The sequence below is a fragment of the Allobosea sp. 2KB_26 genome, assembly GCF_052115715.1.
GTDB lineage: Bacteria > Pseudomonadota > Alphaproteobacteria > Rhizobiales > Beijerinckiaceae > Allobosea.
The window spans coordinates 113,911-171,581 of the sequence record NZ_JBFRHE010000009.1 but is presented as its reverse complement, the minus strand read 5'-3'; the positions used below and the strand labels follow the sequence as shown (position 1 = coordinate 171,581).

Sequence of the window (57,671 nt, the reverse complement as noted above, 5' to 3'; positions counted from 1 at the left end):
CGCTAGCGGCAGAGCCCGCGCCTACGGTGCACCGGCATGCCCAATTCTCGATCCCCGGCGAGGTCCCCGCAGGTGCCGCGGCCCAGGATCGCGTCGAACAGGAGATCGGGCGCGAGCATGTGCGCACCGCGCTCAGTCTCGAGGTCAGGGACAATGTGCTCTGCGTGTTCCTGCCTCCCGTCGAGCGGCTGGAGGATTATCTCGACCTCATCGCCAGCGTCGAGGCCGTGGCCGAGCAGACCGGGATCGCCGTCCATATCGAGGGCTATGCTCCCCCCTCCGACCCGCGCCTCAACGTCATCAAGGTGACGCCCGACCCCGGCGTGATCGAGGTCAATATTCATCCTGCAAAGAGCTGGCGCGACGCGGTCGAGATCACGCGCGGCGTCTACGAGGAGGCTCGTCAGGCCCGGCTCTGCGCCGAGAAATTCATGGTGGACGGCCGCCATACCGGAACGGGCGGTGGCAACCATGTCGTGCTCGGTGGTGTCACGCCGTCCGACAGCCCCTTCCTGCGCCGCCCCGATCTGCTGAAGAGCATCATCCTCTACTGGCAGCGCCACCCCTCCCTCTCCTTTCTGTTCTCCGGCCTGTTCATCGGGCCGACCAGCCAGGCGCCACGCATCGACGAAGCCCGGCACGACCAGCTCTACGAGCTCGAAATCGCCCTTGCGGCGGTTCCGAAGCCGAGTGAGAAGCCGATTCCGCTCTGGCTCGTCGACCGCCTGTTCCGCAACCTGCTGGTCGATGTATCCGGAAACACCCACCGCACCGAGATCTGCATCGACAAGCTCTATTCGCCGGACGGGCCGACCGGCCGGCTGGGCCTGATCGAGTTCCGCTCCTTCGAGATGCCGCCGGATGCGCGCATGTCGCTGGCGCAACAGCTTCTGGTGCGCGCGCTGATCGCCTGGTTCTGGCGCGAGCCGCAGCAGGGCAAGCTGGTGCGCTGGGGCACGAGCCTGCATGACCGCTTCATGCTGCCGGAGATGATCTGGCAGGATTTCGGCGAGGTGCTCGCCGATCTCACGCATGCCGGCTATCCGTTCGACCCGGTCTGGTTCGAAGCGCAGCAGGAGTTCCGCTTCCCGTTCTACGGCAAGGTCAACCATGGCGGGGTCGAGCTCGAGCTGCGCCAGGCCCTAGAACCCTGGCACGTCATGGGCGAGCAGGGAGCGATCGGCGGCACCGTACGCTATGTCGATTCCTCGGTGGAGCGGCTGCAGGTCAAGGCAAGCGGGCTCGTTCCCGGTCGCCATATCATCACCTGCAACGGACGGCGCCTGCCGATGACCCCGGTCGCGGGTTCCAGCGAGGCGATCGCAGGCCTGCGCTTCAAGGCCTGGCAGCCGGCCTCAGGGCTGCACCCGACAATTCCCGTGCATGCGCCGCTGACTTTCGACATCGTCGACAGTTGGGTCGCCCGGTCGCTCGGTGGCTGCGTCTACCATGTCGCCCATCCCGGTGGGCGCAATTATGAGACACCGCCGGTGAATTCCTACGAGGCCGAGGCACGCCGCCTCGCCCGTTTCGAATCCATCGGTCATAGTCCCGGCCCGCTGGTGATTCCGGTGGAAGAGCGCAGCCCGGAATTTCCGATGACCCTCGATCTGCGCCGTCCAGCAGGACTCTAACCAAGGCCATGGCTTTGCAGGGCCGATCGCCGTCGACACGTCTCCGAGCGGAGCGGCGCAATGCGCTGCTGGCCGATTATCGCCCCTTGCCTGGAGCCTATGACGAGCTCATGGCGCCCGATGGCAGTGTACGCCCGCATTGGGAACCGTTCCTCGCCGAGTGGAGCGGGCTCTCCCAGGATGAACTCGGCCATCGCTTCGGGCTCGCTGATCGGCATGTCCGCGACACCGGCGTGTCCTATCGCGTGCATGGCGATCTCGATGCAAGCGACCCGCTGGCCGGGGAGCGCTCCTGGCCGCTGAATCATGTCCCGCTGATCATCCCCGGCGCGGAATGGCAGACCATTGCTGCCGGCGTGGCGCAGCGTGCGACGCTGCTCTCCTCCCTGCTTGGCGACATCTATGGACCCGGCGAGATGATCGCCAAGGGCCTGCTCCCTGCGGCGGTCGTAACCGGCAGCCCGGACTATCTGCGCCCGCTGCAGGGCACGGCCAATGGCGGCACGCTCCAACTCTATGCCGCCGATCTCGGACGCGGGCCGGACGGGCGCTGGTGGGTGCTCGGCGACCGTACGCAGGCGCCCTCCGGCGCGGGCTATGCGCTGGAGAACCGGCTGGCCCTGGGCCGCGCCTTCCCGGACCTGTTCCGGACCATGAATGTCGAGCGGCTGGCCTCGTTCTTCCAGGGGTTCCGCGCCGGGCTTGCTGCAAGTTCACGCCGGGTCGAGCCGCGGATTTGCCTGCTGACACCGGGCGCGCTCAACGAAAGCTATTTCGAACACGCCTATCTCGCGCGCTATCTTGGCTTCCTGCTGGTCGAGGGCGGCGATCTGCTGATGCGCGACGGGCGCGTCCATGTCCGCACCATCGCCGGCTTGAAGCGCGCCGATGTGATCTGGCGCCGGATCGACGGCGATTTCTCCGACCCACTCGAGCTCAACTCCGCTTCGGCGCTCGGCGTCGCGGGTCTCGTCCAGGCGGTGCGGCAAGGCAATGTCCAGATCGCCAACGGGCTCGGCTCGGGGGTTGTCGAAGCGCGAGCGCTCATGGGCTTCCTCCCGGCCCTCGCTGAGCACATCCTCGGTGACGAGCTGATCCTGCCGCATATCGCGACATGGTGGTGCGGGCAGCAGCGCGCACGATCCGAGGTGATCGACCGGCTTGGCGAGATGAGCATCTCGTCGGCCTTCCGCGCCTCGGTCGACGGCCTCAATGGCAACACGATCCTGCCCGGCGAGTTTTCGCCTGAAGCGCGCTCGGCGCTGCAGGCACGGATCGAGGCACGCGGGCTCGACTATGTCGGGCAGGAGATCGTGCGCCTCTCGACCATGCCGGTCTTCCAGGGCGGCCGGCTGCAGCCTCACCCGATGACGCTACGCGTGTTTGCAGCCGCGACTCCCGATGGCTGGACGGTGATGCCGGGCGGCTTCTGCCGTATCTCCGAGGACGCGGACGCACGCGCCGTCACGCTCGGCAATGGCGTGCGCTCCAGCGATGTCTGGATCACCTCCGACAAGCCTGTCGAGCAGGTGACCCTGCTACCAAGCGCCGACCGCATCAGCATCCGCCGCATCATCGGCACCATGCCGAGCCGCGCAGCCGACAACCTGTTCTGGCTCGGACGCTATCTCGAGCGGACCGAGGCAACCTTGCGGCTGGTGCGCGCATTGCTCGGCCGGCTGATCGATGCCGACGACGCCACGCCCGAGCGGGCGGAGACCCTGCGCCGCCTCGCCAACCTGCTGATCGCCTGGGGCGCCGCCCCGACGGGCAAGGAGCATTCCACCGCCTCCCAGGCCTCCGACGCGCTGCACAGCCTCGACCAATATGGCTCCGCCCTTTCCTCGGTCCGCGAAGCACGGCGCACGGCCTCGGTCATTCGCGAACGCCTGTCGATCGACGCCTGGCGCCTCTTCGGCGACCTGCAGCGACAACTGACGCTCAACGGCGACAAGCCGAGCGAGGGCGATGCCTATGAAACGGCCGACACCGCCCTGAAGACGCTCGCCGCCTTCTCGGGCCTGAGCCAGGAGAACATGGTGCGGGGTGCGGGCTGGCGCTTCCTCGATATCGGGCGGCGGCTGGAGCGCGGCATCGCGACCTGCCGTTTTGCCCGCCATTTTGCCGACTCGTCTGCGCCGGGCGACTGTCTCGACGCCCTCCTCGACCTGACCGATTCGCAGATCACATACCGCTCCCGCTATCTGCTCGGCCCGGCACTCGCGCCCGTACTCGATCTCGTGATGCTCGACCCGTATAATCCGCGCTCGGTCGCCTTCCAGATCGACCGCCTCGATGTCGAGATCGCCGTGCTGCCGACGCTGAGCGAAGACGGCATGCTGGAAGCGCCGCGCCGGCTCGCGCTCAAGCTCGCAGCCGAATGCCGGACCGCCGAGGCAAGCCGCCTCGACCGCACCAGCATCCTGTTGTTCGAACAGTTGCTGATGGGGCTGGCGAGCGCTGTGGCGGACCGCTACTTCCTGCAGAACAGCGAACCCGAAGGCTCGCGGATGACAGGCATCGCGTGATCTACGACGTCCGTCACGTCACGACCTATGCTTATGGTCGGCCTGTGCCCTTTGCACGCTGCATCCTGCGGCTGCTGCCGCGTGACGGCGTCGGTCAGAGCGTACGCAAGAGCAGCCTGAGCGTGACGCCGCGGACCAGCGAGCGCAATGACGGGATCTGCTTCTTCGGCAATCACATGACAACCCTGACCATTACCAAGCCGCATCGCGAGCTGAAGCTCGACATGCGGGCGCGGGTCGAGGTGAACCGGCCGGCGGCGCCTTTTCCCGGCCTGACGCGCAATTGGGAAGAGGTCGGTGCGCTGGCTCTCGCGTCCAGCAGCCTCGCGCCAAACTCCCCGGCGCACCAGCTCTTTCCCAGTCGGCTGGTGCCACCGGTCGCCGAGGTAGTCGACTATGCGCGTTCCAGTTTTGCGCCGCAGCGCCCCGTGCTGGAAGCGGCGAGCGAGCTGATGCGCCGCATCCGCACGGATTTCGTCTATGATCCCGAGGCAACCGAAGTGTCGACCCCGCTCGCGGAGGCCTTCCGCCAGCGCCACGGCGTCTGCCAGGATTTCGCGCATATCATGATCGCCGGTCTGCGTGGGCTCGGCCTGCCGGCTGCTTATGTCAGTGGCTATATCCGCACCATTCCGCCGCCGGGAGAAAAGCGTCTCGAAGGGGCCGATGCCAGCCATGCCTGGGTGCATCTCTGGTGCGGGCCGGAGACGGGCTGGATCGGCCTCGACCCGACAAACGACCTCGTCGTTGCCGACGATCATATCGTCACCGCGATCGGCCGCGACTATGCCGATGTCTCGCCGCTCGATGGCGTGATCGTCGGTCCCGGCACGCAAAAGGTCGGCGTCGCCGTCGATGTCATTCCGGTGCAGGAAGCCTGAGGATGCTGCCGCTGCGCGGACTGCTCTTCGACAAGGACGGCACTCTGCTCGACTATGGCGCGAGCTGGCCGCCGATCAACCTCGAGGCCGGGCTGCTCGCGGCCGATGGCGACGCTGAACTGGCCGCGGACCTGCTTCGACGCGCGGGAGCGGATCCGGAGACGGGCCAGGCGCTGGCCGATAGCCTGCTTGCGGCCGGGAATACGGAAGAACTGGCGCATGCCTGGCGTGAAGCCGGAAGCCCGCTCGGGATTGCCGCCCTGGTCGGGCGTCTCGATGCTCTCTTTCAGGCTTCGGTCGCGCGGATGGTTCCGGTCTGCGAGCTATCCGCGCTGTTCGATCGCCTGCGTGCCCGCGACCTCGCGCTCGGGATCGCTTCGAGCGACAGTGCCACAGCTGTCTCGGCCACGGCCACGCATTTCGGGATCGCGCCGCATCTCTCCTTCATTGCGGGCTATGATTCCGGCCATGGCGCCAAACCCGGCCCCGGCATGGTGCAGGCCTTTTGCGCCGCCTGCGGGCTTTCTCCTGGCGAAGTCGCGGTGATCGGCGACAACGCCCATGACATGGAGATGGGCCGTGCGGCCGCTGCCGGCCTGCGTATCGGCGTGCTGACGGGAACTGGAACGCGCACGACGCTGGAGCCGATCAGCGATCTCTGCCTCGGCAGCATCGCGGAACTGGAGATCGCGCTTTTCCCGTGATCGTTGCTATGGCAACTTAATTGCGGCTCGCCGGCTGAGAGCGAGGGTTGCAGGGAACGCTCGTGCGCACGCAGGTCGCCATCGTCGGCTCGGGGCCAGCCGGGCTTCTGCTCGGCCAGTTGCTGCATAAAGCCGGCATCGACACCGTCATCATTGAGCGCAAAGCCCGTGACTATGTGCTTTCACGCATTCGCGCCGGCGTGCTCGAGCAAGGCATGGTGCGGCTGCTCGAGGAGGTCGGCGCCGCGGGCCGGCTGCATGCCGAGGGCCTCAGGCATGATGGCTTCGACCTGCTCTTCGGTGGGGCGCGCCACCATGTCGACCTCGCCCGACTGACCGGCGGCCAGCACGTCACCATCTATGGCCAGACCGAAGCCACGCGCGACCTGATGGACCTGCGCGAGGCGTCCGGTGCCGCGACCGTCTTCGAGGCTGAGAACGTCGCCCTGCATGATTTCGACCGCGACAAGCCCTCCGTCACCTTCGTCAGGGATGGTCAGGCACAGCGCCTCGATTGCGAGTTCATTGCCGGCTGCGACGGATATCACGGCATTTCGCGGGCCAGTATTCCCGAGGCTGCACTCCAGAGCTTCGAGCGGGTCTATCCCTTCGGCTGGCTGGGCATCCTTGCCGAAGTCCCGCCCGTCTCGCACGAGCTGATCTACGCCGGCGATGAGCGCGGCTTCGCGCTCTGCTCGATGCGTTCGCCCCACCGCAGCCGCTACTACGTGCAGTGCTCGCTCGACGACGATGTCGGGAACTGGTCGGATCAGCGCTTCTGGGACGAATTGCGCCGGCGCCTTGATCCGGCGACCGCCGGGGCGCTCGTCACCGGCCCGTCGATCGAGAAATCGATCGCGCCGCTGCGCTCCTTCGTCGCCGAGCCGATGCGGTTCGGGCGCCTCTTCCTCGCCGGCGATGCCGCCCATATCGTGCCGCCGACCGGCGCGAAGGGGCTCAATCTCGCAGCCAGCGACGTGCATTACCTGTCGCAAGCGCTGATCGAGCATTTCACGGAGCACTCATCGGCCGGGATCGACGCGTATTCGGCCAGGGCCCTGGCGCGTGTCTGGAAAGCCGAACGCTTCTCCTGGTGGATGACTTCGCTGCTGCACCATTTCCCGGAGAATGGCGCCTTCGCACGGCGGATGCAGCGGGCCGAGCTCGATTATCTCGTCTCGTCGGACCACGCTATGGCCGCACTGGCTGAGAATTATGTCGGACTGCCCTATTGAAGCTCAGGCGGCCGCTTCGACCGGCGGCGCATTCCGCAGATTGGCTTCGCCCCAGGCCTTGAGCGCCAGGATGATCGGCTCAAGGCTCCGCCCACGCGCGGAGAGGCTGTATTCCACCCGAGGCGGCACTTCGGGATAGACGACGCGAATGATCAGGCCGTCGGCCTCCAGTTCGCGCAGCTGATTGGTGAGCATGCGCTGGGTCACCTGCGGCATGCGCTTGCGGATCGCGTTGAAGCGCATCGTCCCGTCCATCAGGAAATAGAGGATGATGCCCTTCCACTTGCCGTCGATCAGGGCGAGCGTGCTCTCGACCGGACAGCCCGGCAGGCAGTTCGGGGTCTTGTGGCGCGCCCGGCGCATGACGGTATCCTTTTCGATACTATAGGCGAAAATTGTGCGTTCTTGCGATGAGGGAGTGTATCTCTCATCTCAGAGCTCCCGCAATCAAGGAGCCCGCCATGCGCGCCATCGGCTATCGTAAATCCCTCGCCATTTCATCGGACGAGGCCTTGCTCGACTTTGATCTGCCCGAACCTGTGGCAACCGGACGAGACCTTCTCGTTGCGGTGAAAGCCGTCTCGGTGAACCCGGTCGACACCAAGGTGCGCATGCGCAGCGAGCCGAAGCCCGGTGATACCAAGGTTCTCGGCTGGGACGCGGCGGGCATCGTCAAGGCGGTGGGGCCCGAGGTGACGGACTTCAAACCGGGCGATGCGGTGTTCTATGCCGGCGCGATCGATCGCCCTGGCAGCAATGCCGAGTTCCATCTCGTCGATGAGCGCATCGTCGGGCGCAAGCCCGCCACGCTCGGCTTCGCCGAGGCCGCCGCGCTGCCGCTGACCGCGATCACCGCCTGGGAGACGCTGTTCGACCGGCTCAAGGTCAAGGATCCGGTATCCGGTGCGGCCAAGGCGATCCTGATTATCGGCGGAGCCGGCGGTGTCGGTTCGATTGCGATCCAGCTCGCGCGTCAACTGACCGATCTGACGGTGGTCGCCACCGCCTCGCGGCCCGAGACGAAGGCCTGGTCGCTGGAACTCGGGGCCCACCACATCGTCGACCATACGCAACCGCTCGCCGCGCAGGTCGCGGCACTGGGAATCGGCGCGCCAGGGCTGGTGTTCTCGACGACCCATACCGACACGCATATGCCGGCGATCCTCGAACTGATCGCACCGCAGGGGCGGATCGCACTGATCGATGATCCAAAGACACTCGATGCCATGCCGCTGAAGAGCAAGAGCCTGTCGCTGCACTGGGAGATGATGTTTGCGCGCTCGCTGTACCAAACGGCGGACATGCAGGCGCAGGGCGACCTGCTGGCGGAAGTCTCGCGGCTTGTCGATGCCGGCAAGGTCCGGACCACGCTGAGCGAGACTTTCGGGACGATCAACGCCACCAATCTGAAGCGGGCGCATGCCCTGATCGAGAGCCATCGCGCCAAGGGCAAGATCGTGCTGGAAGGCTTCTGAAACGAAGAAGGGCCGCGCCTTGCCGGCGCGGCCCTTCTGTCGGACATCAAGGACGATCAGGCGAGCGTGTAGGCCGTCTTCACCGTGGTGTAGAATTCCCGGGCATAGGCGCCCTGCTCGCGCGGGCCGTAGCTCGAGCCCTTACGCCCGCCGAACGGCACGTGATAGTCGACGCCAGCCGTCGGCAGGTTGACCATCACCATGCCGGCCTCGCTGTTGCGCTTGAAATGCGTCGCGTGCTTCAGCGAGGTCGTGCAGATGCCGGCGGCAAGGCCGAATTCGGTGTCATTGGCGATTGCCAGCGCCTCTTCATAGTTCTTGGCGCGGATCACGCTCGCAACCGGGCCGAAAACCTCTTCGCGCGAGATGCGCATGGCATTGCTCGCCTCGGTGAAGAGAGCCGGCTGCATGTAGAAGCCGGGGCTCTCGCGCTTGAGCACTTCGCCGCCCCAGGCGAGCTTTGCCCCCTCGTCCTTGGCAATGGCGACGTATTTCAGGTCCTGGTCGAGCTGGCTCTGATCGACGACCGGGCCGATATGGGTGCCGGCCTTCAGGGCATCGTCGACGACGAGGCCCTTCATGCGCTCGATCGCAGCCTCGACGAAGCGATCATGAATGCCTTCGGTGACGATCAGGCGCGAGGAAGCCGTGCAACGCTGGCCGGTCGAGAAGAAGGCGCCGTTGACCGCGGTCTCGACCGCGAGCTTGAGATCGGCATCGTCCAGCACGACGAGCGGGTTCTTGCCACCCATCTCGAGCTGAACCTTCTTCATCGGGTTGGAGGCGATGCAGGCCGCAGCAACCTTGCGGCCGGTCGAGACCGAGCCGGTGAAGCTGATCGCATGCACGTCCTTGTGCTCGAGCAGCGCCTGCCCGACCACCGAACCGCGGCCCATGACGAGGTTCAGCACGCCCTTGGGCAGGCCGGCGCGCTGGATGATGTCGACCAGCGCCCAGGCCGAGCCCGGCACGAGATCGGCCGGCTTGATCACGACGCAGTTTCCGTAGGCGAGCGCAGGGGCGACCTTCCAGCCCGGGATTGCGATCGGGAAGTTCCAGGGCGTGATCATGCCGATGATGCCGACCGGCTCGCGCGTGACCTCGACACCGACGCCCGGGCGAATGGAGGGGATCGCCTCACCGGCAAGGCGCAGGCACTCGCCGGCGAAGAAAGCGAAGATCTGGCCGGCGCGGGTCGCCTCGCCAATGCCCTCCGGCAGCGTCTTGCCCTCTTCCCGCGAAAGCAGGCGGCCGAGCTCCTCCTTGCGAGCAAGGATCTCGTCCGACGCCTTCTTCAGGATCTCGTAGCGCTCTTGCGGGGTGGTGCGGCTCCAGGCCGGAAACGCAGCCTTGGCAGCCGCGACGGCATTGTTCAGGTCCTCGATCGACCCCTGAGCATATTCGCCGACTACGTCATTGGTGTTGGAGGGGTTGATGTTGCGCGAGGCGTTCGAGCCGCCCACCAGCTCACCGGCGATCAGGTTCTTGAAAATCTCAGTCATCGCTGCCTCTCGACCCGTCGGGACAATTCTCGGTGCCGGTGTTAACGCCTTTGTCAGGCGAGCGCCATTCGTCCCGCTCATGGCTCACCGGCGCCTCAATCCGCATACAGTATGCAGAGAGTTTCTGTCGAGACGATCGATTCGCCCAAGGCCGGTTCGAGAGGGCCGGCGTGGAGGGAGTAAGGCTCACTTCTCCTTGATCGACAGCCCGTTCTTTCCGACCGAGATCTGCACACCATCCGGCTGCTTCTTTTCTTCGTAGAGGGCATAGCCGGTGACCGCGAGGCCAGCGATCAGAACAGCGACGAGCAGCAGAAGCGTATTTCGGGAGGTGAGCATCAGTGATCCTATGGTGCGGAAGCCGCAACGGGGCGACACCCGGTCAACGTTTCGCGAGTGCCGGCGGTTCCGCCTCATCATTCCGTGATCGGCATTGCCTCGCAGTGGAAAGGCGTGAAGAGTTCCCAGAGTCCCGTCACTGGGGAACGGACGTCCCAAGGCGCGCTCCCCGATGACAAAGCCGGCGGCATGGAAAGGCAGGCGACAATGGTCGAGACACCGCTCCAGCAACGAATTTGGACCGCCCTCACCGATCACACGATCTGCATGGTGTCGACCATCGTCCGCGGCCGGATCAGGACCCGGCCGATGTCGGGGCATGTCGATCGTGAAGAGCACCGCATCCTGTTCGTCACGCACAGCCATACCGGACCGGTCGAAGAGCTCGATGCCTCGCAGACCGCCTCGATCGCCCTGAGCGACGAGAACCACAATTTCTATGCGACGATCGAGTGCCGTGCGGAGCGGCTTGATGACCCCCAATTGCTCAAGAGAATCTGGAGCCCGTTAGTGGGAGCCTGGTTCCCAAACGGCCCTGACGATCCGGATGTGACCTTGCTGGCCCTGTCGCCGCTTTCAGCCGAGATCTGGGACGGCCCATCGAGCGCCGTCGTGATCGCCTTCAAGCTTGCCACGGCCAAAATCCTCGGGCGGGCGCCGGATCTCGGCGTCAACACCACGATCGATATGCGCTGAGGCGGCGGCTCAGCCGGCGGAAGGGGCGCCGCCGCTGGCGGGCTCCGACTTTGTCGTGCCCTGTCCGGCAAGGGCGAGCGAAAGGCTCGACCACGCAATGCCGAGGCACCAGCCGGCGAGCACGTCGCTTGGCCAGTGGACGCCCAGATAGATCCGGCTCACGCCAATCAGCAGCAAGAGGACCCAGGCCAGTCCGACGCTGAGCCGTGTGATATCCCGATGTTGGGACGCCAGGCCGATGAAACCGGCAATACCGAGCAGGACTACTGCGGACAGAAAAGCATGCCCGCTCGGGAAGCTCGCAGTGAAGACGATCGCGGTCGGCTCGACGATGTCGGGGCGCGCCCGGCCAATCCCGATCTTCAGCATCGTGCTGACCAGCGTTGCCAGCACGACATTGACGATGAGTGCGTTGGCGAGGCGCCGATAGCCGGCAAGCCAGAGGGCAAGCGTCGCGGCGAGGGTCATGAAGCCAAGCCCGACGAAGCTGCCGAGGCCGCTGATGTCCCGCATCATCTCGGGCAGCCAATGCGGCCCGATCGGCGCGGCCGGGTCCCCAGCTTGCCGGAACAGCAGGATGAGGCCGGTATCGAAGGCGAAGGTCCGGCCGGACAGGATGAACAGCGTCAGGCCGAGAAAGGCGAAGGCCGCTGCGACCGGGACAAGAATGCGGGGATGAAACGACATCGAAATCCTGAATGATGGCAACCGACCGGAGGAACGTGTCTCTAGCCGTGTGCCCGGCCCGGGGGCACCCGGCAGGCGATGATGCTCACCGCCTTTGGCAGAAGGCGATAACGGAGCTCGCCGGCCTTGCGCTCGACCTCGCCGTCGAAGGTGATGTGACCGCGCTTCTTGTCGCGACGCGTCAGCGTGACTTCGTCACCGGTATAGGAGGTCAGATTCTGGGACGAGCGCCAGTGCCCCGATGCGACCGACAGCGCTGCCTTGGTGCGGGAGAGAAGGCCGCCCGCATTGAGGATATGAACCTCGAAGACGCCGCCATCGAGCCGGCTGCGGCGCCATTCGGGCCCATCGAAACTATTGATGGTGACAAGCACGGCATCGGCCTCGACCTGGCGGCGCTCCTGGCCGATCCGGATGTCGACGGTGATCGCCCGGGTGAACAGGATGGAGCGCGTCGCAGCGACCGCAAAGGCGACCGCGCGGCTGAAGGGAAAGCGCCTGCGCGCATATTCACGTTCGCGCGCCATCAGGCTGAAGAAGCCCATTCCCGAGATCGAGTGGAACAGCCGGTCGTTGACGCGGCCGATGTCCATCGTCACCGGCGCCCCGGTGCAGAGCGCCTCGATCTGGCCCTCCAGCGTCCCGATGAGGCCGAGATCCCGCCCAAGGATATTCACCGTCCCGAGCGGGAGAATCCCTACTGGCCGTCCGGCCTCCAGCAGGACCGGCAGCACGCCGTTGATCGTGCCGTCGCCACCAGCAATGACGGGGGTTGCCGCATCATCGGCGATCGCCGTCGAAAGCGCATGATGCAACTCGCGCGGCGGCACGAGCCGGACCTCCGCCTTGCAATCATGGGCATGGAACGCGGCCTCGATCCTGGCCGCGAAGGCCTCGGGCCCTGCGGCCAGCACGGTTCCCGCCCGCGCATTGACGATCACGATATGGCGCATGACGCCCTGATATCATCCCATCCATGCCGGAGCCCAGGCCAATCGGCATTTCACACTGCAGCGGCCCGCTCCGCGCGCCACTCAACACGGTCTTTGGTCACAATCATGGCAGTGGCCGCGTCTTCGACCTCTTCGGTCGTGACCTCGAAATGCTGCAGCGAATGGGCTCCGAAGGAATTGAGCATCGCGACGTCGGTCGCGTCGCGCCCGCGGGCGATCACGATCCGGCCGATGCGGCGGGCATTGTGACGGGCGTCGAACGTGTACCAGCGGCCACTGAGGAAGACTTCGAACCAAGCGTTGAAATCCATTGGGGCCGGGTCCTTCGGCACGCCGATATCGCCGAGATAGCCGTTGCAATAACGCGCCGGGATGTTGAGGCAGCGGCAGAGGGTCACGGCAAGGTGGGCGAAGTCGCGGCAGACGCCGATCCGTTCCTCGAAGGCCTCCGCCGCAGTGCGCGTGTTGCGCGCATAGGCATAGCCGAAGGTCAGGTGATTATGGACGAAATCGACGACGGCCTGGACACGCTGCCAGCCCGGAGGGATCTGGCCGAAGAGCTGCCAGGCGCGGTCCCCGAGCTTGTCGGTTTCGCAGTACCGGCTGCCGAGCAGATAGATCAGCACCTCGTCGGGCAGCTCGGACGGCTGCACTTGGCGGGCGGCCGGATTGAAGGGATCGAGCTCGCCGGAATCATGGAGAAGTCCTGCTGAACTCAGCCGGATCCCTCCCGCTGGGGCGACAAGCCGGCGACAGATATTGCCGAACGGGTCGCGATATCGCTCGACCGGAACATGGAGACGCGGATCGACCAGGGAGACCGCTGTCATATCGTCTTGGCGGATGACATCGTGCTGACGGGAAGGATGCACATCGAGCATCGTCAACAGCGGCAATTCCTGCTGAGCGACGAGTTCGATGCGATAGCCGTAACGGATCTGCATGAGGGGCTCCTGGCAGCAACTGAACCGCGCAACCATCCGGGGGCAGTCCCGCACGTGCCGGCGATGGTGGAAGGGCGCTGTCAGGATGACGCGCAATGAGCGGATTGGTTCCCGAAAAAGGGAAGGAGCCGGACCTCCAAACGGAAGATGCGGGCCTTTCGGCCCGCATCCCGCCGTCACGACGGTTCGGCTGGGGGGATAGCAACCGCCGCGACCTGCAGCCGGCGGTGCCTACATCATCCAGTAGGGCATCGTGCCGTAGTAATCATGCACGCGCTTGCCGTAATTCCTGTCGTCCCAGTCGGGCTCGCCTTCGCTGTCATACATCGGCGCGGCCTCGAGCTTCTCCTTGGTGAGAGGCACGACATAGCCGCCACGATTGGTGTCGTAGTCGAGCACGCTCCAGGGAATGGGGTGATATTTCTCGCCTAGCCCGAGAAAGCCGCCGAAGGACATGATGGCGTAGGCTACCTTGCCGGTCTGCTTGTCGAGCATCACGTCATAGATTTCGCCGAGATGGTCGCCCGACGCATTGTAGACGCTGGTCCCGGCGACACGCGCGCCGGCAATGAGCGGATTTCCCGTGGTAGCAGTTGCGGTCATTGGAGCCTCCATTGAAGGGCGTCGCGGTGGCTCGCACCGCAGTCTGCCGGATCAACGCCGCGGAATCCGGAAGGTTCCAGGCAAAAGCCGAACCGCTCCACTCCCTGTGGAAGACAACCCAGGGTGTCTCCGCGCCACATGGTGAAGCCATAAATGGAACATTAATCCTTTGTCATGGTTGCTATGTCGCGCGATGTTGGTTGCGTCGCCCGTTACGGATCGTGTCTCGATCCTTCCGGGCGCGTTTCCATATCGAACGGAGCGGTTCGGACTGTGCATTAGGCCTGTCGATTGCATCCTGGGAGTCAAGACAATGAAGAAGCTTCTCATCCTCGTCGCGGTCGCGGCCTCGCTCGGCGCCTGCACGCAGCGCGAGCAGAACACCGGAACCGGCGCCCTGCTCGGTGCGGGTGCGGGTGCACTGGTTGGCGGCCTCGCCACTGGCCGCGCGGGTGGCGCGCTTGCAGGTGCCGCGATCGGCGGCGCCGGCGGCGCGATCATCGGCAGCGCCACGACGCCTGACCGTGTCTGCTACGGTCGCGACGAATGGGGTCGCCGCGTTCGCTATGCCTGCTGAACCGTCCAGCGGCTGAAAAAATGGGAAAGGCCCGCACTCGCGGGCCTTTTTCATGTAAGGCTTAGACCGCGCCGTAAGGGCCGAAGCGACCAACGAAGCGGTGGCGCCCGCCAGGATAGAGCAAGCGGACCGCCGTCACCGGCTGGTTCTGATTCCAGGTGCGGCGCTCAACGAGCAGGCACGGCTCGCCCTGCTCGATTTCCAGCAAACTCGCCTCCCGTTCTCCCGCAGCCACCGCACTGATCGCGTGCTCGGCCTGCGACCAGAGACTGTGCTGCAGCAACCAGTCGCCGGGGGGCGTCGTCTCGAATCGTTCGGCCGCAGTTGCGGGCACGGTCGCGAGGTGGATCACCCGCTCCTCCAGCACATGCGGTTGCCCGCCGCTCCGATGCAGGGTCACGAGATGGGCCACCTGCTCCGAGCGCTTCAGTTCGAAGCCCGCAGCGACTTCAGGTGATGGCCGTCCGTCCCGCCGCGATAGAATCTCGAAGGAATAGTCCTGCCCGAGCTGCCGCACCTCATCGGGTATCGACAGGATGTCGAGCATGGCGTGGCTCGCCGGCGGGTTTGCCACGATGGTTCCGGACCGCCGGCGCCGCGTGATAAGCCCTTCGCGCGCCAGCTGCACCAAGGCGCGATGCACCGTCATGCGCGAAGCGCCGAGCCGCTCCATCAGAGCGTGCTCCGGCGGCACCGCCGTTCCCGGAGGCCAGGCCCCGTTCAGGACGAGATCCCGGATGGCGCGGCGGATCTGGTCATAGACCGGGCCCGTGCCATCCAGCTTTACAGCCTCGATCCCGTTATCCGACATGACGATCCTTCAAGGACTCAGGCAAGCAGCCGACGCATCGTCGCCGCGAATCGGTTCGCCACGGCTGCGCGCGCGACATGGCGACCTTCGCTGACAACCTGCCGCCCGCCAACCAGCACATCACGCAGCGGGAAGGCATTGGCAGCGAAAATCGCACTGTCGAGCGCCGCCTCGCCGCGCTTTCCGACCAAGGCGGGATGATCGAGATCGAGCGAGACGAAATCGGCACGCTGCCCGACGCTGAGGCTTCCTATCGCACGGCCGCAGGCCTGCGCTCCGCCGGCACAGGCCTTTGCCCAGAGTGCATGACCCGTGGAGGCTTCAGCCTCCGCCAGCAAGGCGCGCCCGCGATCGCGCAGACGCTGGGAGTATTCGAGTTGGCGCAGCTCGGCGCCGGCATCGATCTGGATGTTGGAATCGCTGCCGACACCGAAGGCCCCGCCAGCAGCGTGGTAACGCACGCCATCGAAGATGCCGTCGCCAAGGCTCGACTCGGTGATCGGGCATAGTCCCGCGACCGCCCCGCTTCGCGCGATGGTATCACGCTCCGCATCTGTCAGATGGGTGGCGTGGATCAAGCACCAGCGCCGGTCCAACGCGATGCTGTCCGTCAGGAATTCGACCGGGCGACGCCCGGTGATGGTCAGGCTGTCCTCGATCTCGCGCATCTGCTCGGCAACATGGATGTGGATCGGTCCATCAGGTCTCAGGTCAAGCAGCCACTCCAGATCCTCAGGCGAGACGGCGCGCAACGAATGAGGCGCGACGCCGAGCCGCGAATCCGGCAGAGCGCCGATCGCCCCTGCGCTCGCCTCCATGAGCCGGGCAAAGCTGTCGCGGCTATTGATGAAGCGACGCTGGCCGTGGCTCGGTGCCGCACCGCCGAAATTACCGAAACGATAGAGCACCGGCAGCAGGGTCAGGCCCATGCCGGTTTCGTGGGCGGCCGCCGCAACGGCCTGCGCCATGGCCGCGATATCGGAATGGGGTTGGCCGTCCTTGTCGTGATGCAGATAATGGAACTCGGCGAGCGCGGTGAAGCCGCCTTCCAGCATTTCGACCATCGCCTGAGCCGCGATCGCCTGGACGTCGTCGGGATCAAGCCGGTCGAGGAAGCGATACATCACCTCGCGCCAGGTCCAGAACGAATCCGCCGTGGCGCCGCGCCGCTCGGACAGGCCCGCCATGCCGCGCTGGAACAGATGGCTGTGGAGGTTCGGCATGCCCGGGAGCGTCAGCCCGGCCAAGTGCAGGGCACCGGCCGGAGCGGCTTTACCCACGCTCACGGAGGCGATTGCACCCTCCGCGATGGTGAGCGTCACGTTGTCGGCAAAGCCCTCCGGCAGGAGTGCCTGGGCGAGATGCAGGGTCGGGTTTTGTGTCACGCTGGCTCCTCGCTCGATTTGCATATGCAAATGACACTTGCTAATTGCATATGCAATTGTCTAGCATAGTCGGATCGCAAACGAAGTCGAGAGGATGCGCATGGCGGCGGAACCTTCCCACTGCGACAGGGTCTGGGTGAATGCCCGCCTCGCAACCATGGTGCCTGGCGCCGGCCAGCCTTACGGCGCAATCGAGGACGGGGTCATTGCGGCCCGCGATGGCCGCATCGTCTTTGCCGGCCCGCGCAGCGAGGCACCACCCCTGGACGCGCGGGAAACGCTCGACTGCGGCGGACGCTGGATCACACCAGGCTTGATCGATTGCCATACCCATCTCGTCTATGGCGGAGACCGGGCGCATGAGTTCGAACTCAGGCTGCAGGGCGCAAGCTATGAGGAGATCGCGCGCGCCGGCGGCGGCATCCTCTCCACCGTCAAGGCGACGCGCGCAGCCAGCGAGGCCGAGCTCTTCGCCAGCGCCGACCGGCGCCTGAGCGCCCTGGTCGCGGAAGGCGTCACGACCGTCGAGATCAAGTCGGGCTACGGGCTCGAACAGCAGTCCGAGCTGAAGCAGCTTGTCGTCGCGCGGCAGCTCGGTCGCGAGCGGCCGGTCACCGTCCGCACCACCTTCCTCGCCGCCCATGCCGTTCCGCCGGAATTCACCGGCCGCTCGGGCGACTATGTCGACCAGATCACCGGGCCGATGCTTGATGCGGTGGCCGCGCAGGATCTTGCCGACGCCGTCGACGTGTTCTGCGAGGGCATTGCCTTCTCGCCCGACGAAACGGCGCGGGTCTTTGCCGCAGCCAAGGCCAAGGGGCTGCCGGTCAAGATCCACGCCGAACAGCTTTCCAACCTCGGCGGTGCGGCACTGGCGGCCGAGCATGGCGCATTGTCGGCCGACCACCTCGAATATCTCGACGAAGCGGGCGTGATCGCCATGGCCAAATCCGGAACGGTCGCCGTCATCCTGCCGGGCGCCTTCTACTTCCTGCGAGAGACACAGAAGCCGCCGATCGACCTGCTGCGCAAGCATGGCGTCGCGATCGCGCTCGCGACTGACGCCAATCCCGGCTCCTCGCCGCTGACCTCGCCCTTGCTGGTCCTCAACATGGCCTGCACGCTCTTCCGGCTGACCCCCGAAGAAGCACTGACCGGGCTGACGCGCCATGCCGCCAAGGCGCTGGGCCTGCAGGACGAGATCGGCACGCTCGAGGCCGGCAAGCGCTGCGACCTCGCCATCTGGGAGATCGAGCGCCCCGCCGAGCTCGCCTACCGCATCGGCTTCAACCCGCTTCACACCCGCATCTGGAACGGCCAATGACCGCAACATTCTCCCTGAGGCCGGGCGACGCCGCCCTGAAGCAATGGCGCGCCGTGATTGACGGCGCCGCAGCCAAGCTCGATGGCGCAAGCGCCGCATCGATCGCCGCTGCGCAAGCAATCGTCGACGACATCGTCGCCGCCGGAACCGTGACCTATGGCGTCAATACCGGCTTCGGCAAGCTTGCCAGCGTGCGCATCGCCGATGCCGACCTGGCAACCCTCCAGCGCAACCTGATCCTCTCCCATGCCGTCGGCACCGGCCCTGCCCTGCCGGACCGGATCGTGCGCCTGATCCTCGCCATGAAGGCCGCGAGCCTGGCACGCGGGGCCTCCGGTGTACGCCCCGTCGTTGTCGAGGCCCTGGTCGGCGCGCTCGCAGCCGACGCGCTCCCGGTCGTCCCCGCCAAGGGCTCGGTCGGTGCGTCCGGCGATCTTGCGCCGCTTGCCCATCTCACCGCGGCGCTCATGGGTGTCGGCGAGATCAGGCTGAAGGGCGAGACGCTTCCCGCAGCGGATGCCTTGGCCCGGATCGGCCAGAAGCCCCTCGAACTTGGGGCCAAGGAAGGTCTTGCGCTGATCAATGGGACGCAGGTCTCGACCGCGATCGCGCTGACGGCGCTCAGCGACATCGCTCGCGTGTTCGATGCCGCGCTGGTCACTGGCGCGCTCTCCGTTGATGCGCTGAAGGGCTCCGACACGCCGTTCGACCCGCGCATCCAGGCGCTGCGCGGCCAGCCCGGCCAGATCCGGGTCGCGCAAACATTGCTCGCGCTGATCGCAAAGAGCGAAATCCGAGACAGCCATCGCTTCGGCGATTCCAAGGTCCAGGACCCTTACTCGCTGCGCTGCCAGCCGCAGGTGATGGGGGCCGTGCGCGACCTCCTCGCCAATGCGGCCGCGACGCTTGCCATCGAGGCCAATGCGGTCACCGACAACCCGCTGGTGCTGGGCCCGGGCGAAATCGTCTCGGGCGGCAACTTCCATGCCGAACCGGTCGCCTTCGCCGCCGACATCCTCGCCATGGGGCTGTGCGAGATCGGCAACCTGTCCGAGCGGCGCATGGCCCTGCTGGTCGACCCCGTGATGAGCGGCCTGCCTCCCTTCCTGGCCCGCGATGCCGGACTGAACTCCGGCTTCATGATTGCGCAGGTCACGGCGGCTGCGCTGGCATCGGAGAACAAGCAGAAGGCCTATCCCGCCTCGGTCGACACCATCCCGACCTCGGCCAACCAGGAAGACCATGTCTCGATGGCGACGCATGGCGCCTATCGCCTGCTCGACATGGCCCGGAACGCAGCCAGCATCATCGGCGTCGAGTTGATGGCGGCGGCGGAAGCGATCGAGCATCATCGCCCGATGAAGACGAGCCCGCGGCTGGAGCCGGTGCTGGCCCTGGTCCGAGAGCGTATCGCGCCGCTCGATGCGGACCGCTACCTTGCTCCCGACCTCGCGGCGGCGACCGAGCTGGTGCTCAGCGGCGCGATCAGCGATGCCGCCGGGCTCGACAGCTTCGCGGAGTTCTCGGCGTGACCAGCGTGAACCCTTCTGAGATCGTCAGCATCACGCGGGGCGCCGGTCCGCTGGTCCTGTCGATGCCGCATCCCGGCACCGGCTTGCCGGAGGAGGTGAAGGCGGCGTTGAATGAGACGGGTCGTTCCGTGCCGGACACCGACTGGCATATGCGCCAGCTCTATGCGTTCGCCGGGCGCTTCGCACCGACGATCGTCGAGGCCGGGCTGTCGCGCTATGTCATCGACCTCAACCGCGATCCGTCCGGGGCGTCGCTCTACCCCGGACAGGCGACGACGGAACTTGTGCCGACCACGACCTTCGATGGCGAGCCGATCTGGGCAAAGGCCCCCGACGCGACTGAGATCACGCGCCGTCGCGCCGGCTATTTCCAGCCCTATCACGACGCACTCGCAGCCGAGATCGAACGGGCCAAGGCCGCACATGGCTTCTGCCTGCTCTGGGACTGCCACTCCATCAAATCCGTCATTCCGCGCCTGTTTCCGGGCACATTGCCGATGCTCAATCTCGGCACCAATTCCGGTGCGAGCTGCGCGCCGGCAGTCCAGCACGCGGCCGATGCCGCGCTTGCCGGCTCGGGCTTCAGCCATGTCAGCAATGGCCGCTTCAAGGGCGGCTGGATCACCCGGCATTACGGCCGGCCGGAGCGGAATGTGCACGCGATCCAGATGGAAATCTCGCTGAGCGGCTATCTCACCGAGGAGACGCCACCCTGGAGCTTCGACACGCCCAAGGCTGCCAGGCTGCAAACCGCCCTCTCCGCCATCATCGAAGCCGCGCTCGATGCGGCGGGAAAGCTGAAACCCTGACCCTGAACCGACGGAAAGGCGCATTCCGCATTTCCCGATCACGGTTTGAACGGAGCCATTCATGACCCGCATCGACAACAGCCGCGTCATCCGCAGCCCCAGGGGCAGCCAGCTCACCGCCAAGAGCTGGCTGACCGAAGCGCCGCTGCGCATGCTGATGAACAATCTCGACCCCGATGTCGCCGAGAAGCCGGGCGAGCTCGTGGTCTATGGCGGCATCGGCCGCGCCGCCCGGACCTGGGAGGATTTCGACCGGATCGTCGGCGCACTGCGCTCGCTCGAAGCCGACGAGACGCTGTTGGTACAGTCCGGCAAGCCAGTCGGAGTGTTCCGCACCCATGCGGATGCACCGCGTGTGCTGATCGCCAATTCGAACCTCGTGCCGGCCTACGCGAACTGGGAGCATTTCCACGAGCTCGATAAGGCCGGGCTGATGATGTACGGCCAGATGACCGCCGGTTCCTGGATCTATATCGGCACGCAGGGCATCGTTCAGGGCACATACGAGACCTTTGTCGAGGTCGGCCGCCAGCATTATGGCGGCAGCCTCAAGGGCAAGTGGATCCTGACCGGCGGCCTCGGCGGCATGGGCGGAGCCCAGCCGCTCGCCGCGACGATGGCCGGGGCCTCGATGATCGCCATCGAGTGCAAGCCCTCCAGCATCGAGTTCCGGCTGCGTACCGGCTATCTCGACGAGAAGGCCGACAGCGTCGACGAGGCGTTGGAGATCATCAAGCGCGCCCATGCTGCAGGCAAGGCCGTGTCGGTCGGCGTGCTCGGCAATGCGGCGGAGGTCTTCCCCGATATGGTCAGGCGCGGCATCCGCCCGGATGTCGTCACCGACCAGACCTCGGCCCATGACCCCCTGAACGGCTATCTGCCGGCCGGTTGGACGCTCGAGCAGTGGGAGGAGCGCAAGGAGCGCGATCCTGCCGGCACGATCGAGGCGGCCAAGAAATCCATGGCCGTGCATGTCCGCGCCATGCTGGATTTCCAGCAGATGGGCGTGCCGACGCTGGATTACGGCAATAATATTCGCCAGATGGCGAAGGACATGGGCGTCGACAACGCCTTCGATTTCCCCGGCTTCGTCCCGGCCTATATCCGCCCCCTGTTCTGCCGTGGCGTCGGGCCGTTCCGCTGGGCTGCGCTCTCGGGCGATCCGGAGGATATCTATCGCACGGACCAGCGCGTGAAGGAGTTGATGCCGGACGATCACCACCTGCATAACTGGCTCGACATGGCGCGCGAGCGCATCAAGTTCCAGGGCCTGCCGGCACGGATCTGCTGGGTCGGCCTCGGCGACCGGCACCGGCTCGGCCTCGCCTTCAACGAGATGGTGGCCAAGGGCGAATTGAAGGCCCCGGTGGTGATCGGCCGCGACCATCTCGATTCCGGCTCGGTCGCTTCGCCGAACCGCGAGACCGAAGCGATGAAGGACGGTTCGGACGCCGTCTCCGACTGGCCCCTCCTGAATGCCCTGCTCAACACCGCAGGCGGCGCGACCTGGGTCTCGCTCCACCATGGTGGCGGCGTCGGCATGGGCTATTCCCAGCATTCCGGCGTCGTCATCGTCGCCGACGGTACTCCGGAGGCGGCCAAGCGGTTGGAGCGCGTGCTGTGGAACGACCCGGCGACCGGCGTGATGCGTCATGCCGATGCCGGCTATGAGATCGCGATCGACTGCGCCAAGGCGAAGGGCCTGAAGCTGCCGGGCATTCTCGGTTGATCATGCGCATTATCCGCGCCAGCGCGTGCCGCACCATGCCGTGGAAGAACGGCGGGGGCACCACGACGGAGATCGCAGCGCATCCGCCCGGCGCCTCATTGGACGGCTTCGACTGGCGGATTTCCATGGCCCATGTCGGGACGGACGGCCCCTTCTCCGTCTTTCCCGGCATCGACAGGACCTTGTCGGTGCTGACGGGCCGGGGAATCGTCCTGGCCTTCGGCGACGGTGAGAGCGTGCGCCTCGAGCTGTCCACCGAGCCCTATCCGTTCGCCGCCGACAGACCCGTCGAGGGGCGATTGGTGGACGGGCCGATCGACGACCTCAACGTGATGACCCGGCGCGGTCGCTGGCTGCACGAGGTGACGCGCTTCAGCGGCACCGGCCCGATCCGGCTCGAGATGGCCGGAACGCTCCTGGTGCTCGTTGCCCGCTCAGATGGCTGGATGATTGCGTCGCAGGATCACCGGGAAACGCTCGCCACCGGCGACAGTGCCCTGCTGGAATCGGTCGAGGGCGTCGTCCTGACGAACCCTCACGAAGGCGGCGAGATCTTCGCGATCACGCTGTCGGCCGCTCCGCAAATCTGACGCGCGGCCGACGCTGCGTTCATGCCTCCATGTAGCCGCGCGTCATCGGCAAGGTGTCAAGCCGCTTGGCAAGCTGGAGCTGGAAGACGACGAGATCGTCATGGCGGAAACTCGCTTCGGATGCGGCAAGATAGAACTCCCACATCCGTGCGAAGCGCTCGTCATACATGGCGACCGCCTCCTTGCGCCGGGCAAGGAAGCGCTCGCGCCAGGCCTTCAGCGTCTCGGCATAGTGCAGACGCAGCACCTCGACATCGGTGATGATCAGGCCCTCGCGCTCAACTGCCGCGGTGATTTCCGACAAGGCCGGAATGTAGCCCCCGGGGAAGATGTATTTGGCGATGAAGGGATTCGTCGCCCCCGGCGGCGTGGTGCGGCCGATCGTATGGATGAGTGCGGCGCCGTTCGCTGTGAGCAGTTCCGCCACCTTGCGAAAATAGGTGCGGTAATAGCCCACGCCGACATGCTCGAACATGCCGACCGAGACGATGCGGTCGAAGGGTTCCGCGAGCGTCCGGTAATCCTGGAACTGGAAATCGACTGGCAGTTCCTCGGCAGCCGCACGCTCCTGCGCGACCGCGAGCTGCTCCCTCGAGAGGGTGATGCCCTTCACCGAGGCACCGGTCTCGCGTGCAATGCTCAGGCCCAGCCCCCCCCAGCCCGATCCGATATCGAGGACGCGATGGCCCGGCTCGATCGCGAGCTTGGCAATGATATGGTGCTTCTTGGCCGCCTGCGCCTCCGCGAGCGAGATATCGGGGCTCGGGAAGTAGGCACACGAATACTGCAGGTCCTCATCGAGGAAGAGCCGGAAGAACTCGGTCCTCAAGTCATAGTGATGTGCGACGTTGCGTCTCGCCCAGGCCGGATTGTTGTTCTGGGTAACGCGCCTGATCGCTGTGCGAAAGCGCGTGAGCGGCCGCGTCCAGGCAGTCAACTCCTGCCGTGACGCTCCGGCGATCAGCATGTCTAGAAGGTCATAGAGGCTGCCACGCTCGACGACGACACGCCCGTCCATCACCGCCTCGCCAAGGGCAAGTTCGGGATTGAGCGCGAGTTTCACCTCGGTCGGCCTGTCGAGAATCCGCATCGTCAGCCCTGGATGACTTCCGGCGCCGACAGAGCGTTGGGACCCATCGGCGAAGACGATATCGAGCCGGGATTTTCCCACCAGCCGGGACAACATCGATTCAATGAGCGCGCGCAAGGACGTCACTCCGTCAGTGAACTCCCCTTCGCCGAAAAAATGGCAATTGAGCCCCTACAGTGCAACACCCTCAACCTGGGAGTGCAACCGGGGCCCGACTTTGGTGCATGGCGGCGGAGCCTTGGCTCCACCGCTGAAGATTACCGCAACATCCCCATCGTCCGCGGCAGCCATAGCGTCAACTCGGGAATGAAGGTGATGGCGAAGAGTGCGAGGAAGAGCGGCACCAGCCAGGGCAGGATCGCCATGGTGGTCTGCTCGACTGAGAGCTTCGCCACGCGAGAGAGCACGAAGAGCACCATGCCGAGCGGCGGATGCAACAAACCGATCATCAGGTTCAGCGTCATGATCAACCCGAAATGGATCGGGTCGACGCCGAGCTTGAGGGCGATCGGCAGCAGGATCGGTACCACGATGGTGATTGCCGCAATGGTGTCGAGGAAGCAGCCGATGAAAAGCAGCAGCAGATTCACCAGGATCAGGAAGACCCATTTGTTCTGCGTCAGCCCGAGGATCAGGTCGGACAGGATCTGCGCCGTGTTCGAGACCGTCAGCAGCCAGGCGAAGATCGAGGCGGCCGTGACGATGAAGAGGACGGAGGCGGTGGTCTCGATCGTGTCGAAGGTCGCCTTGGTCAGCGTGCGCAGCGTCATCGAGCGATAGCGGACGAGGCCGAGGAAGAGCGACCAGATCACCGCCGCAGCCGCAGCCTCCGTCGGCGTGAACCAGCCCAGCGTCATGCCACCGATCAGGATGACCGGCGTCATCAGCGCCATCACTGCCGAGAAATCGAAGTAATAATCGAGCGCCAGCAGGGCGACGAGCGCGAGCCCGATCGCGACATTCTCCGACAGGCCTGCCCAGACGAGCAGATAGGCCAGGACGGGGAAGCCAAGCACGACCAGAACCTCGACCCCGGCCGAGCCGATCTGGCGCAGCGAGAATTTGGCGTCGGCACCCCAGCCCCGCATGCGGGCAAAAACCGCGACCGTACCCATCATGAACAGCGTCATCACCACGCCGGGAATCACGCCGCCCAGGAAGAGCGCACCGATCGAGGTGTTCGACATCATGCCGTAGATGACGAAGGGCAAGGAAGGCGGAATGATCGGCCCGAGCGTCGCCGAGGCCGCCGTCACGCCCACGGCAACATCCATGGGATAGCCATGGTCCTTCATGGCCTTGATCTCGATCGTGCCGATGCCCGCGGCATCCGCGATCGCTGTGCCCGACATGCCCGAAAAGATCACCGAGCCGATGATGTTGACCTGGGCGAGGCCGCCGCGCATCCAGCCGACAAGCGCGACCGCGAAGGCATAGATGCGGCCGGTGACGCCGGCGATGTTCATCAGATTGCCGGCAAGGATGAAGAACGGCACTGCCAGCAGCGGGAAACTCTCGACGCCGGCGATCATCCGCTGCGCCATGATGACGTCGGGCACAGTGCCGGAAATGACGATGAAGGCGAGCGAGGCGACGGCCATCGCGATGGCCACCGGCACGCCAAGGATCATCAGGCCGAGGAAGGTTCCGAGCAGGATCAGCATGCCTCAGGCCTCCGAGCCGTCGAAAGCCGAAGGGCGTTCCAGCACCGAATAGCCGCGGCGTGCGTTCTGCCAGGCGACCTGGATCGCGCGCAGCGTCATCAGCGCGAAGGCAATGACGACAGCATTGAAGACGATCGACTTCGGGAACTGGATCGTCGTCATCATCTCATCGGGGATGAGCGATGCATATTTGTACATGAGCCAGGTGGCGTAGCCGAAGAAGGCGATCCGCAGCATATCGACGCCCGTCGACAGGATCCGCCCCGCGCCGGGTGACAGGTAGCGGTAGATGAAATCGACCTGGATATGGCGCGAGGCCCGCACGCACATCGAGGCGCCGAGGAAGACCACGACGATGAGCGCATAGATGGCGATCTCTTCGGTCCAGGCGTAGGAATCGTTCAGGACGTAGCGCGTGAAGAACTGCAGCACGACGCAGCCGACCATCAGCCAGAAGGCGGCGAGCGTCACCCAGTCCTCGACGCCATAGCCGCTCAGATCCGCAGGCGGTGGCGCCTCGTCGAAGACATGCGCGATTTCCTCGCTGGTGACGGGGGTATGGATCTCCTGCGGGGTCTCGCTCGACATCGACGGCCTCGGCTCGGCGTGAGGACAAGAAAGGGCCGGTCAAAGACCGGCCCGATGCGACGGATCAGATCACTTGATCGCTTGGATGCGCTCCCAGTCGGCCTTGCGGTAGCCGAACTGCTCGAAGCTGACATTCTTCTGGACGGCGGCGAGGAAGTCGGCCTTGTCGATCTCGCTGACCGACAGGCCCTTGTCCTTGAAGACCTGCACGAGCTTGACCTCGTCGGACTGGATCTTCTTGGTCGCACGCTCGGCAGCCTCCTGCGCGACGTCGGTGAAGATCTTGCGGTCTTCGGGCGAGAGCTTGTCCCAGAGCTGCTTGGAGACGACCGTGTTGAGGTGGTCGACGATATGTCCGGTCAGGACGATATGCTTCTGCACCTCGTAGAATTTCTTCGCCTCGATCGTGTTGAGCGGATTCTCCTGCGCCTCGACCGTACCGTTCTGGAGCGCGAGATAGACCTCGGCGAAGGCGATCGGCGTCGTGTTGGCGCCGCAGGCGCGTGGCATGGCGAGATAGGCCGGCACGTCCGGCACGCGGATCTTCAGCCCCTTCATATCCGCGCAGGTCTTGATCGGCTTGTTCGCGGTGGTGTGGCGCGTGCCGTAATAGGTGACGGCCAGGATCTGGTGCCCGCTCTTCTCCTGATAGCCCTTCGCCATCTCCTTGAAGACGTCGCTCTTCACATAGGCGAGGAGGTGGTCCGGGCCGCGGAAGATGAAGGGATAATAGGTCACGCCGATCGGCGGATAGGCGCGGGCCGCGAAGCTCGAGCCCGAGATGATCATGTCGACAGTGCCCAGCGTCAGGCCCTGGTTGATGTCGGTTTCCTTGCCGAGCTGCGAGGCCGGGTAGACCGTGATCTCATATTTGCCGTTGGTGCGCTTTTTGATCTCGTCCGCAGCCCAGACCGACTCGGTGTGGAACGGCTCGGACGTCTCGTAGACATGCGCCCATTTCAGCTTGGTCTGGGCCTGGGCCGGCGCCCCGGCAAGAACGAGGCCCGCGGCAAAGGCTGCAGCCAGTGTCAGATAGCTCTTCATCAGGTGTCCTCCCATGGACTCGAAGATCGTTTGGACTTGAAGATCGTTGCCTGGCGTCAGTTCTTGCTGGCCTGGCAGGAGTTGACGCTCTCCTGCCCGCTTGAACCCCCTTCGCCGAAACTCTGCGAGAAACGCTCCTGCGAGCAGCGCAGGTGCCGGCGCATCGCCGTGCTGGCCGCCTCTCCCGATCCAGCGGCCAGCGCATCACGGATGACCCGATGCTCGGCGACGGCGGCGCGCCAGGACGTTTCGCTCTCGAAATAGCTCGCGAGTTGCTGGAAATATGGATTGATGCGCTGGTCGAACAACGTGCCGACAAAGCGGGCCAGAACGGAGTTCCCCAGGATCCCCGCGATAGCGACATGGAAGGCGCGATCGAGCGCGACGAGTTCGTCGCTCGGCAATCCGGGAGCCCCCATTCCGCGCAGGATTTCATCGAGGCGCGCGAGATCCTCGCCCGTTGCCTGCCCTCCCGCCTCGGCGCAGATCGCGCTCTCCACCAGCTCGCGCGCCTTCAGAACCTCGAAAGGCCCCTCGGGCGCATCATCGGAGACAAGGATGGCGCTGGGAACCGGACGTGGCGGATCGATCACGTAGACGCCGGAGCCCATCCGGATACGCACCCGCCCCTCGACCTCGAGCGCGATCAAGGCCTCGCGCACTGAAGGACGGGAGACGCCGAGCTTTTCGGCGAGTTCCCGCTCAGGTGGCAGGCGTGCGCCGACGGGGAACTCCTGCCGGTCAATGAGATGACGCAGCTGATCGGCGATCTGACGATAAAGGCGCGGCGACTCGACGGCTTCGAGCGGCACGTGTCACTCCCCGGTCCATCCCCTGCCCCGGCTGTACCGAGGTCAATTTGGCCATGTGGTCAGGCCAATTATGGAGAGGGAACCACCTTACGCACGGAGATGTCAATGCGCAGTCGCATGCAGTTGCCTTCCGCCCAGTGAGCGTCCTGCCCGCCGCCACAGCCGTACCAGCAGCGCGGTCTTGAAGGACATCCGAGTGTGATGGCTCGACATGGCTGAGTGCGACCAAGGTCGCAGACCTTGGTTTGCCGATTTGTCCGACCTTCGTCTCTCCACGGGGTTCGGATCGATCGGTATAATTGTGGTGGAGCGTGTTCCGCTGTTCAGCCCTTCGAATGCGGGGAGGCAGGCATGTATCTTCGGCGCGAGACCACTGGCATCCGATTGAAGGAAGCCGAGCGCGCTCTGGAAGACCGGCTCGAGTTCGACAAAGCTCTCGCCTCCGGGCAAATCACCAAACGCGACCTGCTGCGCTGGGGATATTTCACGACCGGCGGGCTTCTGATCACAAGGCACGGGCTCGGCCGCTTCGTCGGCAGCGCCTATGCCGACAGCCTGCCGCGCAGCCCAACTTTCGGTGCAATCAAATTCCAGACGCCGATGCCGCGGGCCGAACTCCAGAGGCCCATCCCGCTTCTTCGCCTGCCGAACGGGGATGCGGCCTGGCAGACGGGTGGGGGCGGCACGGAACTGGCCGCCAGGAACCTTTCCTACCATACCGACTTCAGCAACTCCGGGGGCGTGACCTTCCGCAATCCGGTGACCGGGGTCGGGCCTATGGAAGGGCGGCCGCCCGGCGAGTTCTTCGCGCATCAGCGCTGGGATGAACTCTACCCGAAGCAGGGCTATCTCCTGTCGCTTGGGCAGGTCCGTCCGGGCGCCACGTTCGGCCAGGGGCTGCCGGAGCAGGGCGCGAACTCCGTATGGTCCTTTGGTCCACGGCAGCCCGGACAGCCGGGCCGTGTTTCGGGCCTGCCTACGGGGATCGGGAGACCCGTTCTGATCAAGGCGCGCTATGGCGAGCCGATCCTGACCCGGATCTACAATGATCTGCCGGTGGACCGGGCGGCCAACGGCGGCTTCGGACGGAACGAGAGTTCGGTCCATCTCCACAACGCCCATAACGGCGCCGAGAGCGACGGCGCGTGCAACGCCTTCAATTTTCCCGGGACGTTCTACGATTACCACTGGGCCATGGCCATGGCGCGGCGCGATTTGCCGAGCGTCTGGCCGACGGGCGACCGCGATTACGCGCGCAAGAGCTCAGGCCCCGATGACGGTGACGGACTTGTCCAGGTCCCCGGGGACTTCCGGGAAATCCAGGGCAGCCTCTGGTTCCACGATCACCGCTTTTTCTTCACGGCTGCGAATATCTACAAGGGCATGTTCGCGGTCTTCAACATCTATAGCGGGCCGGATCGAGGCCGCGAGGATCTCGATGACGGCATCAACCTGCGGCTGCCAAGCGGCTCGCAGCTCACCTGGGGCAATGTCGATTTCGACATCAACCTCGCGATCACGAACCCGGCCTTCGACGCCAATGGGCAGCTGCGGTTCGACATCTTCGACACGGATGGTTTCCTGGGTGACATCCTGTTGGTCAACGGCACCTATTATCCGTATTTCGAGGTGCTGCCGCGACGCTACCGTTTCCGTCTCCTGAACGTCTCCGTTGCGCGCTTCGTCAAACTGGCCCTCGGCGTCAACAAGAGTGCTCGCTTTTCGCAAGCCACCAAAGTTCCGATCTACTTCATCGCCAATGATGGGAACCTCGTCGTCAGTCCGATCGCCCTGACCGAGCTGGATGAGCAGGGCGTCGCGGAGCGCTATGACATCGTTGTCGATTTTGCCGCCTTTGCGCCAGGCGACAGCATTGATCTGGTGAACCTGTTGCAGCAGACCGACGGGCGTCGACCCGACGGCGCGGTCTCGATCGACAGGGCGTTCAAGGGCGGCAGTGACGATCCTTGTGTCGGCCCCCTCCTTGAGTTCCGGGTCGTTAATTCGCTGCAAAGCGTCGACAATCCCGGCAAGATCTACAATGCCAGCAATCCGCTCGATAAGGATCGCAGCGCCAATTTCACCGATCCCGAGTGGCGGTCCGGAGCCAAGACCTTGACCAGCCAAATCCCGATCGTGGCGCCCGTCCGCGAGCGGACCCTTGAGTTCGGCCGGTCAGGGGGTGGGGATTCTCGCAATGCATCAGACGGGCAATGCATCCCCGATTGTGCCAATGCCGATTCCTTTCCCTGGACCATCAAAGTCAACGGCCAGGCGGCGCACTCGCTCAACGCCAACCGCATCTCCCTTCTGGTCCCCAAGCCGGGAGAGGTGGAGCACTGGACTATCGCGAACGGCGGCGGCGGCTGGGATCACCCGATCCACCTCCATTTCGAGGAAGGCGTCACCATCGACCGTGGCGGATCCGCCATTCCCGCGACGGAGCGCCTTGTTCGCAAGGATGTGTGGCGCCTGCGGCCCTCCGGGAAAGTCAGGTTCCAGGTGCGGTTCGGGGAATTCGGCGGGGCCTATGTGACCCATTGCCATAACGCCACCCATGAGGACGCTGCGATGCTGCTGCGACTCCAGCTCCTGACGCCTCCCCCCGGAGATCCGGGCTTCAAAGGCCAGCCGCAATATGTGGTGACACAGACGCCGATCCCGACGCCGAACGGCGTGACCTTCAAGCAGCCCGAAATCCTGCCTGAAGGGGATCCACGGAAGCTCAAAGTTGCAGGCTCTGCACGCTCCTGACGGTGCGAGGGCGCCCCACAACGGGGGTTCGCGACGTCATGGCGCGGGCTAAGCCGCGCTCGCCATCACCTCTGCCCGGATCTCCTCGACCAGCCGCTCCTTGAGCACGACGAATTCCGGGCTCGTCTTGATCGTGTAGGGACGCGGATGCGGGAGGTCGACCGGGATATCGGCCTTGACCCGTCCCGGGCGGGCGCTGATCACCACGACGCGCGAGGCCATGAAGATCGCCTCCTCGACGTCATGAGTGACGAAGAGCACGGTCTTCTGCTCGCGCTCCCAGATGCCGAGCAGCATCTCCTGCATCAGGGCGCGGGTCTGGTTGTCGAGCGCGCCGAAGGGCTCGTCCAGCAAGAGGATCTTTGGATCATTGGCGAGGGCGCGCGCGATCGCGGTGCGCTGCTGCATGCCGCCCGAAAGCTGCTTGGGGAAGTGGTTCTCGAAGCCCTTGAGACCAATGCGTCCGGCCCAGTCGGCGGCGATCCGCAGCCGCTCGGCCTCCGGCACGCCCTTCTCGCGCAGGCCAAAGGCGATGTTCTGCGCCACGGTCAGCCAGGGGAAGAGCGTGTAGCTCTGAAAGACGAAGCCACGGTCCGCCCCGGGCCCGGTCACCGGCTCGCCATCGAGCAGGATGCGCCCTTCCGTCGGCGTCTCCAGCCCGCCGATCATGCGCAGCAAGGTCGACTTGCCGCAGCCGGACGGGCCGAGAATGGTGATGAAGTCGTTGTCGGAGACGCTGAGGGAGGTGGGCATCAGCGCCCGGGTCGCCTGCCCGCCAAGACGCGCAGGGAAGGTCTTTCCGACATTGTCGACGATGAGCTTGCTCATTTCGCGGCCCAGGGGAACAGGCGCTGATTGACCGCCTTGAACAGGAAATCCGAGATCAGCCCGATCAGGCCGATGACGATGATGCCGAAGATGATCTGCCCGGTGTTCAGCAGAGCCTGGCTGTCGGTGATCATGTGGCCGATGCCGGAGGAAGAGCCGATCAGCTCGGCGACGATCACATAGGTCCAGGCCCAGCCCAGCACCATGCGCAGGATCTCGGCAATCTCGGGCGCTGCATTGGGCAGCAGCACGCGCATCACCACGGACTGGTCGCTGGCGCCCAGCGTGTAGGCGGCATCGACGAGATCACGCCGGATCGAGCCCACCGCGACGGCGATCATCAGAATGATCTGGAAGACCGAGCCGATGAAGATGACGAGCAGCTTCTGCGTCTCACCGATGCCGGCCCAGAGGATGAGCAGCGGGATGAAGGCCGAGGCCGGCAGGTAGCGCGCGAAGGAGACGAAGGGCTCGAAGAAAGCCTCGATCGGCTTGTAGGCGCCCATCAGGATGCCGAGCGGCAGCGCGACGATGACCGCCAGGATGAAGCCACCGAGGACACGCCAGATCGTCATGCCAATATCGAACGCGAAGCCGTATTCGACGAGCAGCTTGTAGCCCTCGCCGACCATGGTCAGCGGATCGGCCAGGAAGAGGCGCTGGACATAGCCGCCGAAGGTCGCGACCGACCAGAGCGCAACGAAGAGTACGAAGAAGCCGAGCCCCAGCGCGACGCGGGACGGGACGGAAACGGGCTGAAGCGGCTTCATCGTCAAATCGCCCGCGAACGCCAGGCCGTGGCCAGTTCCTGCCAGGGTTCGAGCGACCAGAAGCCCGAGGCCGCGCCCGAGGTCGAGGGCAGCACGAAAGCCGCGCAACCCGCGACGTCAACCGGCTGGCGGCCATAGCCGATGGCAGCGCTCGATTGCCCCAGCACGGCCTCGGCCGCCCGCTTGCCGTTGAAGGCGATGAAGGCCGGAGCCGTCGCACGCATCTTCATCAGAAACCCTTCAACATCGAAATGAGCACGAACGAGCGCAGCATCCGGCCCGGAGGTCGCTTTCGCGACATCGGTGAGACCAAATCCATAGTCGAGCAAATGCGGAAACTCCTCAGGCCGGAATTGCCGGGGAAGAAGTCCGACGGCGTGTAGCACCCGCCAGAACTTGTTTCCCGGGCCGGCATAATAGGCGCGCCGCAAGGCTGAGGCGCGCCCGGCCTGAGTGCCGCAGAAGACGATTCCCAGACGTGGCGCAAGCACGTCGGGCAGGATCGTCACATCGCACCGCCCGCGACGAAGCGCGTATCGACCAGTGTGGTGATGTCGGGCTTCGACTTGATCAGGCCAATCTCGAGCAACAGGTCGGCCGCCTTGGTGGTGAAAGCCTGCCACTCCCCGGAGAAGAACTTCTTGTTGCCCTCGGCATCCGACCAGCGCAGGAAGCCGGCCGACTTGCCGAACTGCTCGCCGGACTGCTTCACGTCGGCGCCCATGATGCCATAGGCCTTGGCCTGGTCGGCCTTGATCAGTTCGAGCGCCTCGAAATAGCTCTTGGTCAGCCCCTTCACGGCAGCCTCGTTGCCCGCGATGAAGGCCGGCGTGCAGCCGAAGGTGTCCATCACCATCGGATAATCGAGCGTGGTCGCGATGATCTTGCCGGCATCCGGCTTGTCGCGCACGGCAGAGAGATAGGGCTCATAGGTCATAGCCGCATCATTCTGGCCGGCGATGAAGGCCTGGGCCGCCGGACCGGGCTCCATATTGACCACGGTCACGTCCTTCACCGACATGCCGTTCTCCTTGAGGAACCAGGCAAGCGCGAAATAGGGCGATGTGCCGGGTGCGGAGGCCGCAACCGTCTTGCCCTTCAGATCCTTGATCGAGCCGGTCGCGCTGCGCACCGCCATGCCGTCTGCGCCGTAGCTCTTGTCGAGCTGGAAGAGCTGCTTGGTCTTGATCCCAGCGGCATCCCAGACGATCCAGGTCTCGACGGTCGTGGCGGCGCACTGGATGTCACCCGAGGCAATGGCGAGATGACGGTCCTTCTGCGGGATCTTCTTGATCGTCACGTCGAGGCCGTTCTTGGCGAAGATGCCTGCCTCCTTGGCCAGCACCAGCGGCGCGAAGCCGGTCCAGCCGGAAATGCCAATCGAAACCTTGGTCTGCGCCTGCGCGCCCGTTGCCGCCAGCAGCACCGCGAGGCCAAGTCCGGCCGCAGCTCCGATACGCTTCAAACCTGTCATGACGAAACCCTTCCCCTGGTTGATATCTTTCGCGCCCGCGAGGCCCTAGCCCATCGCCTCATCCGACGCGGGATGCAACCTTCGTTCCAAAGCAGGTTAAATGCATATGCAAAACCGTCAAGGCGGCGATCAGTTTCCTGAACGAAGCTGATAAATTTCTCTTGTTTGACACCGGGCGAGGGTTCCGTTCCCTTCGCACGGTCCTGCGCGCCGCGCTTCTCCCATGAGGTCTTCCAGAATGAACGGCGCCGACCGCCTTTGCGACACGCTTCTCGTCAATGACGTGGATGTCTGCTTTGCCAATCCCGGCACCTCCGAAATGCATTTCGTCGCGGCGCTCGACCGCAAGCCGGAGATGCGCTGCGTGCTGGGCCTGTTCGAGGGCGTGGTGACGGGCGCGGCCGACGGCTATGCCCGCATGGCCGACAAGCCGGCGGCGACGCTGCTGCATTGCGGCCCCGGCATGGCGAACGCCCTTGCCAACATGCACAATGCAAGGCGGGCCTGGACGCCGATGATCAACGTGGTCGGCGATCACGCGACCTATCACCTCGTCCATGACGCCCCACTGACCAGCGATATCGAAAGCCTGGCCCAGCCGATGTCGCATTTCGTCCGTCGGATCACGACGCCCGAGGATGTCGGCCCGGCGATCGGCGAATCCTATGCCGCTGCCATGTCGCTGCCCGGCGTAACCACCGTGATCCTTCCGGCCGATTGCGCCTGGGGCAGCGTCGAGCCGGCCAAGCTTGCGCCGGTCGCCGTGCCGAAGCTGAAATCGGTCGATATGACGGCCGTGAAGGAGGCTGCAGCCGCCCTGCGCAAGCACGGCAAGCGCGCCGCCCTGATGATGACCAACATGGCTTTGCGCGAAGGCCCGATGGCGATGGCAGCGCGGATCTGCGCCGTCACCGGCGCGCGCGTCTTCGGCCAGATGTCGAATGGCCGCATCGAGCGCGGCGTCGGCCGTGTTGCCCTGCCGAAAGTGCCCTACCCGGTCGATATCGCGCTTGAAGCGCTCAAGGATATCGACCTGCTGGTTCTGGTCGGCGCCAAGGTGCCGGTCGGCTTCTTTGCCTATCCGGGCAAGCCGGGCCGCCTGATCCAGGACAGCTGCGCGGTGGTGACGCTGGCCGAGATCGGTGACGACCTGCCGCTCGCGATCGAGGCGCTGGCCGATGAACTCGGCGCGCGCCAGAGCCAACCGCTCTATGTCGCGGAGCCTCGCAAGGAGGCTGCTGCCCAGCCGACCGGCGCACTCGACGCCGACAAGGTCTGCACGATCGTGGCGACGTTGCTGCCCGAGAACAGCATCATCTGCGACGAGTCGGTGTCATCGGGCCGGGTCTTCTACCAGCAGTGCCACAACGCCCCGCAGCACGACTATATCCAACTCACCGGCGGAGCGATTGGCGAGGGCATTCCGCTCGCGATCGGCGCAGCGGTGGCCTGCCCGGACCGCAAGGTCATCGGCATGCAGGCTGATGGCTCTGGCATGTACACGGTTCAGGGCCTGTGGACGCAGGCGCGCGAGAATCTCGACGTCGTCACGGTGGTCTTCGCCAACCGGACCTACCAGATCCTGCATGGCGAGATGCGCGCCGTCGGCGTCAATGATTTCGGCCGCAACGCCAAGCTGATGCTCAATCTCGACGAGCCGGCGCTCGACTGGGTCTCGATGGCGCGCGGCATGGGCGTCGAAGCAGGCCGCGCGACCACCACCGAGGAGTTCACCAAGCTGTTCCAGGGCGCGTTGTCCCGGAAGGGGCCGTTCCTGATCGAGGCAGTGATCTGAACTTCGCCTGGCGCGGAGGGCCGAGATCGCCCCGGCCATCCGCGCCCTCGTTGATCGATTGTAACTTCAAGGCGTGATGCCCGGCCCAGGGCCGGACATCACGAGGGCGCCGTCTTCAGGCGCCAAAGCCGGTCAGGAAGCCGTCGAGGCAACCGCCGATCGCCTCGATCGCATAGCCCCCTTCCTGCACCACCAGGGTCGGCAATCCCATGGCCTTCACCTGCCGGCCGATCGTGCCAAAATCGGAAGCCTCGAGCTTGAGCACACCGATCGGGTCGTCCTTGTGCGCGTCATAGCCGAGCGCAATGACCAGCGCCTCGGCGCCGAAGTCACGGATGGCCTTGCCAGCACGATCGACGGCGGCTTCCATCTCGGCGCCGCCCGCGCCATGGGCGAGCGGCAGGTTGATATTGAAGCCGTCACCCGCGCCGTTGCCGCGCTCGTCCGCATAGCCGGTGAAGAAGGGATAGTAGTTCACCGGGTCGGCATGGACCGAGATCGTCAGCACATCCGAGCGACGGTAGAAGATCTGCTGCGTGCCGTCGCCATGATGCGCATCGACATCGAGGATCGCGACCTTGCCGAACTTGGAGCGCAGGCGCTGGGCCGCAACCGCCGTATTGTTGATGTAGCAGAAGCCGGTGGCGCGGTCGGCGCGGGCATGGTGGCCGGACGGGCGGCAAAGCGCGTAGACCGCGCCCTCGCCAGCGAGGATGGCCTCGGCACCTGACACCGCCGTCTCGGCCGAGCGCAGCGTCGAGGTCCAGCAATGCTCGCCGACCGGCACGGACAGATCGCCGAGGAACCAGCCGAGCTGGCCCATCAGGCCCGTCGGCCGGCACGGCGGACGCATGTCCTCATCGACCCTGCCGCTCCAATAGGGGAACGTGTTGGGCCAGGCCTCGGGACCACGCTCGGGCAGCTGGACCCAGCGCTCCCACAGAGTCTCCAGGAAGCGGACGAATTCCGCGCTGTGTACGGCCAGGATCGGGTCGATGCCGTGAGCGGCGGGGCGCTCCGGCGTGATGCCATGACGGGCGAGCGCGCCCAGCAATTGCTCCGTGCGTTCCGGCAGATCCTTCGGCGCGACGACGCGGCCGAAGCGCATGTATTGCTGCGGATCGTGGAGCGACTGATCGGGATGATAGAAGGCGCGCATGCGGAAACGGTCCTCGGCGTGTTGATCTGCACCATCCCCTCGACGGTGCGCGAGCTTGCAATGACATGCTTAGCAAGCGCCGGGCGCGTGGTCAGGCCGCAGCCACGCCGCCCCGGTCTGCATCCATGGCGGGTTCGACCGGCCGCAGGCAAGACTGCTGGCTCAGCCATGGCACCCGGTTCGCCGGGACCGGGCGGGAATAGCGATAGCCCTGCGCGAAGTTGCAGCCGCACTGGCGCAGGAAGGCTTCCTGCTTCCGCGTTTCGACGCCTTCCGCGATGAGATCCAGCTTCAGGTCGGCCGCGAGGTTGATGATCGCGCGGACGATCGCAGCATCCTCCCCACCCTCGTCGAGATGGCGGACAAAACCGCGGTCGATCTTGATCACATCGACGGGAAAGCGCCTGAGATGGGTGAGCGACGCATAGCCGGTGCCGAAATCGTCCAGCGCCACGCAAACACCATTTTCGCGAAGCGTCTTCAGCGCGCGCTCGGCATCGCCGGCGGTGCGGGCCAAGAGTACCGTCTCGGTGACTTCGACGCCGAAGCAGGATGTCGGCACGCCCGCCGCTGCCAGCTGGGCGAGCAGCTTCTCCGAAAACAGCGGATCACGGAACACTGCCGGTGCGATATTGACCCAGACCCGCGGGACTGTGATCCCCGTAGCGAGCCAGTTGCTCAGATCGGCAATCGCCTTACGCAAGATGACATCGCCGATCGCAGAAGCGGTTTCCGGATCTTCCAACCCATGGACGAACGCCGCTGCCGGTACGATGCCGCGTTCGGGATGGCGCCAACGTGCCAGCGCCTCAAGGCCGTCGATGGCGCCTGTGACCAGTGAGACCTGCGGCTGATAGAAGGGCAGGAGGCGATCCTGAGCCAGCGCCTCGGCCAGCTCGCGGCAAATGGCGACGCGCGCGTTCATCGCGTCACGCATGCCGCTGTCATAGACGACCGCCATGTTCCGGCCCAAGGCCTTGGCACGATAGAGCGCGAGATCGGCATCCTTCATCAGCTCGATAGGAGCACGATCATGCTGTGGCGCCAGCGCGATGCCGAGACTGGCGCGCGAGGAAATCGCGTGCCCGAGATGGCTGAGCGGACCACGTAGTGCCGCCAGCAGCCGTTCCGCCTTGGCCTCGGCCCCGGGCACGTCAATCGCCTCGGTCGAGAGCACCACGAATTCATCTCCCCCCAGTCGGGCGACAAGATCTCCAGCCGCAGCATGGCGCAGGAGGCGTGCGGCGGCTTCGTTCAGCAGGGCATCGCCGGCATCGTGCCCAAGCGTGTCGTTGACCGACTTGAAGTCGTCGAGATCGACCAGGAACAGGCTCACGGTCTCGCCATCGCCGAGGCCGGCAAGAGCCTCTTGCAGCCGCTCCTGAAAGAGCAGGCGGTTCGGCAGGCCCGTCAGAGCGTCATGCGTCGCCTGCCAGCGGACATGCGCTTCGGCAGCCTTGCGCTCGGTGATGTCGACAATGCCGGCGACGATCGTCGAAGACTGGCCCATCGACAAGGAGGTCGCGGTGATCAATGCGTCGCGGCTCGTGCCGGCCCCGTCGCGGATCGCGGCCTCGAACTCGCCGACATGCTCGCCGCGGAGCAATAGCCTGGTCAGGCTGCGCCGGCTTTCAGCATCGACGAAGACGTCAGGCACCGCCACCTCGCGGAGATCGTCTCCGGCTCCCTTGCCGAAGAAACGCAGCGCCGCATCATTGGCCCGGACGAAGCGCCCATCGGCCACCGATGTGACGACAAGAGGAATCGGCACGGCCATGAAGAGCCGTTCGATCATGGCGCGGCTCTCGTCGAGCTCCTCCTTTGCAGCCCGCTCGGATTGGGTCGCAGTCCATTCCAGCCGCCTCAGGCGGTTGGCGTGGATCACGACCAGGCCGAGCGCGAAGTTCAACATCGCCAGCACGAGCACCAGCCCGACGAAGGTGCTCGGAAAAGGGCCCGCCCCGAGATAGCCGACCAGCATGAGCGCGCTGGTGCAGAACCCGAGGATGAAGGTCCAGCGGAAGGATATCGGCGCCACCAGATAGAAGATGGAGGGCAGCAGCAGCACGACGAACAGCGCCAGATCGCTGCGCGAGCTGACCAGGAAGGCGACCGCCACGGCGCAACCGACCTCCCACAGGACGGTCACGGCTTCGGCCTGTTTGAAGCGGGTGGCCCTGCGGATCAGGACCGCGCAGAGAATCGACACCGCCACGACGGAAAGACGCGCAGGCACCGCGATAATGAAATGCGGGGTTCCGAAGAAGCGCCAGTCGCTGACGAGGAAGAACGTGTTGAGCAGCGCCGAGATCAGGAAGATCAGCCGGCACTGCCGGAGGGTCTCCGGCAGCCGGGCCGCCTGGAAGATCGCCTCCCGCTCGGAATCGCGGAATTCTCCACCAAATCGGAACAAACTGTCGCGTTGCATGGCGCATCGTTACGATGCGAAGGTCAAAACCGCGTTAAGGCAACCAGAGCTTGTTGCAGCGCAATGCGTCAATCGGACGTGGCACGCCCCGCCCTCGGCGCGATCAGGGCGGCAAATTCGCGCGCCAGTGCCGGGATGTCGAAGCGCCCGGGGCGGTACCAGTCGGTCGAGCCGTTGAGGGCGCCCAGCAGGAAGAGGCGCAGTGCCTCCGGTGAACGCTCTATTGCAATGACGTCTGCGGCCTGAAGCTCGGCGATCAGGAGGCGCCAGACATCCTCATAGGCGCGGCGCACCCGGCGCACGCTGTCAGGCACCGGCATCGCGCCGAAGGCAAAGGCCTTGATGCTCGCCGAGGTGTAGTCGCCATGTCCATGCAGCGCCGTCAGATGCGCGTGAATCGCGGATTCCAGCCGGACACGCGGCTCAGCCCCCTCGGATGCCTGCAAGGCGGCAACCACCGCCTCCTGAACGAAGCGAACGCCGTCATTGACGACGGCCTCGACGATCTCCTCCTTCGAAGCGAAATGATAATAGAGGCTGGCCTTGCGGATCCCCACCGCCTCGGCGATCTCGCGCAGGGTGGTCTGGTGATAGCCACCCTGGCGCAGCAGGCGCGCGGCCGTGTCGAGGATCAGCCGGCGCGAACCGCCTTCGACGGCATCGCGCTCCGCTTTGGTCGTCTGAATGCTCACAACCGCTTCGCCACCTCTTCGAGCATGACTTCGGTGGCACCGCCGCCAATCGACTGCACCCGCGCGTCTCGCGTCAGGCGTTCAATGGCACTTTCGCGCATGAACCCCATGCCGCCGTGGAACTGCAGGCAGGCATACATCACCTCGTTGACCAGTTCGCCGCAATAGGCCTTGGCCATCGAGACCTCGCGCGTGGCCTCAGCACCCTGAGCGTCGAGCCAGGCGGCGTGATAGACGAGCTGGCGCCCGGCCTCGACCTTGGCCGAGAGCATGGCGAGCTTCTGGCGGATGGCCTGCTTCTCCCAGAGCGGCGCCCCGAAGGCCTTTCGGGTGCGGACGTAATCCAGCGTGAGGTCGAGCGCAGCCTGCGCCTCGCCCATCGCCATCGCGCCGATGACCGTGCGCTCGTTCTGGAAGTTGCGCATGATCGCGTAGAAGCCGCGCCCCTCCTGGCCGAGCAGGTTCGCGGCCGGGATGCGGCAGTCCTCGAAGACGAGTTCGGCGGTGTCGGAAGAGCGCCAGCCGTGCTTGTCGAGTGCGCGCGAGACCCGGAAACCGGGCGTTCCCTTCTCGACCAGGAAGATCGAGACCGATTGCGACGGCCTGGCCGAGAGATCGGTCTTGGCGGCGACGCAGTAGAGATCAGCATGGACGCCGTTGGTGATGAACATCTTGGCGCCGTTCAGGACGTAGGTTTCGCCCTCGCGCCGCGCCGTGGTGCGGATCCCCTTCACATCCGAACCCGCGTCAGGCTCTGTCACCGCCACCGCGCAGATCGTCCTGCCGGCGATGATGTCCGGCATATAGCGGGCATGCTGCGCCTTGCTGCCGGCATTGAAGACATGGACGGAGGCCATGTCGGTATGAACGAGCGCGGTGATGGCGACGCCGGAGAAAGTGGAGCGGCCGAGCTCCTCGGCTAGGATCACGGTCGCCAGCGTATCCATCTCCGAACCGCCATATTCGGCGGGGTAGCGGATGCCGAAGAAGCCGAGCTCGCCCATGCGGCGCAGCACCTCCCGCGGCACGAAACCAGCATCCTCCCAGGCCAGTGCATGCGGCTTGATCTCGGTCTCGACAAAGCGGCGCAATTGATCGCGCAACGCCTCATGCTCCTCGGTGAAGTAAGGTGAGCGGCGCAGCTCGTCACCGGTTCCCGCCCCCAGTCTGTCCACCGCCGTCATCGCACTCTCCCGTTGCTTGACCTTTCGGCGCGTATTCGCCTACCTAACGGACGGTAGGTGACTTGATCGACGAGATCAAGGGCGAGCGCCGAGGCGGGAGGAACCATGTCTGCAGGCTCCACGAGCGAGGCGCGCGCAAACGTGCCCCCGCCTCTCACCGAGATGCTCGCCACCCTGCGCGAGCGCCATGCCCTCGTCGCCAATGGCGGCGGTCCCAGAATGCGCGAGCGGCACGAAACGCGCGGCAAGATCATGGTGCGCGAGCGCATCGACCTGCTGCTCGACGCCCAGTCACCCTTCCTCGAACTCTCGCCGCTGGCGGCCTGGGGGCTCTACGGCAACGAGGTGCCCGGCGCCGGCATCGTCACCGGCATCGGCACCGTCTCCGGCCGCGCCTGCATGCTGATCGCCAATGACGCGACGGTGAAGGGCGGCTCGTTCTTCGCCGAGACAGTGCGCAAGCATCTCAGGGCGCAGGAGATCGCCGAGGAACATCGCCTGCCCTGCCTCTACCTGGTCGATTGCGGCGGTGCGTTCCTGCCGGAACAGGACCGGGTCTTTCCGGACCGCGACCATTTCGGCGGTTCCTTCTACAATCAATGCCGGATGTCGGCGGCCGGCATTCCCCAGATTTCGCTCGTCTTCGGCGGCTGCACCGCCGGTGGCGCCTATATTCCGGCGCTGTCCGACGAAGTGATCATGGTCAAGGGCACCGGGCGCATCCATCTTGGCGGCCCACCCATCGTGAAGGCAGCCATCCACGAGATCGTCGATGGCGAGACCCTGGGCGGGGCCGAGATGCACACCCAGGTCTCGGGCGTCAGCGACCATCTGGTCGAGACGGAAATGGAGGGCCTCGCCAAGCTCCGCGAGATCGTCGGCTCACTCGGCGAAATCGGCAGGCTCGGCGCAGCGCCCTACCCGTCCGTGCCGCCAAAGCTCGATGCAGCCGAGCTGGAGCAGTTCGTCCCGACCGATCTCCGCCGACCCTACGATGTGCGCGAGGTGATCGCCCGCATTGTCGACGACAGCAGCTTCAATGCCTTCAAGCCCGACTATGGCGCAACGCTCGTCACCGGCTTCGCCCGCATCCACGGTTACCCCGTCGGGATCATCGCCAATAATGGCGTTCTCTTCTCGGAATCGGCGCTGAAGGGGGCCCATTTCATCGAGCTCTGCGACCAGCGCCAGATCCCCCTGATCTTCCTCCAGAACATCACCGGTTTCATGGTCGGCACCGCGGCCGAACGCGGAGGCATCGCCAAGCATTCCGCCAAGCTGGTCTATGCCGTCTCGAATGCGCGCGTTCCCAAATACACCGTGCTGATCGGCGGCTCCTATGGTGCCGGCAATTACGGCATGTGTGGGCGCGGCTTCCGGCCACGGTTCCTGTTCTCCTGGCCGAATGCCCGGATCGCCACGATGAGCCCCGAGGTTGCGGCCACAGTCGTCACGGAACTGCGCCGCCAGAGCCTGAAGGGCGCTGCCGACGAGGCAGCGATCGCCGAGCTCGACCGCAGGACGCGGGCCCAGTTCGAGGAGCAGAGCGACCCGTATTATGCGACTGCACGACTCTGGGACGACGGGATCATCGAGCCGGCGCAGACGCGCAACGTGCTCGGCTTGTGCCTCTCGCTTGCCGCAGGCGAAGCGCGCGACACCTCCCCACGCCCCGTCTACCGGATGTGACCGCCGCCATGTTCGAGAGCATCCTGATTGCCAATCGCGGCGAGATCGCCTGCCGCATCATCAAGACCTGCCGCCGTCTCGGCATCCGCGCCATTGCAGTCCATTCGGACGCGGACCGCGACGCGTTGCATGTGCGCCTCGCAGACGAGGCCATCGCCATCGGCCCGGCCCCCGCGCGCGACAGCTATCTGAGAGCCGACCGGATCATCGAGGCTGCACTGGCGACAGGCGCGCAGGCGATCCATCCCGGCTATGGCTTTCTCTCGGAACGGCTCGACCTGATCGCGGCCTGCGAAAAGGCAGGCATCACCTTCATCGGCCCCTCGGCCGCGGCCATCGATGCCATGGGCGACAAGATCCGTTCCAAGCAGATCGCGCGCGAGGCCGGCGTGCCGGGCGTGCCCGGTTATGACGGGGCCGACCAGTCCCGCGACATGCTCAAGCGGGAAGCATTGCGCGTCGGCCTGCCTGTCATGGTCAAGGCCTCTGCCGGTGGTGGCGGCAAGGGCATCCGCAAGGTCGACCAGGAGGCGGATCTCGATGCCGCCATCTCCGCGGCGGGCAGTGAGGCGCAAGCCGCATTCGGAGACGGGCGCCTGCTGATCGAGAAATTCGTGACGAGCCCGCGCCATGTCGAGGTCCAGGTCGCGGGCGACAGGCATGGCGGCATCGTCCATCTCTTCGAGCGCGATTGCTCGGTGCAGCGCTCCAACCAGAAACTGATCGAGGAAGCGCCAGCCCCGAACCTGCGGAATGAGACACGCGCAGCCTTGCATGACTACGCCCTGAGACTCTCGCGCGCGATTTCCTACGACAATCTCGGGACCGTCGAATTCCTTGTCGATGCCGTGACGCAGGAGGTGTTCTTCCTCGAGATGAACACGCGCCTGCAGGTCGAGCACCCGGTCACCGAAGCGATCACCGGGCTCGACCTGGTGGAATGGCAGATCCGCATCGCCGCGGGCGATCACCTGCCGCTCGCCCAGGACCAGATCCGATGCTCAGGCCATGCCATTGAAGCCCGCCTGACGGCCGAGCGGGCGGACCAGGGCTTCCGGCCCGATACCGGCGCGATCAGATTGTGGCGTGAACCGGAGGGGATGCGTGTCGACAGCGGCGTCACGACCGGCAGCGAGGTCACACCGCATTACGATTCCCTGCTCGCCAAGGTCATCGCCCATGCGCCCGATCGCACGAGTGCGGCCCAGCGGCTCGCCAGAGGGCTGGATGGGATGGTGGTGCTCGGGCCGGCGACCACCCGCGCGTTCCTGGCGGATGCCCTGAGAACTCCGAGCTTCACGAAGGGCGAGGCCACAACCCTGTTCCTGAGTGAGAATTTTCCGGGAGGCTGGAAGCCGCAAGCCGTACCGCAAGACCTGCTCAATGCAGTGGCGGCGGCCCTCTGGCTCACGGCGCGCGGGACCGAGCCCCGCGGCACGCCATGGCATGCGCTCAAGGGGTTTCGCCTGCTCGCGCCGGCCGGAAGGCCCGCCATGACGCATCTGGCCATCGGAGCCGGGGCAGATGCGGTGCGGCTCGCTGTGGAAAGCCATGATGACTTCCTGCGTGTCGCGTCAGCAGGCGGCCAGCATGATATTGCGCTCCGTCGCGGTGGCTCGGACGCCGAGTGGGTGGTGACCCTGAGCGGGGCGAGCCAGATAGCGTACGCCATCTGCGACGCCCAGGGTCTGCTCCTGCGCCTTGGCGGCTTCGAAGGCCGGATCGAGATCGCGCTTGCGATCGAGGCAGCAGCAGCGCGGCGCGACGGGGGCGGCGATTCCGGCAACACCGTGCGGGCACCGATGCCGGGAACGCTTGCGACGCTGCATGTCTGTGCGGGCGACACCGTCGAGGCCGGGCAGGTCGTCGCCGTGCTGGAATCGATGAAGCTCTTCATGGAATTGAAGAGCCCCGTCGCCGGAACGGTTCAACGAATCGGTCCGCGGGCTGGATCGACGGTCGCCGCCGGCGACATTCTGGCCGCGATCGAGCCGGCCTGAATGGACGCGATCTCGATCGCTCCGATCATCGGACCCGATTTCGTATCCGGTCCGATAATCTAACATTCTGTGTTTGCATCGGCTTTCCCGAAAGCCGCAATCCACGTTTCGGGACGATGCTTTGCTGCCCGCCGCCTACGTTGGCGCGGGCGTCTTTCTCACCGTGACCCGCGCCGAGGCGAGGCGCCGATAGAGCGTCCGGCGGCGAAGCATGGGCAACCAGTCATAGAGGAACATCTCGGCTGGCCTCCAGATCACGACCCAGCCGATGATCACGAAGCTCTCCTGAAGCACACGCGCGAACGGCCCTTCGATGCGCTCCGATAGCCACCAGCCGATGAAGAGACAGGCGCTCAGGACGATGAGACCGATCAGGAAGGCCAGGCGACCGTCCCGGAACAGCTGTCGCATCGCTTTTGTCTCGGATCGCGCGCGCCCGTCGAACCAATTGCCGATGGCCGCCGCGAGATCCGGCGCCGCGCCGCCGGCTTCGCCGTCCGCCTCGATATCGATGACGATTTCAATGGCGCGATCCTTGGGCAGTTCCTCGGCCCATTCGACGATGTACTGCTCGGCATCCGCCGACAGGTCGCGCTGGCGGAAAGGGAACGGATCGAGCGTGTTGAACAGCTGCGCGCCGTCAGTCAGACTTAGCTCGATCCTGCCGCTGTGCGGAGGTCCGGACGCATGACTGTCACTCATTCTTCACCTACATTTCGCCTTCGCATCGGCGGCCATGATCGCTGGGGCGGCCAGAGAACTCCGGTCAATGCCCTGAAATGCCGGGGATTGTCACACGCGGTGCGGACCAGGTGGAATTGATTGGAGTCAATTACGCGCATTTCCGAACATTGCATTTTGACGATTGCCGGGTTGCATGCGTCGCGTGCATGTCTCAGTCTGACGATATCGCAGCGCAACATCGCGATGTTTCGGACCCTCTGGCGTTCGATTATGTGAGGAAAGCGATATGGCGAACGCGTCTTCCGCGACGTTGCCCGGCCCTTCAGCTGCGGCTGCCTCTCTTCTCATCGAGCTTACCGACTATCTGGTCGATGCCGCCCAGCGCAATGTGCTGATGCTGGATGTGCTCCGGCAGAGGGGCGACAATTATCTCGAACACATGGCCATGGCGGCTCCGAACGTTCTCGGCTTCGCCTTCGAAGTCGTCATGGACGGCCGCAATCTGCCGCGGCCGGTGAATTACGGCCTTGTTCGCATCATCGCTCCCGAGGGCGTCGTCACGGACGAGGCCACGCGCCCCTTCATCATCGTCGACCCACGCGCCGGCCACGGGCCGGGTATCGGCGGCATGAAGCCGGATAGCGAGATCGGCGCAGCGCTCGCAGCCGGGCATCCCTGCTATTTCATCGGCTTCCTGCCGGTTCCGGTCAAAGGTCAGACGATCGAGGATGTCGGCTGCGCCGAGGCCGCCTTCATCGAAGCTGTGACCAGGCGCCATCCCGGCTATTCCGGCAAGCCCTGCGTCATCGGCAACTGCCAGGCAGGCTGGGCCGTCCTCGGGCTCGCCGCGGCCCGGCCCGAGCTGATGGGGCCAATCATGGCGGCGGGCGCGCCCCTGGCCTATTGGAGCGGCAAGGACGGGCTCAATCCGATGCGTTACTCCGGCGGCATGCTGGGCGGCTCGTGGCTGGCCTCACTGACCGGCGATCTTGGAGCCGGCATCTTCGACGGCGCCTATCTCGTCCAGAATTTCGAGAACCTGAACCCCGCCAATACCTGGTGGACCAAGCTCTACAATGTCTGGTCGAAGGTCGATACCGAGGCGGAGCGCTTTCTCTCCTTCGAGAAATGGTGGGGCGGCCATGTGCTGCTCAACCGCGAGGAGATCGAGTTCATCGTCGAACAGCTCTTCGTCGGCAACAAGCTCACCAAGGGCGAGGTGAAGCTCTCATCGGGAAGGACGCTCGATCTGCGCGAGGTCACCTCGCCCATCGTCGTGTTCTGCTCCTGGGGCGACAACATCACGCCGCCGCAGCAGGCACTGGGCTGGATCACCGATCTTTACGCCAGCGACCTCGCTTTGATCGCAGCCGAGCAGACCATCGTCTACACCATCCATCCTCAGACCGGGCATCTCGGCGTGTTCGTGTCGAGCGCCGTGGCGAAGAAGGAGCATACCGAGCTCGCCGAGAACATGGACCTGATCGACATCCTGCCACCCGGGCTGTGGGAGGCGGTGATTACGCCGCGCGAGCCCGGGCAGGAGTACGCCGACCTTGCGACCGGCAACTATGTGCTGCGCTTCGAGGCACGCAGCCTCGACGAAATCCGCGCGCTCGGCTTGAATACGACGGAGGATGACCGGCGCTTTGCCACCGTCGCCAGGCTCTCCGAAATCAACGCCGGGCTCTACAAGACCTGGCTGCGCCCGGTCGTCCGCGCTTTCGCCAGCGAACCGGCAGCGGAACTGGAGCGCCGGCTCAACCCGTTGCGCTCGCAGTTCGAGATTTTCTCGCACAACAACCCCTACATGCGCGGCGTCGCAGGCTGGGCCGAACAGATCCGCGAGTCTCGTCGGCCCGTCGCGGCGGACAATCCGTTTCTCGCCTGGCAGCAGATGGTCTCGCAGAACATCGAGGCGTCGTTGGACCTTTTCCGCGACATCCGGGATTCCGCGACCGAGCTGGCCTTCAAGCAGATCTACGGCTCGCCCGCGCTGCAGGCCGCTCTGGGAATCGACGACGAGACCGCGCGGCCGATTCCCGCAGACCGGGAGCGCGGCGTCGCGGCATTCGAGGGCTGCCTGGAGGACCTGCGCCGGCGCGTCGGGGACATCGGCTCCGACATCGCCGTGCTGCGAGCCGCGATGTTCGTGCTGGCGGCGCGCAAGAGCATCGACGAGCGTATCTTTACTGCGCTCCGACGCATGCATGGCGAACACCACAGGCTCGACGGCATGACGTTGCACCAGTTCAAGCTGCATGTCCGCGAGCAGTTCTTCATGCTGCGCTTCGACAGCGAAGCGGCGGTGGATGCGATCGGAGCCGCCCTGCAAGCTGAGCCGCCGCGTATCTCCTTCGAGGACTTTCGCAGCGCGCTGACAGCGGCGGGGCCGCTCGAGGGTGAAGCGCTTGCCCGTTTCGAGCGGATCAGCAGGATGTTTCCCGCCCCGTCGCCGGCTGGCCTGAAGCCCACGACCGCGAACAATCTGCACCGCCTTCCGAACCGGGCGACCGTGCCGAAGGAAACGGCTCCCGATACCCCGTCGAAGGCAGCGCCCCGCCATAGCTCATCGCCCAGGAAGTGAAGCGCAGAATGGTTCGACCTTCCCAAACCGCCGCCTCGCCCAGGGCCGGCGATGCGCACGGCAAATACGAGCGCCTGATCGCGGCGGCGCGCGCGCTTCCGCCGGTTGCGACCGCAGTCGCCCATCCCTGCGACGAATCTTCGCTAAGGGGCGCCCTCGATGCGTCCGCGTTGGGTCTGATCAAGCCGATCCTGGTCGGCCCCACCGCACGGATCATCGCGACGGCCAAGGAGAACGGGCTCGACATCGCGGGTTTCGAGATCGTCGATACGCCGCATAGTCATGCTTCCGCCGCCAAGGCGGTTGAACTCGTGCATGCCGGCAAGGCCGCTCTGCTGATGAAGGGTAGCCTCCACTCCGATGAATTGCTGGCTGAGGTCACGAACAAGGAGACCGGCCTGCGCACCGGGCGACGCGTCAGCCATGTCTTCATCATGGACGTGCCGTCCTATGCCGAACCGCTCTTCATCTCCGACGCGGCCGTGAACATCTTTCCCGATCTCGACGCCAAGCGCGACATCATCCAGAACGCCATCGATCTTCATGTCGGGCTCGGCCTGGGGGCTCCACGGGTCGCGATCCTCTCAGCCGTGGAGACGGTGACCACCAAGATCCCTAGTACGATCGAGGCGGCGGCGCTCTGCAAGATGGCCGATCGCGGCCAGATCACCGGAGGCCTGCTCGATGGCCCGCTGGCGCTGGACAACGCGATCAGTCCGGAGGCGGCCAGCATCAAGGGCATCGTCTCGCCGGTCGCAGGCCGAGCGCAGATCCTGGTGGTGCCCGATCTCGAAGCCGGCAACATGCTGGCGAAGAACCTGACCTTCCTGTCCGGGGCCGATGCCGCCGGCATCGTGCTCGGCGCGCGTGTGCCGATCATCCTGACCAGCCGCGCCGACAATGTCCGGACCCGTCTCGCCTCCTGCGCCGTTGCCGGGCTCTATGCCCATGCGTTGCTGCAGGCCAAGCCAATCGGAGCCTAGCCGGTGAACGAGGTCCTGTTCGTCGTCAATGCCGGCAGCTCGAGCATCAAGTTCAAGCTCTACCGCGTCGCCGGCGATGATATCGAGCTGATGTTCGGCGGCGCCGTAGACGGGATCGGAACCCGCCCGCGGCTCAAGGCCAAGAGCGGTGACGGCACGTCGCTGATCGAGCGCAGCTTCGCGGCCGCGGAGGTTGCGAACTCGGCGCAGGCGCAGCAGGTCGTTGCCGATTGGGTGGTCGGTGAAATCCGGGAGATGGTCATCATCGGCATCGGCCACCGCGTCGTCCATGGCGGCCCGGTCTATTCGGCGCCGGTGCTGGTCGACGACGCGGTGATGAAGACGCTCGAGACCTTCATCCCGCTTGCGCCACTGCACCAGCTCAGCAACCTCGACCCGATCCGCGTGCTGCGCCAGCGTCGGCCGGACCTGCCGCAGGTTGCCTGTTTCGACACGGCCTTCCATCGCGGACATCCCGAGCTCTCGGACCGCTTCGCCCTCCCGCGTGCGCTCTATGACGAGGGCGTGCGGCGCTACGGCTTCCATGGCCTGTCCTACGAATATGTCTCGCAGGCGCTCTACGGCATCGCACCCGAGATTGCGGACAAGCGGGTGATCATCGCCCATCTCGGCTCCGGGGCCTCGGTCTGCGCCCTGCAGGGCGGCCGCAGCATCGAGACGACGATGGGCTTTACCGCATTGGACGGGCTGCCGATGGGGACGCGCTCGGGTTCGCTCGATCCTGGCATCGTCCTGCACCTGATCGAGCAGAAGGGCATGAGCCCGGCCGCAGTCGGCCAGATGCTCTATCACGAAAGTGGGCTGCTCGGCCTGTCCGGCATCAGCAACGATGTGCGCGAATTGCTCGAGAGCCAGAGGCCGGAGGCCGCAATGGCGATCGACTTCTTCAGCCTGCGTGTCGCACAAGCCATCGCCAGCCTGTCCGTCACGCTCGGTGGGCTCGACGGCCTCGTCTTCACGGCCGGCGTTGGCGAGAACGCCTCGCAGGTCAGGCAGAACGTGGTGGACCGCCTGTACTGGGGGGGGCTGTCACTCAAGGCAGATGCCAACCGGCAGAATGACAGGCGCATCGACGCCGAAGGCAGCCGGGCACAGATTTTCGTCGTCGCGACAGACGAAGAACGCATGATCGCGCAGCATACGTTGCGGCTGCTCCGGACGTCCGGGGTGGCTGGACCAGAGCACACCCGGTCATAGAGTGGGATAAGCAAGCAGTCGGTTCTCGCGCCAGCGCAACCGCCGAGCTCGGAGAATGAAAATGACATTGCCCCGTTTACCCGCAGCGACGGCACTCGCGGTGGCGCTCCTGACCTTCGGCAGCGTGTTCGTCCCGGTCTCGAGCGATCTCTCGATCACGGCGCCCGCCCAGGCCCAGTCGAAGATCCAGGCCTTCCTCCAGCGCTTGCGCAGCGGATCGCTGCCCAGCGGGATCGCCAAATCGAACGGCCGGATCGAGGCGACGCAGGTCGACATCGCCGCCAAATATGCCGGCCGCCTGTCGCAGGTGCTCGTCAACGAAGGCGATGACGTCACGGCCGGGCAGGTGGTCGCGCGCATCTCGTCGCCGGAATATGAAGCCCAGCTTCGTGGCGCCCAGTCGCAGGTTCTCAAGGCCAAGCAGGGACTGGCGGAAGCCAATGCGCTGATCGTCCAGCGCAAGAGCGAGATCACTCTCACCCAGGCCGAGCTGGAGCGCGGGCAGCAACTCGTCGACAAGGGCTATCTGACCAGGCAGACCTTCGACCAACGCGTCGCGAAGGCGGACACCGCCAAGGCCGCACTCGTCGCAGCCGAGGCCCAGCGCGACCAGGCGCAGTTCGCGATCAAGAGCGCCGAAGCCGAGGTCGACCGGATCGAGGCCATTCTCGTCGACATGACGCTGGTAGCGCCCCGCAGCGGCCGGGTCCAGTACCAGCTCGCACGTGCGGGCGAGGTCGTCGGCGCCGGCGCCCGCATCCTGACGCTGCTCGATCTCAGCGATGTCTACATGACGATCTATCTCCCGGCCGCGCAGGCGGGGCTGCTCGCCTTAGGCGACGAGGCCCGGATCACCGTCGATCCGCTGCCCCAGTACGTCATCCCGGCCAATGTCAGCTTCGTCGCGGCGGACGCCCAGTTCACGCCGAAGAGCGTCGAGACGGCTGACGAGCGGGAGAAGCTGATGTTCCGCGTCAAGCTGCAGATCGATCCGCGCGTCCTGAAAAAATATCACCGCCAGGCGAAGACCGGCGTGCGCGGCATGGGCTTCGTTCGCACCAGCCCGACGATCCAGTGGCCCGAAGATCTGACCGTGAAGCTCCCCTGATGAGCGACGGAAGCATTGCCAAGGTCGAGCATGTCTCGCACCGTTACGGCAAAACGGTTGCGCTCGACGATGTCTCGATCGACTTCCCCGCCCGCCGCATGGTGGGCGTAATCGGTCCGGATGGCGTCGGGAAATCCGCGTTGCTCGCCCTGATTGCCGGCGTCAGGGAAATCCAGACCGGGCATGTCACGGTCTTCGGCGGCGACATGGCCGACAAGGCCCATCGCGAGAAGCATGGCGCCCGCATCGCCTATATGCCGCAGGGCCTCGGCCGCAATCTCTACCCGACGCTGAGCGTCTTCGAGAATATCGACTTCCACGGCCGGCTCTTCGGCCAGGGCGAAGCCGAGCGCAGGCGGCGGATCGACGAATTGCTGAAGGCAACGGGTCTCGACCCGTTCGAAGGCCGCCCGGCCGGCAAGCTATCGGGCGGCATGAAGCAGAAGCTCAGCCTGTGTTGCGCGCTGATCCACGACCCGGACCTCCTCATCCTCGATGAGCCGACCACCGGCGTCGACCCGCTGTCGCGCGGCCAGTTCTGGGACCTGATCAACACGATCCGCGGCCGGCGGCCGCAAATGAGCGTGATCGTCGCCACCGCCTATATGGACGAGGCCGAACGCTTCGACTGGCTGGCCGCCATGGATGACGGCAAGGTGATCGCCTCCGGCCCAATCTCCGAGATCCTTGGCAAGACGGGTCAGAGATCGCTCGAAGCCGCCTTCATTGCGCTGCTGCCGGAGGCGAAGCGCGCGCAGCATCAGGAGGTCATCGTGCGCCCGCGTCCGGCCAGCGACAGCGCCGTGCCGGCGATCGAGGCCGAAGGGCTGACCCGTCGCTTCGGCGATTTCACGGCCGTCGACCATGTCAGCTTCCGGATCCAGCGCGGGGAGATCTTCGGCTTCCTCGGCTCGAATGGCTGCGGCAAATCGACGACGATGAAGATGCTCACCGGCCTGCTGCCGGCGACCGAAGGCTGGGCCAAGCTGTTCGGCAAGCCGATGGGCTCCAACGACATGGAGACGCGCCGGAATGTCGGCTACATGTCGCAGGCCTTCTCGCTCTATACCGAGCTCACGGTCCGGCAGAATCTCGAACTCCACGCAAAACTCTATCATCTGCCGAGCGACGAGATCGAGGGTCGCATCGCGGAGCTGCTGGAGCGCTTCGACCTCAGGGATGTGGTGGACTCGCGTCCCGACAGCCTGCCTCTCGGCATCAAGCAGCGCCTGCAGCTGGCGGTCGCCGTGCTCCATCGGCCGGCCATGCTCATTCTCGATGAGCCGACTTCAGGCGTCGACCCGATCGCGCGCGACGCCTTCTGGCGTACGCTGATCGATCTCTCGCGCGATGACGGCGTGACGATTTTCCTCTCGACGCATTTCATGAACGAGGCGGAGCGCTGCGACCGCATCTCCCTGATGCATGCCGGCAAGGTGCTCGCCGTCGGCACGCCGGAGGAACTGGTCAGGGAACGCGGCAGCCCCTCGCTGGAAGACACGTTCATCGACTATCTCGCCGAGGCGGCAGGGATCGACCGTGAGGCGAAGCCCGAGACCCCGGACCCGAACACCGCCATGCCGGCGCCCGAACCGATCCGGCCGCCACGCCGCTTCGACCCGATGCGGCTCTGGGCCTATTCGCGACGGGAGACGATGGAACTGCTGCGCGATCCGATCCGGCTCGCCTTCGCCTTCCTTGGCCCGCTCGTCCTGATGATCGCCTTCGGCTTCGGCATTTCCTTCGATGTCGAGAACCTGCGCTTCTCGGCGCTCGACCAGGACAACACCCCCGAAAGCCGCCAGTTGATCGAGGCCTTTTCCGGCTCGCGCTATTTCGACGAACGCGCGCCGATCAGATCGGCCGACGAGCTCGACCAGCGACTGAGGAACGGCGAATTGCAGCTCGCCATCGAGATTCCGCCGGGCTTCGGGCGCGACCTGCAATCCGGCCGGAAGCCCGAGGTCGCGGTCTGGCTCGATGGCGCCATGCCGTTCCGCGCCGAGACGACGAAGGGCTACGTCACCGGGCTTGCCGCGCAATACGCCAAGGAATGGCTCGCCCAGAACAGCACCGGCACGAGCGCCGCCAGCCTCATCAATGTCGAGACCCGTTTCCGCTACAATCAGGCCTTCAAGAGCGTCAACGCGATGGTGCCGAGCGTGATCATGCTGATGCTGATCCTGATCCCGGCCATCATGTCGGCCATTGCGGTGGTGCGGGAAAAGGAGACCGGCTCGATCGCCAATTTCCAGTCGACGCCAATCACCAAGTTCGAATTCCTGTTCGGCAAGCAGCTGCCCTATATCGCGATCGCAATGATCAGCTTCGTGCTTCTGGTGCTGCTTGCGATCCTGCTCTTCGGCGTGCCGATCAAGGGCTCGATCGCGATGCTGGTCCTCGGCACCCTGCTCTATGTGATCGCGACGACGGGCTTCGGCCAGTTGATCTCGACCTTCACCAGGACACAGGTCTCGGCCGTCTTCGCCACCGCGATCCTGTCGATCATTCCGGCGGTGAACTTCTCGGGCCTGCTCGTTCCGGTCGCTTCGCTCTCCGGCGGAGCGCGGATGATCGGGCTTGGCTTCCCGACGGCCTGGTATCAACCGGTCAGCGTCGGCGCCTTCACCAAGGGGCTGGGTTTCGACGACCTGTCGTTCAACCTCGTCATGCTCGCGGGCTTCGCGGTTCTCTTCCTCGTCGTCTCGCAGCTGCTCCTGCGCAAACAGGAGCTCTGAAATGTCGCCGGAGAGAACCAGCGCCACGACGGAACCGGCGCAGCCAGGACCGACCGGTCTTCGGCTGCATCTGGCCAATATCTACCAGCTCGTCATCAAGGAGCTGCGCAGCATCCGGGCCGACCCGGTGATGCTCATCCTCGTGGTCTATGCCTTCAGCATCGCCGTCTACACGGTGGCGACCGGCGCCTCGACCGAGGCGAAGAACCTGACCGTCGGCATCGTCGACGAGGACCGCTCCGATCTCTCGCGCCAGATCCAGAACGCGCTGAACCCGCCGCTGTTCAAGAGTGCGGTGACGATCAGCGCCCGCGACATCGACGAGGAGATGGATCACGGGCGGCTGGTCTTCGTGCTCGAGATCCCGCCCTCGTTCCAGGCCGATCTTCTCTCGGGCCGGCGGGCATCCGTGCAGCTCAATGTCGATGCCACCGCGATGACCCAGGCCGGAAACGGCTCGGTCTATATCCAGTCGATCATCGCGCAGGAGGTGACGAATTTCCTGGCCGGCCGGGAAACCGTGACCAGCGCTCCCATCAATGTCGTCATCCGATCCAAGTTCAATCCGAACCTGAACTCGGCCTGGTTCACCTCGGTGATGCAGGTGATCAACAATGTCACGCTGCTGACGGTGATCCTGACCGGCGCGGCGCTGATTCGCGAGCGCGAACAGGGCACGGTGGAGCATCTGCTGGTGATGCCGGTCGTGCCGGCCGAGATCATGCTGGCGAAGATCATCGCCAATGGCCTCGTCATCCTGGTCGCAGCCGGACTGTCGCTCGCGGTCGTCGTGCAATGGTGGCTGCAGGTGCCGATCGCCGGCTCGCTGACGCTCTTCCTCGCAGGCGCTGCGCTCTATGCCTTCACGGTTGCGGCCCTCGGCATCATGCTCGGGACACTCGCCACCTCGATGGGCCAATTCGGTCTGCTCGCCATTCCGATCCTGGTGATCATGCAGCTCCTGTCAGGTTCGAGTACACCGATGGAGAGCATGCCCGTCTGGCTGCAATACGTGATGCAGATCATCAGTCCGACGCCGCATTTCGTGGCCTTCTCGCAGGCGGTGCTCTATCGCGGCGCGGGTCTCTCCGTGGTCTGGCTGCAGCTCGTCGCGCTCGTCATCATCGGCAGCGTGTATTTCACCTATGCGCTCAGCCGCTTCCGCCGCGTGATCTTCGGAGACTGAGCGGCATGGGCCCGATCGACGACATCGTCCGCGGCAAGAAGGGCCTGATCGTCGGCATCGCCAACGAGGACAGCATCGCCTTCGGCTGCGGCCGGGTTTTGCACCGGCTCGGCGCGGAACTCGCCGTGACCTATCTGAACGCCAAGGCCGAGAAATGGGTGCGCCCGCTCGCGGAGGAACTCGGCAGCCCGATCATCATGCCGCTCGACGTCGAGATGCCCGGGCAGCTCGACGCCGTGTTCGAGGAAATCACCAGGCGCTGGGGCAAGCTCGACTTCGTCATCCACTCGATCGCGTTTGCGCCGCGCGACGACCTGCATGGCCGGGTTATCGACGTGACGCGGGAGGGCTTCGAGCAGGCGATGCGCGTCTCCTGCTATTCGCTGATCGAGATGGCCCGCAAAGCCGAGCCGCTGATGAGCGCGGGCGGCACAATCCTGACCATGAGCTATTACGGTGCCGAGAAGGTGCTCGACAATTACAACATCATGGGACCGGTGAAGGCTGCGCTCGAGAGCACGACGCGCTATCTCGCCCATGAACTCGGCCAGAAAGGCATCCGCCTGCATGCGCTCTCGCCCGGCCCGCTGAAGACACGCGCCGCCGGCGGCATCACCGGATTCGACCAGCTTCTGTCCCAGGCCGCAGCGCGGGCGCCGCAAGGGCGCGTCGTCACCATCGACGAGGTCGGGCAGGTCGCCGCCTTCCTGATCAGCGATGCCGCCACCGGCATGACCGGCAACACGATCTATGTCGATGCCGGCTATCACATCATGGGTTAGGCGGGGACGGCGCGCGGCGTTCCGTCCGGATCCGTCGCTTCGGGTTCCTGCGAGATCGGCGCAGTCAGCGGATCGATGATCTCGAAGGGACGTTCAACCCGGACAGCCGGCGCCTTGACGAGCACGCGCAGGCCGGAGACCGCGGCGAGCAGGATGGTCGCGGCCGCCATGAAATAGAGCAGCCCGCCAATATCGAAGCGCGACATGACGGCGGCGCCGAGCATCGGCCCCAGCGCCGAGCCGAAGCCACTGACCAGAATCAGCCTGCCACTGACGGCAACGACGCGATCTGAGGGCATGCGATCGAGCGCATGGGCGACGCAGACCGGATAGAGCGTCGACATGAAGCCGCCGAGCACCGCCGCCACGGGCAATACCGCGGCAAGCTTCGGGGGCAGCATGACCAGCAGCAGGGCCGCGGCGGCAAAGCCGAGCGCAAGACCGGCCAGGACCAGCCGGCGGTCGCCGCGATCCGACAGGCGCCCAACCGGAACCTGAAGTGCCAAGCCGCCCAGCACTGCGACCAGCATGAACAGCGCGATCGTCTGCTGCGGCACGCCATTGCTCAGCATCCAGGCCGGGACCAGCGCGTAGAAGGCGCTGCTGATCATGCCACTGATGACGCAGCCGACGACGGCCACCGGCGCCTGCCGGGTCAGTTCGCCGTAGCGCAGGGTCGCCTCCGGTGCGATCCCAGGCGCCTCGGCGCGTGTCGTGCTGACCATGACCAGGGCAAGCGCGAAGAGCACGATGATGATGTTGAAGGGCGTCATGGAGTGAATGGCGAGTTTGCCGATCAGCAACTGGCCGAGCGCCAGCGCCAGGAAGGTGCCGACCATGTAGATCGAGAACACCCGCCCGCGCTGATCGGCCTGCGCCTTGGCGTTCAGCCAGCTTTCCGTGGTGATGAACAGGCCGACGCAGCCCATGCCGATGGCGGCGCGGCAGGCAATCCAGGCCCATGGCGAGACAAGGAGCGGCATCGCAGCCGTCGCGACCACCACCATGCCTGCAAATGCGGCATAGGCGCGGATATGGCCGATGCGCTGGATCACCTGCCCGGACCCGACCGCCCCGATGGTGAAGCCGATGAAATAGGCGCTGAGCACGATGCCATTCAGCGTCGAGCCGAAATCCTCGAGCGTCAGCCGCAGTGACAGGAAGGTGTTGAAGAAACCGTTCGCGAGCTGAACCAGGCTCGTCGCGGCGATGAGAGTTCCGATCTGCACGAGCATCGGCCAGAGCCCTTTCGCTAGCGGCCGAGAGATGCCGGCCAGATGGTCGCGCACCCGCAGGATCGCGACACTCGCCCCGGAGAATTTCTTGGGCGGTCGGGGCTGGCTAGCGCGAGAATGTGGGCTCAGTGCGTCGCAACATGAACTCAAGAGTTCGCTGGCTCGAAGGAGACAGGCCCCAGAGTTGTTCTGGCCGGAGTCAGTCGTCCTGCCTCAGCTCCCAGGCAAGCATGGCATCATG

General features: G+C 65.3%; 48 protein-coding genes and 1 pseudogene (2 of these 49 only partly in view). 25 read left to right on the top strand and 24 right to left on the bottom strand.

Annotation, left to right across the window (positions count from 1 at the left end; all coding sequences use genetic code 11):
• The 5 genes from AB4099_RS22720 to pobA form a co-directional block, all read left to right on the top strand.
• On the top strand, positions 1-1,634 hold the final stretch of the coding sequence (locus tag AB4099_RS22720; RefSeq protein WP_441479707.1) for a transglutaminase family protein. Its footprint begins 1,744 nt before the window's first position; 1,634 of the gene's 3,378 nt are visible here — the last part of the coding sequence; its start codon lies off the left edge, out of view; it ends in the stop codon at positions 1,632-1,634.
• An 8-nt stretch (positions 1,635-1,642) separates the two neighbouring features.
• Positions 1,643-4,162, top strand: coding sequence for a circularly permuted type 2 ATP-grasp protein (locus tag AB4099_RS22715; RefSeq protein ID WP_441479706.1), 2,520 nt, complete (start codon positions 1,643-1,645; stop codon positions 4,160-4,162).
• Positions 4,159-5,043, top strand: coding sequence for a transglutaminase family protein (locus tag AB4099_RS22710; protein WP_441479705.1), 885 nt, complete (start codon positions 4,159-4,161; stop codon positions 5,041-5,043). Before AB4099_RS22715 ends, AB4099_RS22710 begins: the two co-directional genes overlap by 4 nt.
• A 2-nt stretch (positions 5,044-5,045) precedes the next feature.
• Positions 5,046-5,747 (top strand): HAD family hydrolase, encoded by a 702-nt coding sequence (locus tag AB4099_RS22705; RefSeq protein WP_441479704.1) that lies wholly within the window; start codon positions 5,046-5,048, stop codon positions 5,745-5,747.
• 62 nt (positions 5,748-5,809) lie between these two features.
• Entirely contained in the window at positions 5,810-6,982 is a 1,173-nt protein-coding gene (gene pobA / locus AB4099_RS22700) for a 4-hydroxybenzoate 3-monooxygenase (RefSeq protein WP_113515401.1), read from the top strand.
• Positions 6,983-6,985: 3 nt separating this feature from the next.
• Here the strand turns inward: pobA and AB4099_RS22695 are convergent, their stop codons facing one another.
• The gene (locus tag AB4099_RS22695; RefSeq protein ID WP_113515258.1) at positions 6,986-7,345 is read right to left on the bottom strand and encodes a winged helix-turn-helix transcriptional regulator; all 360 of its coding nucleotides are present in this window, start codon (positions 7,343-7,345) and stop codon (positions 6,986-6,988) included.
• Positions 7,346-7,443: 98 nt separating this feature from the next.
• Between AB4099_RS22695 and AB4099_RS22690 the strand changes: the two genes are divergently transcribed.
• Positions 7,444-8,457, top strand: coding sequence for a zinc-binding alcohol dehydrogenase family protein (locus AB4099_RS22690; RefSeq protein ID WP_113515256.1), 1,014 nt, complete (start codon positions 7,444-7,446; stop codon positions 8,455-8,457).
• Positions 8,458-8,513: 56 nt separating this feature from the next.
• On the opposite strand, the gene AB4099_RS22685 is transcribed toward AB4099_RS22690, so the two are convergent.
• Both AB4099_RS22685 and AB4099_RS22680 read right to left on the bottom strand, forming a co-directional pair.
• Positions 8,514-9,959, bottom strand: a complete 1,446-nt coding sequence (locus AB4099_RS22685; protein ID WP_113515254.1) for an aldehyde dehydrogenase family protein — start codon at positions 9,957-9,959, stop codon at positions 8,514-8,516.
• A gap of 186 nt (positions 9,960-10,145) precedes the next feature.
• Positions 10,146-10,298 carry a hypothetical protein gene (locus tag AB4099_RS22680; RefSeq protein WP_441479703.1) on the bottom strand — a complete coding sequence of 51 codons (153 nt, stop codon included), beginning with the start codon at positions 10,296-10,298 and terminating at the stop codon, positions 10,146-10,148.
• A 207-nt stretch (positions 10,299-10,505) separates the two neighbouring features.
• Here AB4099_RS22680 and AB4099_RS22675 point away from each other — a divergent pair, with 207 nt between their 5' ends.
• Positions 10,506-10,994, top strand: coding sequence for a pyridoxamine 5'-phosphate oxidase family protein (locus tag AB4099_RS22675; RefSeq protein ID WP_162768139.1), 489 nt, complete (start codon positions 10,506-10,508; stop codon positions 10,992-10,994).
• Positions 10,995-11,003: 9 nt separating this feature from the next.
• Here AB4099_RS22675 and AB4099_RS22670 read toward each other — a convergent pair whose 3' ends face one another.
• The 4 genes from AB4099_RS22670 to AB4099_RS22655 all read right to left on the bottom strand — a co-directional run bounded on the left by AB4099_RS22670 (position 11,004) and on the right by AB4099_RS22655 (position 14,181).
• Positions 11,004-11,681: a phosphatase PAP2 family protein gene (locus AB4099_RS22670; RefSeq protein ID WP_441479702.1), complete on the bottom strand. Its 678-nt coding sequence runs from the start codon at positions 11,679-11,681 to the stop codon at positions 11,004-11,006.
• A 41-nt stretch (positions 11,682-11,722) separates the two neighbouring features.
• Positions 11,723-12,634: a diacylglycerol/lipid kinase family protein gene (locus AB4099_RS22665; RefSeq protein WP_113515248.1), complete on the bottom strand. Its 912-nt coding sequence runs from the start codon at positions 12,632-12,634 to the stop codon at positions 11,723-11,725.
• A gap of 50 nt (positions 12,635-12,684) precedes the next feature.
• Positions 12,685-13,578 (bottom strand): transglutaminase-like domain-containing protein, encoded by an 894-nt coding sequence (locus AB4099_RS22660; protein WP_113515246.1) that lies wholly within the window; start codon positions 13,576-13,578, stop codon positions 12,685-12,687.
• 231 nt (positions 13,579-13,809) lie between these two features.
• On the bottom strand, positions 13,810-14,181 hold the full coding sequence (locus tag AB4099_RS22655) for a PRC-barrel domain-containing protein (protein WP_441479701.1): 372 nt from the start codon (positions 14,179-14,181) through the stop codon (positions 13,810-13,812).
• A gap of 313 nt (positions 14,182-14,494) precedes the next feature.
• Here AB4099_RS22655 and AB4099_RS22650 point away from each other — a divergent pair, with 313 nt between their 5' ends.
• The gene (locus AB4099_RS22650; protein WP_113515242.1) at positions 14,495-14,758 is read left to right on the top strand and encodes a glycine zipper domain-containing protein; all 264 of its coding nucleotides are present in this window, start codon (positions 14,495-14,497) and stop codon (positions 14,756-14,758) included.
• A 61-nt stretch (positions 14,759-14,819) separates the two neighbouring features.
• On the opposite strand, the gene AB4099_RS22645 is transcribed toward AB4099_RS22650, so the two are convergent.
• Positions 14,820-15,569 (bottom strand): UTRA domain-containing protein, encoded by a 750-nt coding sequence (locus tag AB4099_RS22645; RefSeq protein ID WP_441479700.1) that lies wholly within the window; start codon positions 15,567-15,569, stop codon positions 14,820-14,822.
• A gap of 17 nt (positions 15,570-15,586) precedes the next feature.
• Positions 15,587-16,954: a formimidoylglutamate deiminase gene (locus AB4099_RS22640; RefSeq protein WP_441479699.1), complete on the bottom strand. Its 1,368-nt coding sequence runs from the start codon at positions 16,952-16,954 to the stop codon at positions 15,587-15,589.
• Between the two features lie 100 nt (positions 16,955-17,054).
• On the opposite strand from AB4099_RS22640, the gene hutI reads away from it, so the two are divergent.
• The 5 genes from hutI (at position 17,055) to AB4099_RS22615 (ending at position 22,938) form a co-directional block, all read left to right on the top strand.
• A complete protein-coding gene (gene hutI / locus AB4099_RS22635) occupies positions 17,055-18,278 on the top strand; it encodes an imidazolonepropionase (protein ID WP_441479698.1) in 1,224 nt (407 codons plus the stop codon).
• Positions 18,275-19,810 carry a histidine ammonia-lyase gene (gene hutH / locus AB4099_RS22630; protein ID WP_441479697.1) on the top strand — a complete coding sequence of 512 codons (1,536 nt, stop codon included), beginning with the start codon at positions 18,275-18,277 and terminating at the stop codon, positions 19,808-19,810. Before hutI ends, hutH begins: the two co-directional genes overlap by 4 nt.
• Complete coding sequence (gene hutG, locus AB4099_RS22625; protein WP_441479696.1) at positions 19,807-20,619, top strand: N-formylglutamate deformylase; 813 nt, start codon at positions 19,807-19,809, stop codon at positions 20,617-20,619. The genes hutH and hutG overlap by 4 nt, the downstream gene beginning before the upstream one ends.
• A 61-nt stretch (positions 20,620-20,680) precedes the next feature.
• On the top strand, positions 20,681-22,348 hold the full coding sequence (hutU, locus tag AB4099_RS22620; protein WP_113515232.1) for a urocanate hydratase: 1,668 nt from the start codon (positions 20,681-20,683) through the stop codon (positions 22,346-22,348).
• Positions 22,349-22,350: 2 nt separating this feature from the next.
• Positions 22,351-22,938: a HutD/Ves family protein gene (locus tag AB4099_RS22615; protein WP_441479771.1), complete on the top strand. Its 588-nt coding sequence runs from the start codon at positions 22,351-22,353 to the stop codon at positions 22,936-22,938.
• A gap of 19 nt (positions 22,939-22,957) precedes the next feature.
• Here the strand turns inward: AB4099_RS22615 and AB4099_RS22610 are convergent, their stop codons facing one another.
• From AB4099_RS22610 to AB4099_RS22590, 5 genes are all read right to left on the bottom strand, one after another.
• Entirely contained in the window at positions 22,958-24,145 is a 1,188-nt protein-coding gene (locus AB4099_RS22610; RefSeq protein WP_113515397.1) for a class I SAM-dependent methyltransferase, read from the bottom strand.
• A 140-nt stretch (positions 24,146-24,285) separates the two neighbouring features.
• Entirely contained in the window at positions 24,286-25,692 is a 1,407-nt protein-coding gene (locus tag AB4099_RS22605) for a TRAP transporter large permease (protein WP_441479695.1), read from the bottom strand.
• Between the two features lie 3 nt (positions 25,693-25,695).
• Positions 25,696-26,280, bottom strand: coding sequence for a TRAP transporter small permease (locus AB4099_RS22600; protein WP_113515226.1), 585 nt, complete (start codon positions 26,278-26,280; stop codon positions 25,696-25,698).
• A gap of 69 nt (positions 26,281-26,349) precedes the next feature.
• Complete coding sequence (locus AB4099_RS22595) at positions 26,350-27,324, bottom strand: sialic acid TRAP transporter substrate-binding protein SiaP (protein WP_113515224.1); 975 nt, start codon at positions 27,322-27,324, stop codon at positions 26,350-26,352.
• Between the two features lie 56 nt (positions 27,325-27,380).
• Positions 27,381-28,136, bottom strand: a complete 756-nt coding sequence (locus AB4099_RS22590) for a FadR/GntR family transcriptional regulator (RefSeq protein WP_113515222.1) — start codon at positions 28,134-28,136, stop codon at positions 27,381-27,383.
• Positions 28,137-28,487: 351 nt separating this feature from the next.
• On the opposite strand from AB4099_RS22590, the gene AB4099_RS22585 reads away from it, so the two are divergent.
• Entirely contained in the window at positions 28,488-30,890 is a 2,403-nt protein-coding gene (locus tag AB4099_RS22585) for a multicopper oxidase family protein (RefSeq protein WP_441479694.1), read from the top strand.
• Between the two features lie 48 nt (positions 30,891-30,938).
• Here the strand turns inward: AB4099_RS22585 and AB4099_RS22580 are convergent, their stop codons facing one another.
• From AB4099_RS22580 to AB4099_RS22565, 4 genes are read right to left on the bottom strand one after another with little or no spacing between them, the layout of a single operon-like run.
• On the bottom strand, positions 30,939-31,718 hold the full coding sequence (locus AB4099_RS22580; protein WP_441479693.1) for an ABC transporter ATP-binding protein: 780 nt from the start codon (positions 31,716-31,718) through the stop codon (positions 30,939-30,941).
• A complete protein-coding gene (locus AB4099_RS22575) occupies positions 31,715-32,488 on the bottom strand; it encodes an ABC transporter permease (protein WP_441479692.1) in 774 nt (257 codons plus the stop codon). The genes AB4099_RS22580 and AB4099_RS22575 overlap by 4 nt, the downstream gene beginning before the upstream one ends.
• A 2-nt stretch (positions 32,489-32,490) precedes the next feature.
• A complete protein-coding gene (locus AB4099_RS22570; protein WP_441479691.1) occupies positions 32,491-32,997 on the bottom strand; it encodes a mismatch-specific DNA-glycosylase in 507 nt (168 codons plus the stop codon).
• On the bottom strand, positions 32,994-33,962 hold the full coding sequence (locus tag AB4099_RS22565; protein WP_441479690.1) for an ABC transporter substrate-binding protein: 969 nt from the start codon (positions 33,960-33,962) through the stop codon (positions 32,994-32,996). Before AB4099_RS22565 ends, AB4099_RS22570 begins: the two co-directional genes overlap by 4 nt.
• Before the next feature lie 238 nt (positions 33,963-34,200).
• Between AB4099_RS22565 and AB4099_RS22560 the strand changes: the two genes are divergently transcribed.
• The gene (locus tag AB4099_RS22560) at positions 34,201-35,757 is read left to right on the top strand and encodes an acetolactate synthase large subunit (RefSeq protein WP_441479689.1); all 1,557 of its coding nucleotides are present in this window, start codon (positions 34,201-34,203) and stop codon (positions 35,755-35,757) included.
• 115 nt (positions 35,758-35,872) lie between these two features.
• Here AB4099_RS22560 and AB4099_RS22555 read toward each other — a convergent pair whose 3' ends face one another.
• The 4 genes from AB4099_RS22555 to AB4099_RS22540 all read right to left on the bottom strand — a co-directional run bounded on the left by AB4099_RS22555 (position 35,873) and on the right by AB4099_RS22540 (position 41,220).
• The gene (locus AB4099_RS22555; protein ID WP_441479688.1) at positions 35,873-36,916 is read right to left on the bottom strand and encodes a histone deacetylase family protein; all 1,044 of its coding nucleotides are present in this window, start codon (positions 36,914-36,916) and stop codon (positions 35,873-35,875) included.
• A gap of 91 nt (positions 36,917-37,007) precedes the next feature.
• Positions 37,008-39,344: a putative bifunctional diguanylate cyclase/phosphodiesterase gene (locus AB4099_RS22550; protein ID WP_441479687.1), complete on the bottom strand. Its 2,337-nt coding sequence runs from the start codon at positions 39,342-39,344 to the stop codon at positions 37,008-37,010.
• A 68-nt stretch (positions 39,345-39,412) separates the two neighbouring features.
• On the bottom strand, positions 39,413-40,036 hold the full coding sequence (locus AB4099_RS22545) for a TetR/AcrR family transcriptional regulator (RefSeq protein ID WP_441479686.1): 624 nt from the start codon (positions 40,034-40,036) through the stop codon (positions 39,413-39,415).
• On the bottom strand, positions 40,033-41,220 hold the full coding sequence (locus tag AB4099_RS22540) for an acyl-CoA dehydrogenase family protein (protein WP_441479685.1): 1,188 nt from the start codon (positions 41,218-41,220) through the stop codon (positions 40,033-40,035). Before AB4099_RS22540 ends, AB4099_RS22545 begins: the two co-directional genes overlap by 4 nt.
• Before the next feature lie 105 nt (positions 41,221-41,325).
• Here AB4099_RS22540 and AB4099_RS22535 point away from each other — a divergent pair, with 105 nt between their 5' ends.
• Together AB4099_RS22535 and AB4099_RS22530 are read left to right on the top strand one after the other, a co-directional pair.
• Positions 41,326-42,909 carry an acyl-CoA carboxylase subunit beta gene (locus AB4099_RS22535; RefSeq protein ID WP_441479684.1) on the top strand — a complete coding sequence of 528 codons (1,584 nt, stop codon included), beginning with the start codon at positions 41,326-41,328 and terminating at the stop codon, positions 42,907-42,909.
• An 8-nt stretch (positions 42,910-42,917) separates the two neighbouring features.
• A complete protein-coding gene (locus tag AB4099_RS22530; RefSeq protein WP_441479683.1) occupies positions 42,918-44,909 on the top strand; it encodes an acetyl/propionyl/methylcrotonyl-CoA carboxylase subunit alpha in 1,992 nt (663 codons plus the stop codon).
• A gap of 135 nt (positions 44,910-45,044) precedes the next feature.
• Here AB4099_RS22530 and AB4099_RS22525 read toward each other — a convergent pair whose 3' ends face one another.
• Entirely contained in the window at positions 45,045-45,611 is a 567-nt protein-coding gene (locus tag AB4099_RS22525) for a hypothetical protein (RefSeq protein ID WP_113515197.1), read from the bottom strand.
• 268 nt (positions 45,612-45,879) lie between these two features.
• On the opposite strand from AB4099_RS22525, the gene AB4099_RS22520 reads away from it, so the two are divergent.
• The 7 genes from AB4099_RS22520 to fabI are packed head-to-tail and all read left to right on the top strand — an operon-like array spanning position 45,880 to position 56,195.
• Positions 45,880-48,180: a DUF3141 domain-containing protein gene (locus AB4099_RS22520; protein WP_441479682.1), complete on the top strand. Its 2,301-nt coding sequence runs from the start codon at positions 45,880-45,882 to the stop codon at positions 48,178-48,180.
• A gap of 8 nt (positions 48,181-48,188) precedes the next feature.
• Positions 48,189-49,163, top strand: coding sequence for a phosphate acetyltransferase (locus AB4099_RS22515; protein WP_441479681.1), 975 nt, complete (start codon positions 48,189-48,191; stop codon positions 49,161-49,163).
• Positions 49,164-49,166: 3 nt separating this feature from the next.
• The gene (locus AB4099_RS22510) at positions 49,167-50,381 is read left to right on the top strand and encodes an acetate/propionate family kinase (RefSeq protein WP_441479680.1); all 1,215 of its coding nucleotides are present in this window, start codon (positions 49,167-49,169) and stop codon (positions 50,379-50,381) included.
• A 55-nt stretch (positions 50,382-50,436) separates the two neighbouring features.
• Positions 50,437-51,489 carry an HlyD family secretion protein gene (locus tag AB4099_RS22505; RefSeq protein ID WP_441479679.1) on the top strand — a complete coding sequence of 351 codons (1,053 nt, stop codon included), beginning with the start codon at positions 50,437-50,439 and terminating at the stop codon, positions 51,487-51,489.
• Positions 51,489-54,227, top strand: coding sequence for a ribosome-associated ATPase/putative transporter RbbA (gene rbbA, locus AB4099_RS22500; RefSeq protein ID WP_441479678.1), 2,739 nt, complete (start codon positions 51,489-51,491; stop codon positions 54,225-54,227). Before AB4099_RS22505 ends, rbbA begins: the two co-directional genes overlap by 1 nt.
• Before the next feature lies 1 nt (position 54,228).
• Entirely contained in the window at positions 54,229-55,413 is a 1,185-nt protein-coding gene (locus AB4099_RS22495) for an ABC transporter permease (RefSeq protein WP_113515187.1), read from the top strand.
• 5 nt (positions 55,414-55,418) lie between these two features.
• Positions 55,419-56,195, top strand: coding sequence for an enoyl-ACP reductase FabI (fabI, locus tag AB4099_RS22490; RefSeq protein ID WP_441479677.1), 777 nt, complete (start codon positions 55,419-55,421; stop codon positions 56,193-56,195).
• Here fabI and AB4099_RS22485 read toward each other — a convergent pair.
• A complete protein-coding gene (locus tag AB4099_RS22485; protein ID WP_441479676.1) occupies positions 56,192-57,430 on the bottom strand; it encodes an MFS transporter in 1,239 nt (412 codons plus the stop codon). The two genes, fabI and AB4099_RS22485, sit on opposite strands and share 4 nt — an antisense overlap.
• Between AB4099_RS22485 and AB4099_RS22480 the strand changes: the two are divergent.
• A pseudogene (locus AB4099_RS22480) lies at positions 57,405-57,671 on the top strand (MgtC/SapB family protein) (its annotated part continues 1,185 nt past the right edge of the window); the annotation flags it as partial. The gene AB4099_RS22485 and the pseudogene AB4099_RS22480 overlap by 26 nt on opposite strands.

Coding starts and splice junctions, on each gene's coding strand:
- AB4099_RS22715 (WP_441479706.1), top strand. CDS start 1,643: ATGGCTTTGCAGGGCCGATCGCCGTCGACACGTCTCCGAGCGGAGCGG.
- AB4099_RS22705 (WP_441479704.1), top strand. CDS start 5,046: ATGCTGCCGCTGCGCGGACTGCTCTTCGACAAGGACGGCACTCTGCTC.
- AB4099_RS22695 (WP_113515258.1), bottom strand. CDS start 7,345: ATGCGCCGGGCGCGCCACAAGACCCCGAACTGCCTGCCGGGCTGTCCG.
- AB4099_RS22690 (WP_113515256.1), top strand. CDS start 7,444: ATGCGCGCCATCGGCTATCGTAAATCCCTCGCCATTTCATCGGACGAG.
- AB4099_RS22685 (WP_113515254.1), bottom strand. CDS start 9,959: ATGACTGAGATTTTCAAGAACCTGATCGCCGGTGAGCTGGTGGGCGGC.
- AB4099_RS22680 (WP_441479703.1), bottom strand. CDS start 10,298: ATGCTCACCTCCCGAAATACGCTTCTGCTGCTCGTCGCTGTTCTGATC.
- AB4099_RS22675 (WP_162768139.1), top strand. CDS start 10,506: ATGGTCGAGACACCGCTCCAGCAACGAATTTGGACCGCCCTCACCGAT.
- AB4099_RS22670 (WP_441479702.1), bottom strand. CDS start 11,681: ATGTCGTTTCATCCCCGCATTCTTGTCCCGGTCGCAGCGGCCTTCGCC.
- AB4099_RS22665 (WP_113515248.1), bottom strand. CDS start 12,634: ATGCGCCATATCGTGATCGTCAATGCGCGGGCGGGAACCGTGCTGGCC.
- AB4099_RS22660 (WP_113515246.1), bottom strand. CDS start 13,578: ATGCAGATCCGTTACGGCTATCGCATCGAACTCGTCGCTCAGCAGGAA.
- AB4099_RS22655 (WP_441479701.1), bottom strand. CDS start 14,181: ATGACCGCAACTGCTACCACGGGAAATCCGCTCATTGCCGGCGCGCGT.
- AB4099_RS22650 (WP_113515242.1), top strand. CDS start 14,495: ATGAAGAAGCTTCTCATCCTCGTCGCGGTCGCGGCCTCGCTCGGCGCC.
- AB4099_RS22645 (WP_441479700.1), bottom strand. CDS start 15,569: ATGTCGGATAACGGGATCGAGGCTGTAAAGCTGGATGGCACGGGCCCG.
- hutI (WP_441479698.1), top strand. CDS start 17,055: ATGGCGGCGGAACCTTCCCACTGCGACAGGGTCTGGGTGAATGCCCGC.
- hutH (WP_441479697.1), top strand. CDS start 18,275: ATGACCGCAACATTCTCCCTGAGGCCGGGCGACGCCGCCCTGAAGCAA.
- hutU (WP_113515232.1), top strand. CDS start 20,681: ATGACCCGCATCGACAACAGCCGCGTCATCCGCAGCCCCAGGGGCAGC.
- AB4099_RS22615 (WP_441479771.1), top strand. CDS start 22,351: ATGCGCATTATCCGCGCCAGCGCGTGCCGCACCATGCCGTGGAAGAAC.
- AB4099_RS22605 (WP_441479695.1), bottom strand. CDS start 25,692: ATGCTGATCCTGCTCGGAACCTTCCTCGGCCTGATGATCCTTGGCGTG.
- AB4099_RS22600 (WP_113515226.1), bottom strand. CDS start 26,280: ATGTCGAGCGAGACCCCGCAGGAGATCCATACCCCCGTCACCAGCGAG.
- AB4099_RS22595 (WP_113515224.1), bottom strand. CDS start 27,324: ATGAAGAGCTATCTGACACTGGCTGCAGCCTTTGCCGCGGGCCTCGTT.
- AB4099_RS22585 (WP_441479694.1), top strand. CDS start 28,488: ATGTATCTTCGGCGCGAGACCACTGGCATCCGATTGAAGGAAGCCGAG.
- AB4099_RS22580 (WP_441479693.1), bottom strand. CDS start 31,718: ATGAGCAAGCTCATCGTCGACAATGTCGGAAAGACCTTCCCTGCGCGT.
- AB4099_RS22575 (WP_441479692.1), bottom strand. CDS start 32,488: ATGAAGCCGCTTCAGCCCGTTTCCGTCCCGTCCCGCGTCGCGCTGGGG.
- AB4099_RS22565 (WP_441479690.1), bottom strand. CDS start 33,962: ATGACAGGTTTGAAGCGTATCGGAGCTGCGGCCGGACTTGGCCTCGCG.
- AB4099_RS22560 (WP_441479689.1), top strand. CDS start 34,201: ATGAACGGCGCCGACCGCCTTTGCGACACGCTTCTCGTCAATGACGTG.
- AB4099_RS22555 (WP_441479688.1), bottom strand. CDS start 36,916: ATGCGCGCCTTCTATCATCCCGATCAGTCGCTCCACGATCCGCAGCAA.
- AB4099_RS22550 (WP_441479687.1), bottom strand. CDS start 39,344: ATGCAACGCGACAGTTTGTTCCGATTTGGTGGAGAATTCCGCGATTCC.
- AB4099_RS22540 (WP_441479685.1), bottom strand. CDS start 41,220: ATGACGGCGGTGGACAGACTGGGGGCGGGAACCGGTGACGAGCTGCGC.
- AB4099_RS22535 (WP_441479684.1), top strand. CDS start 41,326: ATGTCTGCAGGCTCCACGAGCGAGGCGCGCGCAAACGTGCCCCCGCCT.
- AB4099_RS22530 (WP_441479683.1), top strand. CDS start 42,918: ATGTTCGAGAGCATCCTGATTGCCAATCGCGGCGAGATCGCCTGCCGC.
- AB4099_RS22525 (WP_113515197.1), bottom strand. CDS start 45,611: ATGAGTGACAGTCATGCGTCCGGACCTCCGCACAGCGGCAGGATCGAG.
- AB4099_RS22520 (WP_441479682.1), top strand. CDS start 45,880: ATGGCGAACGCGTCTTCCGCGACGTTGCCCGGCCCTTCAGCTGCGGCT.
- AB4099_RS22515 (WP_441479681.1), top strand. CDS start 48,189: ATGGTTCGACCTTCCCAAACCGCCGCCTCGCCCAGGGCCGGCGATGCG.
- AB4099_RS22505 (WP_441479679.1), top strand. CDS start 50,437: ATGAAAATGACATTGCCCCGTTTACCCGCAGCGACGGCACTCGCGGTG.
- rbbA (WP_441479678.1), top strand. CDS start 51,489: ATGAGCGACGGAAGCATTGCCAAGGTCGAGCATGTCTCGCACCGTTAC.
- AB4099_RS22495 (WP_113515187.1), top strand. CDS start 54,229: ATGTCGCCGGAGAGAACCAGCGCCACGACGGAACCGGCGCAGCCAGGA.
- fabI (WP_441479677.1), top strand. CDS start 55,419: ATGGGCCCGATCGACGACATCGTCCGCGGCAAGAAGGGCCTGATCGTC.
- AB4099_RS22485 (WP_441479676.1), bottom strand. CDS start 57,430: ATGCTCGTGCAGATCGGAACTCTCATCGCCGCGACGAGCCTGGTTCAG.